Here is a 57260-nt window from a genome sequence, read left to right on the forward strand (position 1 = left end):
GGCTGCTGCGGCGCGGCGACCGGTGCGGCAGGGATCGATGGTGGCGGCGGGAGCGGCCCGGGCTGCGGGCGTGGGCCGGGCACGTTCGCCAGCTGCACGGTCGGGCCGGACAGGGCGGTGTGCGGCGGTTGCGGCGCCGCCGGCTGGGGTGCGGCCGGCGGGCCGCCGAGGTACCGCTGGGCGGCCTGCACCGCCGGGTGCTCGGCGCCGAGCACCGCCGGCCCGGCACTGGCCACCCGCGAGTAGTTCCGGCGCGCCTCGTGCCGGTTGCCCAGTTCCTCGGCCACCGAGGCCAGCTCGAACGAGATCGCCAGCATCAGCGGGTCGGTGGCGGGCCAGCGGCGCTCCGCGGCGGCGTACGCCTCCTCCAGCACGCGCCGGGCGGCGGCCGGGTCCCCGGCCTCGCGGTGCAGCCGGGCCAGCAGATGGGTGCTGCCCAGCACGTCCCGGTGGTCCTCGCCGTAGCTCGGCCGGGCCGCCGTCACGGCGTCGGTGAGCAGGCGACGGGCGCTGCCGAGATCACCTCCGGAGCGCAGGGCGAGGGCCTGGTGCTGGGCGGCGGCGAGGGGGGAGGGATGGGACACCCTGACAATGCTGCCGGTAGTCCCGGTCCGGGCGCCACCCGCCCTGACGTCCCGTGCCTTGCTGGTGCACGAGCGTCGATGCCGATACGGCGATGAGCTGCGGAAACGATCTCCATGCGGGGTGCGGGTACGGCGATGTGCATGATCCATCTCCGGCGTGTAAAGTATTGCCGCAGTGCGGCCCACCGGGGCCGGTCGACGGGTGCGAGAGCACCGAGGCCGGCAGGGTAGGCTGGACGAGCAGGTCCGGGTGGCGGAATGGCAGACGCGCTAGCTTGAGGTGCTAGTGCCCGTATAGGGCGTGGGGGTTCAAGTCCCCCCTCGGACACGAACTGAATCCCAACGGTGCGCGGCAAGGTCAACACTTGCCCGCACCGTTTGTGTTTCCGGGGTGTAGCACAGGTGCAACCCGAGGGCGCGGTAGACCTCTGCCGCCGGGGTGCGGTGCGGCCGCAAACGCGTCGAGCGGCTCATGCGCAGCCACGGGCTGCTGCCCCGGTCGCTGCGGCAGTCGCACGACCCGGCTCTGCACCGTTTCCCGCACCGCCGAGCTCGGCACGCCCGTGACCATCGTGGTGGCGGCCGCCCCGAGCCCGGGCGGAGTGCGTTGAGCCGTACTCGCGTGCGGTGTCGGCGGGCTGAATGACCGGCGGTCCCCGGCCCGCGGGCGCGGCGGATGGTCCCGCCGGCCCGCGGGCGAGGTCACCTTCCGTAGAGCTCGAACTCGTAGAGCGAGAACCCGTACGACGAGGCGCGCTTGACCCCGTACATCCGGACGTAACGGGCGGTGACCGGGGCGAAGGTGGCGTTGTCGACGCCGCCGTTGCCGGTGGCGGTGGCGAACACCGGCGTCCAGGAGTTGCCGTCGCCGGAGACCTCGATCCGGTACGCGGTGGCGTACGCGGATTCCCAGCGCAGCACCGCCCGGCTCACGGTGCGGGCCGTGCCGAGGTCCACCCGCAGCCACTGGTTGTCGTTGTAGCTGCTGGCCCACCGGCTGGACAGGCTGCCGTCGACCGCCTTGTCCGGGGTGTAGCTGGTCAGGAACTGGGTGCTCGACGCGCTGGCCGGGCGACCCTGGGCCAGGTTGGTGACGTCGTCGCCCCGGCGCGCCGGGAACGAGACCACCTGCTGGTAGGTGGGGCGGTTCTGCCAGGCGATCAACGGGTGGGTGATCCCGCCGAGGCCGGACTGGGCGATCGAGTCGGCGCACCACTGGTCACCCGCGCCGCACGACTTGTCGCCCGGGTAGACCGTGCTGGCCGGCGCCGCGGCGGCCTGGCCGAGCGCGCCGAGCAGCGCCGTCCGGCACGCCGTGAGGTTGCCGTTGCCGCAGTACGCCCGGCCGAGCCCGCCGGCCACCGGGTCGCCGAGCACGGTGCGCAGGTCCTTGTCGACGTAGCCCCACCAGCCGTACTGGAACGACGAACCCTTGTGCGCCTGCCCCTGCGGAGCCCAGCTCACCGCGCCGTCACGCCCGCCGTTCTGGCCGCCCGACGGGGCTTCGTTGACCTCGATGGCGTCGACCAGCGCGGCGTAGAGGTCCGGCCCGAGACCGGGGCGGAACTCCGCCGAGGCCAGCAGCGGCCACCAGGCGTCAAAGATCCGGATGGCGTCGGCGTGCTGGTAGACCTTCGAGCCGGGCGCGGTCTCCACCCGCCGCGCGCCGGCCTGCTGCCAGGCCCGCAGCTTGCCGATCGCGTCGACCAGCGCCGGGTCGGTGACCGCCGCGCCGTCGAGCACCCGCAGCAGGTCGGGAAGTACCTGCTGACCGCGCAGGTCGGTCACCGCCGCATCCGCCATGATCTTGACGACGTCGGCGCGGCCGAGCTTGCGCTGGGCGATCGCGGCGCGCACCGGGCCGTCGAGCAGCTGACCCCGGTGTACGGAGCCGAAGCTGAAGTTGCCGTCGGCCGCGCCGAAGTCCCGCGCCTGCTTGTTGTTCCAGCTGACGTAGTAGTCCTGGTTCACCGACTGCGGGTGCGCCGAGGCCGGAGCGTAGGTGGCGTCGTTGGTGTCCGGGTTCCAGCCGACCCACTCGTACGCCGGCTCGGCCTTCGCCGGCAGGTTCGGGTCGGTGACCGACGAGCGGGCCGGGTTCGCGCCGGAGTTGTAGTACGCCGCCTCGGTCGAGTTGACGTAGAACCAGTTGAACGCGTAGCCGACGCTGGCCGCGGCGGCCTGGAATGCCGCCGCGCTGCCCATCGCCGACGGATCGTTGAAGGCCTGGAAGCCGATCGCCGAGTCGGCCTCGTGCCGGTAGGTGGAGCGCAGCTTCGTGAACGCGGTCGGCTGCCCGTTCACCAGCCCCCGGTACGCGACCAGCCCGTACTTCGTGCGCAGCGCGCGCAGCGTGTAGGAGCCGGCCGGGGTGGAGTCGGCCAGCGTCGGCGACCAGGAGTTGCGCCGCTCCAGCACCTCCATGGCCAGGCACTGCCCGTGGTAGAGGTAGCTGTTGGTGCGCAGCGTCGGCGCGCTGCCGTCGGTGGTGCACAGCGGCACCGCGTACGTGTCGGTGAGGTCCTGGGAGGCCGACGTGGCGCTCCACGCGTAGTCCTGGCCACGGCCGAGCAGGACGTAGAGGTTCAGCCCGGCGAACGCCGCGCCACGGGCGCTGATCCCCGGACCCTGCAACTCCTGGAGCATCAGCAGTTGCGGGGCGAAGTAGCCGGTCTGCGGGCCGAACACGGCGACCGGGTTGCCGGTGGTGGTGTGCCGGCCGGAGACCACGACCGCGTTGGACATGCCGTGCGCGCGCAGGTTGGTCAGGCCGCCGAGCAACTCCTTGGTGGCGGCGCTGGTCCCGGTGCGGGCGGTGGCCCCGCCGGTGGCGTCGTAGGCAAGGGGCTCGGCCGTCACGCTGCCGGCGTCGGGGAGCACCGCGCTGGTCGCCCCGGGCGGCGTGGCACCGTACGGGAAGCTCTGCCCATCGTGCAGGGTGAGCACGGTCTCCGGATCGTTCTGGGAGCGGAACGCCGCCCAGACCAAGTCGCCCTCGGTGGCGCCGTACTTCGCCCGGGCGGCGACCCGGACCAGCGCGGACTGGATCTCGCTGCCGCCACCGCCGCCGAAGAGGCCGCCGATCACGCCGGCGGTGGCGATCAGGTCGGTCATGGTGAAGTGCTTCGGCTTGCCGGCGCCGGCGAGCACGTACTCGCCGGGGTAGTTGTCGTCGGCGATGGACTTGTCGATGTAGGCGTTGATGCCGGCGATGTAGTCCACCACGTCGGTGTAGAGCTGCTGACCCCGGGCACCCTTGGTGCGCAGCGCGTCCACCTGGGCCTGGAGGTCCGCCTCCGTGTAGGGCGAGTTGGCCCAGACGCTCTGCTCCAACTCCCGGTTGCCGGGCGCGCCCCCGGCGAACGAGCTGACGTTTCCGCGTCCGACATGCCGCAGTAGGTCCATCACCCAGAGCCGGTCCTGGGCCCCGGCGTAGCCGGCGCCGAACATGGTGCCGGCGCGGGTGGTGCCGGTGACGTGCGGGACGCCGGTGGTCCTGTCCCGCACGATGGTGACGTCCGCCCGTGGCGAGACGGTGCTCTCCACCTGGGCGGCGGGCACGCCGAACGAGGAGTCGTTGTAGAACTGGGCGATCTGCTCGTCGGTCAGCCCGGCGTAGTTGTAGACCAGGTTCGCGTACTCGTCGAGCTGGTCGCTGGAGTGCGCCGGCCGGGTGCCGAGCGCCTGGTGGGCCAGGATGCCGGCGAGGGTGGCGTTGCCGTTCTGCCCGGGCGGCAGGATGTCGGCGCACTGGCCGAGGCAGTAGTCGTTGGCGGTGAACGTGGTGGCGGCCAGCGCCGGTGACGGCGGGGTGACCGTCAGGACGCTCGCGGTCAGGGCGGCGGCGCTGAACGCCGCGAGCCGGGCACGGAGTACGGGTCTGGGCATGGCGATCCTCCGGGGACGCGGAGCCGGGCCGAACGGTACGCCCGGCTGCCGGTGCCGACGGCTCCCCTCCGCGCCCGGGCGCTCCACCCGGAGGTGAGAATGACTCATGTCAATCTGGGGCAATGATCGACGTGGGACCGGTGTCTCGGGTAGCCATCGTTCACCACTCGCCAATGGGGACGTTTTGCCACTCTCGCCCACCCGGAGGGGGAACGACACAGCCAGGCGGCTGGTCGATACCTTCCCAACCGACCCGGCCGGCACGCGGAGGTTCTTCTTCCAGGCCAGGGCCACAAGTCGACACCACGACCGGAGACCAGCTCAACCCTGTGCCGCGGCCGCAGGCGCTCTCCGCCCTCACGCGCTCGCCGGTCTGCCCGTCTCGTAGCCGAGTCGCCAGGCGTCGCCGACCCGCGGCTGTGGCTGCTCGCCGCTCCGGTAGCGGCACGCCGGGGAGATGGTCACGCCGGCCGCCCGCGTCCCGCCAACCCGGCGAGTAGTTCGTCAAGGCACTCGTACCTACCTCGCTGCGGTCGCGGTACCGGAGCCGGCACCGCTGCCGACATCGCCCGCGCCAGCCGCCCTCAGTGGCGATGGCGGCTTGCGGTCCGACGTGGTGTGCCCCGACGCCGCTCGCCGCGTCACCTCGGCGTGGCCGGCGCCGTGAAGGCCGATGTCACGGCCCTCGAAGCCGACCAACCACCTGTCCCCGCTGCTTCGCGACGAGCTGGAGGAGGCGCTTGGCACCGGACCCGGGGCGGTCGTCGTCGCCAGCCACGACCGGCGGCTACGCCGGCGGTGGCCGGGACGCGACGTCGCGCTACGGGGCTGGTAGCCCGTGCCGCCGGTCGCGTGCGGCCCACTTGCAGGCGTCCACATATAGATAGTTCGAGGGCGGCGCGACCTACGCTGTCATTGGCTCAGCCAACGCCTCTGCCCGCTCCCGTGACCTGCTCAGGGAAGCCGCAGTCCTCACCGACGACGAAGGGCTGTGCGCGCAGGTATCCGAGCAGTTGGACGTCTGGTGTATCGAAGCGACTCAATCGATTAGGCATGGCTGAAGCGAGCTCGTGAGATCTACCGTCCTGGCACACGAACCGAATCCCAACGGCATCGCCAGCCGGTTGTCGCTCCCTACCGGGGCGCCAGTTTCAGGTCGTATTTGATGACAGCCATGGATGTCCGGTTATCGTCACCCCGGAGTTCTACTCGTTGTCCATGATGCCCTGGCTACCGCTATGCGGATAGCCAGATGCCGGGTTGCCAGTCCCTCAGCCGCGCGGTGCCCTCCGGGCGGCCGGCGATAAGCGGGTGACGGCTTGATCCGAAACCGTTAGCGTCCCGTTCATGAGTGCCGACGTGATCCTTCGGTCGATCGCCGATCCCCGCCGCCTGCGGGCTTTTGCCGCCGTCGTGCTGGGCGCCCGGTCGACCGCGGACATCGCCGAGGCCACCGGACTGTCGCCGCGTGAGGCGGCCGTGGCGGGGCGTCGGTTGCAGGAGGCGGGGCTGGTCGAGTCCGATGGTGCCGGGCTGCGTCCGGCGTACGAGAAGCTGCGGGCCGTGGTGGCCGACGACGGCGCCGTCGTGACGGAGGCCGACCTGCCGCGGCCTCTGCGACCCTTCGTCCGCGACGGTCGGCTCGTGTCGATGCCCGCTGGGCAGTCGAAGCGACGGGCGTTGCTCGAGCACCTCACCGAGGTCTCGTTCGACGCCGACGCCGCCTACTGCGAGCGTGAGGTCGACGACCGGCTGCGGCGCTGGTGCGAAGGCTCATCCGTCGACCATGTGAGTGTGCGGCGCTACCTGGTGGAGGCGGAGTTCCTGGTCCGCGCCGGAGGGGTCTATGCCCGGGACAGGGCGCGCCTTCCCGCAGCGAACGCTGCCGAGCAGCACGTCGCCGCCATGGGCCTGCGGTAGACCCCTGGCACGTTCGAAATGAGGACCGGTCGCGTGAGCAGCAACCACACCGTCGTCATCCGCGGACTCGCGGGCCACCCCGCGACCGCCCGAGACCGCCTTGAGGAGCCGGTGCGGCACCCGGGGTGCGACTTCCTCGACCGGGGCATCCTGGCCCTGGTCGGCTTCGACCCGCTGCTCGGCGTACCCGTGCCCGTTCGGGTCGTCGCCCCGGCGCGGAAGGTCCGCCACCGCAGGCGGGCGTTCACCCCACCGCCCTGGCCGCAGGCCTACACCATCGGCGGCAAGCCGGTCGGCGAACGTGGACGCCTTGGTGCGCAGGCACGATGCGATCGTCGTGGCCCAGCGCGGCACCACTTTGCGCTGATCGCCGGGCATCGCCGCCGCGACCTACGGCGAGGTGGTCCGTCCTGGACCGGGCGAAGGCCGCCCGCCGCTCAGGTCCACGCCCGCTTCGCGAAGCGCCACCGGTAGCCGCCGCGAGGTGCCGCAGCGGCGCCTGGGTCGGGCGGTCCCGCACGGCACAGCCCTTGCGACGGCGTCGGTGACGCCCTGCAGGCCGGCGTCGCGGATGAGCCGCTTGACCCGTTGGCGGCCGCACCGCCCCCAGCGGCGAGCCTCAGCGCGGCGTCGCCCCGCAGCGGAGAGCCGGCTACATCTGGTGGATGCCGCGCGGCCTGGCGGCGGAACTTCTCGGGGGTACTGAGCGTGACCGCCCCGGCCCTCACCGGCACCCCCATCGATCAATGATGGTGGATAATTCTGTGGTGACGAACGCGCCGACCGCAGGGGAGACCCGATGAGAATCGTCGATGCCCGGGTCATCGTGTCATGTCCCGGCCGGAACTTCGTCACTCTGAAGGTCGTCACCGACGAGGGGGTCACCGGCGTCGGCGACGCCACTCTCAACGGCCGGGAACTGTCCGTCGCGTCCTATCTGAGCGACCACGTCGTACCGCTGCTGATCGGGCGGGACCCGGCCCGGATCGAGGACACCTGGCAGTACCTCTACCAGGGGTCGTACTGGCGGCGCGGGCCGGTCACGATGAGCGCCATCGCCGCCGTGGACACCGCACTGTGGGACATCAAGGGCAAGGTCGCCGGGCTGCCGGTCTACCAGTTGCTCGGTGGCCGGTCCCGCGAGGGCGTGACCGTGTACGGCCATGCCAACGGCGAAACCGTCGACGAGGTGCTGACGGAGGTCGCCCGCTTCGTCGACCTCGGCTACCGCGCTGTGCGGGTGCAGTGCGGCGTGCCCGGCCTGCCCCGGACGTACGGCGTCAGCGCCGACAAGATGTTCTACGAACCCGCCGACGCCGCGCTGCCGACCGAGACGACCTGGTCGACGGAGGCCTACCTGGCCCACGTGCCGAGCGTGTTCGCCCGGGTCCGCGAGGAGTTCGGCCCCACCCTGCGCCTGCTGCACGACGTCCACCACCGGCTCACCCCGATCGAGGCGGCGCGGCTCGGCAAGAGCCTGGAGCCGTACGCGTTGACCTGGATGGAGGATCCCGTCCCGGCGGATCTGCCGGAGGCGTTCCGGCTCATCCGCCGGCACACCACCACGCCGATCGCCGTCGGCGAGGTCTTCAGCAGCATCTGGGACGCCGCCCAGCTCATCCGGGAACAACTCATCGACTACGTCCGCACCACTGTGGTCCACGCCGGCGGGATCACCCACCTGCGACGCATCTTCGACCTCGCCGCGTTGCACCACGTCCGCAGCGGTTCGCACGGCGCCACCGACCTCTCACCGGTCTGCATGGCCGCCGCGCTGCACCTGGACCTCGCCATCCCCAACTTCGGCCTGCAGGAGTACATGCGGCACACGGAGGCGACCGATGAGGTGTTTCCGCACGGCTACCGCTTCGACGGCGGCTACCTGCATCCGGCCGAGACCCCGGGGCTCGGGGTGGACATCGACGAACAGGCCGCGGCCCGCTATCCGTACGCACCGGCCTACCTGCCGGTGAACCGGCTGGCGGACGGCACCGTGCACCCCTGGTGAGCGCGCCGGTTCAGTGGATGCGGCGACCGTGGGCGTCCGGCACCCCGGACTTGCGGAAGAAGTAGGTGTTGATCTGGTCCCGCCACTCGACGGCGCTGCGGAGCTGCTCGTCGAGGCGCTCGGCGACCCGCTCGTGGACGGCCGGATCGATCGCCCCGGCGACGAGCCGCCACCGCTCCCGCATCGCCGCCACCTCCTCGACCCCGGCGAAGTGCGTGTCGTAGATGTGCTGGATCACGGTGCGGCCACTGTGCAGCACGTGCCGGTAGGGGACGTGATGGAAGAACAACAGCAGTTCGTCGGGGCAGCGCTCGCGTGACTCGTACACCTCCGACCACGGCGGCGGGTATTGGCCGGTGAAGCCGGTCCCGGTCGCCCGGGTCCGGTCCACTCCGACGCCGTCGCGGTCGGCGAAGTGGTACGTGCCCCACGGGGTGTACTCGTAGCCGTCCACGTCCGGGCCGTAGTGATGGCCGGGCCGCACCATGAAGCCGACGCCGAGCGGGGCGGTGTAGCGCTCGTAGGTGCGCCAGGAGTCGTCCATGATCGCGTGCATCGTCCGACGCACCGCCTCCGGATCACCGGTGGTCACCGGCAGCCACGTCAGGTCGATCCACTCGTCGAGGATCGCGCCGGGATCCAGCAGCGGGTCCCAGGCGAGCCGGCCGAAGGCGTACAGGTTGGCCTGGGCCAGCGGGTGCCCGGTCCAGAACGGGTCGTCGCCTACGTTGGCCACGGCGACCAGGCCGCCACCGGTGCCTGCCCGGCCGGCCGCGACGTCGGTGATCGTGCCGCCGGCCGCGCCCCAGGGCTGGAACCGCAGCACCTCGCTCCACCACGGTCCGAGGTAGCAGACGTGCTGCTGCTGGCCGGTGTACTCCTGCGTCGCCTGCAACTCCACCGCCAGCCGGGTGGCCGGCATCGCGGCGAGCACCGGGGACACCGGTTCGCGTGGCTGAAAGTCCATCGGACCGAACTTCACCTGGAGGATCACGTTGTCGCTGAATCGCCCGTCGAGGGGTGCGAAGTGGTCGTGGGCGGCCCGGGCCCGGTCGGTCGACCGGTCCCGCCAGTCCTGGCGGTGGTCGTAGACGAACGCCCGCCAGTGCACCACGCCTCCGTGGGGGGCGAGCGCCTCGGCGAGCAGGTTCGCGCCGTCGGCGTGGTCGCGCCCGTATGCGAACGGGCCGGGCCGGCCCTCGGAGTCGGCCTTCACCAGGTAGCCGCCGAAGTCGGGGATCCGCTGGTAGACCCGCCGGGTGGCGGCGGCCCACCAGGCCCGTACCCGCTCGTCCAGCGGGTCGGCGGTGGGCAGGCCGCCGAGGACCACCGGGGCGGCGAAGGTCACCGACAGATGCACCCGGATGCCGTACGGGCGGAGCCCCTCGGCGATCTCCGCGACGTCGCCGAGCCGGTCGGTCAGCAGTCGTGCCTCGGTGTCGTGCACGTTGACGTTGTTCACGGCGATCGCGTTGACGCCGCAGGCGGCGAGCAGGCGTCCGTAGTCCCGGAGCCGGGCGGGCTCGTGCCGGGCGGCACCGTCGCGCCAGAACAGGGAGCCGCCGGCGTAGCCCCGCTCGACCTGGCCAGAGACCGGGTGTACGGCCACGTTGTCCCAGTGGTCGAGCATCCGCCGGTGCAGCGTCGGCCGGTACCGACGCGCCGGAAGGTTGTCGTCGAAGGCCGCCGCGCCGAGCCGGACCACGTGGAACAACCCGTACAGCAGGCCGGCCGGCGCGTCGGCCAGGACCACCGTCACGCCGTTCACCCGCGCCAGCAGGTACCCCTCGTCGCCGAGGGATGGGTCGCCCGTGCCGTTCGCCGCCGGTGTCGCACCGAGCAGGGCCGCCTCCGCTGACGCGTTCGGCACCGGGCCGACCCCGCGCAGGGCCAGCACCAGGTCGGCGTCGACCGGCCACGGTGGACCGTGCCGGAGCTGTCCGCCGTACCGGGCGCAGGCCCGGCTCACCTCGTCGAAGACGGTGCCGACCACGGGCCCGTCGCCGTGCACCAGTACCGCGCGGGAGCCGAGTTCGCGGAACGCCGCGGGCGGCAGCCAGGCGGAGTGCCATGCCGACTCGCCGGCGTCGGCCGACGCCCGGCCGGTGACCGGAACGCTCATGTGGTGAACTCCGCCCGGATGTCGTCGATCATCGGGTCGCCGATCCGCAGCAGCGCCAGCGCCAGGAGCGCGGCCAGCAGGGCGAGCACCGCCTCGGAGAACACCGCGGTGACACCGGCGACGGCGGCCAGCAGCACGACGTTGCCGAACGTGACGCCGGGCTTGCGCGCCACGTAGTAGACGGCGAGCCGGAGCACGTCGCGGGTGCGGAAGGTGAACAGGGAGACGATCACCAGCGCGTTGAGCCCGACCAGGATCACCCCCGCCCCGACCACGACCAGCGGCACGGCCCACCAGCCGGGGACGGCGGCGGCGGGCAGGTTCGCCAGGTTGACCGCGATGACCACCAGCCACAGCAGCGTCGGCGCCCAGACGCGCAGCACGCCCGGCAGGTTGGCCCGGTAGGCCCGGAGGAACGTGGCGGCGGGCCGGAGATCGGTCAGGTCGGGGCGTTGGTGCCGCAGCGTGTACAGGGCGGCCGAGACCGCCGGGCCGACCGGCAGCGCGGCGACCGCGACCAGCGGGAGGTTGCTGCTGTCGCGGTCGAGCAGCACGAGCACGGCCAGGCCGGGCAGCACGCTCACCAGGAGCAGCAGTTCGACCACGAGCAGGGTGTGGACCCTCGCGGCGGCGCGTGCCAACGGTCCGTCGCCGAACTCCCGCAGCCCGCCGGCCGCGCGGCTCACCGTCGGTCCCCGGGCGGGTCGAGCAGGCTGTCGTCCCACCATGGCGGGGTCTCGTCCACCACCGGGGTCAGCTCGGCGAGGGTCACCTCGTGCCGGGTGAGGACGAGGTCGAGGTCGGCCCGCCCGGCCGCGACCGGCAGGGCGCGGTGGGTACGGGCCGGCTCGGCGGCCTCCCGCATCGCGTCGAGCTGCCGGGGCCGGGGCGAGTGCGGGCTGCCCATCTCCCGCCAGGCCGCCCAGACGTTGCCGGCGTCCTCGCTCACCGACGAGCGGAGCAGGAACGCCGACGTGGTGCCCGGCGGGCCGATCGGAACCGACAGCGACAGGGTGTGCCGCTCGGGTGCCGGTTCCCGGCCGGTGACGTCGACAGGGGCCCAGGCCAGCACCGCGACCCGGCCGTCGGGGTGCCGGGTGACGAGGTGGTCCGGTCCGCGCGCGAGCACCTCGTCGCCGAGCCGGGCCATGAACGCGTACAGGTGGTAGGTGGGTTTCTTGATCTGCCGGTGGGTGAGCAGGCCGAAGCCGCCGTGCAGCGGCGCGGTGGGCACCCCCTCCTCCTCGAACACGTCGCTGAAGGTCCAGTAGGAGAAGGAGTCGACCAGGTCCCCGCCGCCGGCCAGCACCGGAGCGAGGTAGGCGGCGTGGAAGGCCGTGTCGTGGATCGGGTTGTCCGGCCGGTAGGAGGAGTTGAACTCGGTGATGTGCACCGGGTGGCCGGCCAGCGCGGTGCCGGCCAGGTGCCGGCGGGGCGCGGCGAACTGCTCCAGCAGTTCCGCGGCCGGAGCGAGGGTCTGCCGGGTGCCGAACGGCAGGTGCCGGGCCGGGCCGGAGGTGTATGCGTGCCGGCTGACGAAGTCGACAGGCACGTCGCGGTCGGTGACGAACTCGGCGAACGGCTTCAGCCACTCGTCGGCGCCGGGGGAGAGGGCCGGACCGCCGACCTGGAGCGCCGCGTCGACGTCCTTGACGGCGTGCGCCGACACCTCGTACAGGCGGTGGTAGGCGTCCTGGTCGGCGCCGGACCAGAACGCCGTCAGGTTGGGCTCGTTCCACACCTCGATGGGCCAGCCGCGTACCTCGTCGAGGCCGTACCGGTCGACCAGGTGGGCCACCGTGGCGCGCACCAGGTCACCCCATTCGGTGTACGACCGGGGCGGCGTCACGTTGCCCCGCCACCAGAACACCGTCTGGTCGCCGGAGGCGAGCGCCGAGGGCATGAACCCCAGCTCCACGAAGGGCCGGATGCCCGCGGCGAGATAGGCGTCGACGACCTGGTCGACGTAGGTGAAGACGTGCCGCACCCGGCGCTCGCCCCGGTGTTCGTAGGGGCGGTGCACGCCGACGCCGTCGCTGAGCAGCCCGTGCCCGCGGATGTGCCGGAAGCCGATGTCCCGCTGCACCAGCGCCAGCGAGTCCTGATAGTCGCGTCGCAGGGCCAGGTCGAACCGGCCGGTGCCGACGCAGGTACGCCAGGCGTCGGTCAGCCGGCCGACGGGCTGCTCGGGAACGGTGCCGCGCATCGCCGCTCAGCCGTGGCTCTTGCGGTACCGCTCGTACGCCTTGTTGACCAGGTCGGTGTAGGCCTGCGCGTTCTTGCCCTTCAGCTCCGAGACGTACGCGTCCCACTCGCTCAGCGGCCGCTGGCCGAGGGCGAACTTCAGCGTGTTCTGGGTGACGTGGTCCTGCAGCGCGGTCGCCCACAGCGTCGTCTGCTCGCGCTCGGCGTCGCTGAGCGGCGCGGGTGGCGGAGTCACCCAGGGTGCGGGCTTGCGGGCGTTCATCTCCTGCTGGAACTCCAGCTCCTCGGGCGAGAAGAACGACTGCACCAGGTCGAGCTTGCCGCCGTAGGCGAAGACGCCGTTGTAGAAGCCGAAGTCCTTCTGCAGATGCTTGCTGCCCTTGGGGTTGAGCCCGATGACGTTGACGTCGGGGGCGAGGGTGCGCTTGCCCGAGGCGTCCTTGGTGTACGTGGTTCCCTCGACGCCCCACTTGGCGAACTCCTGGCCGGCGTCGGAATACCAGAGCCAGTCGACGAACTGCATCATGGCCACGAAGTTCTTGCCCTCCCGGGCCTTGCTGGAGATCATCACGCCGTTCTCCAGCCGGCTCGCCGGGTTGACCGGGCCGGCCGGCCCGACCGGGAAGAGAATCTTGCCGAGCCGGGCGTTTGGGTTGATCTTCGCGATGTCCGGGCGGTAGTCGTTCACCAGGGTCTGCGCGTTCGTGCTGATCACGAACGACTTGCCGCTGGCGAGCTTCTGCCGGGCCTGGTCGTCGGTCTGGGTGAACGTCTCCGGGTCGAGCAACCCCTCGGCGACCAGCTTGTGGAGATACTCCACCACCTGCCGGTAGCCGTCCGAGGCGCCGGTGAAGACGTACTTCCCGGCCCCGGCGTCCCAGCTCGTCGGCTGGTAGTTCCAGCCGGCGCCGGGCAGGCCGTGCGCCAGGGCGAGCATGTTCAGCAGGTTGCCGGCCGGGTTGGGCTTGCCGAACCGGTCGGAGAACGGGATGACGTCCGGGTGGGCCGCCTTCATCGCCTTGAGCATGGCGTACACCTCGTCCCAGGTGGTCGGGGACGGGATCTTCAACTGCTCCAGCACGTCGGTGCGGACCGCGAGCGTGTAGTCCTGCCAGGGCTTCTCGTGCAGGCCGGGCAGCAGGTAGAACTTCCCGTCCTCCTGCCGGAGCGTGTCCATCTCCGGCTTGAGGTTCCACCGCTCGATCTTGTCCTTGAAGTGCGGCATCAGGTCGAGGTAGTCGCTGACCGGAAGGATGGCGCCGGACGAGACGTACGAGTTCTCCTGCGGGTGGTAGGTCTTCGGGATGATCAGCGGAGCGTCGCCGGATCCGACCAGCACGCTGCGCTTCTGCTCGTAGTCGCTCAGCGGCACGGCGACCGGGTCCAGCTTGACGTTCGTCCGCCCGGCCAGCTCGGTCCAGAACAGCCACTCCGGCTTGAGCGGGTAGTTCGGGTGGTTGTTGTAGAGGATCGAGAACGTGACCGGCTCGGTGGCCTTGAACTGGTCCCCGACGCCGTACTTCTCCATCGCGCCCGCACGGTTGCGGTCGAGGTCCTTCTTGTCCGGGGTGTCGTCGCCGCAACCCGCCAGGGAGACGACGGCGGCCGCGCCGGTGGCGAGCAGCACCTGGCGCCGGGACAGCTTGGCCATGGATTCTTCCTTCCGGTGGTGGGGGCGGTGCGGGGGCGGCTATCCCTTCACGGCGCCGAGCATGATCCCGGAGACGAAGTACCGCTGGATGAAGGGATAGACCGCGAGGATCGGCAGGATCGTCAGCACGATCGTCACGGACTGGATGGTGGCGGCGGACTGGACGACGTCGCCGGCGCTGCCGAGGCCGCCGCCGGTCTGCGTGGCGTCGGTCGCGCCCGCGATGAGGTTGCGCAGGTAGACGGTCACCGGGAGCAGGTCCTGACGGTCCAGGTAAAGGAACGCGGCGAACCAGGAGTTCCAGAACGAGACCGCGTAGAACAGCACCATCGTGGCGACCATCGCCTTCGACAGCGGCAGGACGATCCGCAGCAGCGTGCCGTACGTGTTCAGCCCGTCGACGGCGGCGGCCTCCTCCAACTCGACCGGCAGGCTCTCGAAGAACGCCTTCATCACCAGCAGGTTGAACACGTTTATGGCGTTGGGCAGGGCGATCGCCCACACGGTGTTCTTCAGCCCCAGGCTGGTGACCAGGACGTAGTTGGGGATCAGGCCGCCGGTGAAGAACATGGTGAACACGGCGATCCCGACCAGCGCGGTCCGGCCCCGCAGGTGCCGCTTCGACAGCACGTACGCGTAGCAGGTGGTGAGCACGACGGAGATGAGCGTGGCGACCACCGTGTAGAAGACGGTGTTGCGGTAGCTGATCCAGAAGGTCGGGTCCGACGTCACCACGCGGTACGCGGTGAGGTTGAACCCCCGCGGCACCAGGTTCACCTCACCCGCGACGATGTACGCGTTGTCGCTGAGCGAGCGGGCCACGATGGTGAGGAACGGATACAGGGTCACCACCACGACTCCGGTCAGCACGACGGCGTTGACGACCTGGAAGAGCCGGTAGCCCCGGGTGGGGCGGGGGCCACGGGGCCGGGTCGCCGGCGCCCGCGTACGGGTCTGCGTGCTCACCACAGGCTCGTCCCCACCGTGCGCCGGGAGATCGCGTTCGCCGACAGCACCAGCGTCAGCCCGATCACGGACTCGAACAGGCCGATCGCGGCGGCGTAGCTGAGGTTCCCGGAGACGATGCCCACCCGGTACAGGTAGGTCGAGATCACGTCCGCCGTCGGGTAGGTGAGCGGGTTGTACAGCAGCAGGATCTTCTCGAAACCGACGGCCATGAAGGTGCCGATGTTGAGGATCAGCAGGGTCACCATCGTCGGCCGGATGCCCGGCAGCGTGACGTGCCAGGTCTGCCGCCACCGGTTGGCGCCGTCGATACGGGCCGCCTCGTACAGGTCGCCGTCGACTGTGGTGAGCGCGGCGAGGTAGAGGATGGTGCCCCAGCCGACGGTCTGCCAGACCTCGGAGGAGACGTAGATCGTCCGGAACCATCCGGCCTGCTGCATGAACGGGACCGGCTCGCCGCCCACGGCGCGCACCAGCTGGTTCACCGTGCCGTCCACCGACAGCAACTGGAGGACCATGGCGGCCACGATCACGATCGACAGGAAGTGCGGCAGGTAGGACACCGACTGGACGAACCGCTTGAGGGCGCGGTTGCGCACCTCGTTGAGCAGCAGCGCCAGCACGATCGGCAGCGGGAAGCAGAACAGCAGGGTCAGCGCGCCCAGCACGAGCGTGTTGGTGAACACGCTCCAGAAGGTGGGGTCGGTGAAGAACAACCGGAAGTACCGCAGGCCGGTCCAGTACTCGCCGAAGATGCTGCCGCCCGGCTGGAAGCGCCGGAACGCGATCACGTTGCCGAGCATCGGAAGGTAGCGGAACGTCAGGAAGAACAGCAGCGGCAGGACGGCGAGCGAGTAGAGCTGCCAGTCCCGGCGCAGGGCCCGCCGCCAGGGCGTACGACGACTGCGCGGGGTCGGGGCTGCCAAGCTCGTCCTCCCGCCTGACCGTCGGCCGGAACTTTCCGGTAATACGTCGTAAGCCTTTCGGAAATTTATGGGTATCGTTATCTGCGTGTCAAGAGCATCGATCGATGTCACCCTCGACCGGCTCCGCCGCTACACACCGGCCGTTGCCGAGCCCGCCGACTTCGACCGGTTCTGGCGCGCCACCCTCACCGCCGCCGCGGCCCCCCCGGTGCTCGTCGGCATCCGTCCCGAACCCACCGACCTGCGGCTGGTCGACGTGTGGGACGTGACGTTCGCCGGGTACGCCGGCGAACCGGTCCGGGCCTGGTACACCCGTCCGGCGGGCGTATCCACGCCGCTGCCGGCCGTGGTGGAGTACCCCGGCTACGGACGGGGCCGGGGCCTGCCGGGCGAGCGGCTCACCTGGCCGGTGGCCGGTTACGCCCACCTGCTGGTCGACAACCGGGGACAGGCCGGCCTGTTCAGCCGCGGCGACACCCCGGACCCGCACGACGCACCCGGCGGGCCCAGCCCCGCCACGCGGGGGATCCTGTCCCCGGACGACTACCACTACCGCCGCCTCATCACCGACGCGGTCCGCGCGATCGACGCCGTCCGCGTCCTGCCCGGGGTGGACCCGGCCCGCATCGCCGCGGTGGGCAACAGCCAGGGCGGTGGACTCGCGCTCGCGGCGGCGGGCCTCGTCGACGGCCTCGCCGCGCTCCTGGTCACCGCCCCGTTCCTGTGCGACATCCAGCGCGCCATCGAACTGACCGAGGCCTCCCCCTACGGCGAGATCGCCCGGTACCTGGCGGTGCACCGCGAGGCCGAGGAGGCGGTCCGGCGCACGCTCTCCTATGTGGACGGGGTCGCCTTCGCCCGGCGGGCCAGCGCCCCGGCGCACTTCGGGATCGGCCTGCGGGACGAGGTCTGCCCACCGAGCACCGGCTTCGCCGCCTACAACCAGTACGCCGCCGCCAGCGGGTCGGTCGCGCCGCTACGGGAGATGCATACGTACCCGTTCAACGGCCACGAGGGCGGGGAGGCCGTCCACGTCCGGCGGCAGCTACGCTGGCTCGACGCGGTGATCCGTTCCGCCGGGACGGCAGTCGGCTGACCAGCTCACGGAAGTCCGCACCGGAGCGCTCGGACGTGCCCGCGGCTACCGGGCATCGAGTCTGCCAACGGCTGACCCGACAGCTCCCATTAGGCGGTGGGGCGCAGCTCGGTGAGGAGCTTCTCCACGCGGGTGCGGATCTCATCGCGGATCGGGCGCACGGCGTCGACGCCCCTGCCGGCGGGGTCCTCGAGCTTCCAGTCCTCGTAGCGCTTGCCGGGGAAGACGGGGCAGGCGTCGCCGCAGCCCATGGTGACGATGACGTCGGAGGACTCTGCGGTGGCGTACTCGAGGAGTTTGGGGGTCTGGTCGGTGATGTCGATGCCGACCTCGCGCATGGCCTCGACGGCGGCGGGGTTGACGGTGTCGGCGGGGGCGGAGCCGGCGGAGCGGACCTCGACGGTGTCGCCGGCGAGGTGGCGCAGCCAGCCGGCGGCCATCTGGGAGCGGCCGGCGTTGTGGACGCAGACGAACAGGACGCTGGGCTTGTCGCTCATCGGGTGCCTTCCATGTGGTGCGCGGGCCGGTTGACCGGCGTGTGATCGGGGTTGGGGACCAGGTGGATCGGGTCGCTGGCGCGGTCGAGCGTCCGGTAGCGGCCGAGCCGTTGTCGGTGGTTGACGAAGCCCGGATCGGCCCGGGCGCCGCTGGTGCCCGGTGGATGCGGGGTTGTCACGAGCGGCGGCTGACGGCGGCGTCGTCGGTGGGGACGACGACCTGGTCGGCGGCGGTGCCGGCGTCGGGGTAGAGGGCGGCGAGCAGGCCGACACCGACGGCGAGGCCGACGAGCTGCGCGAGGACGAATCCGGGTACGGAGGTGGGGGCGATGCCGGCGAAGGTGTCGGTGAACGCGCGGCCGATGGTGACGGCCGGGTTGGCGAACGAGGTCGATGAGGTGAACCAGTAGGCGGCGCCGATGTAGGCGCCGACGGCGGCGGGTGCGACCGCGGCGCGGCCGGAGCGGGCGAGGGCGAAGATCAGCAGGATCAGGCCGGTGGTGGCGACAACTTCACCCAGCCAGAGGTGACCGGCGGCGCGGTCCTTGCCGGAGAGGTCGACGGCGGCGAGGTCGAACATCAGGTTCGCCAGCACGGACCCGGCGATCGCGCCCAGCACCTGGGCCACGACGTAACCGCCCAGGTCCCGGGCGGTGAGGCCAGTGCCGGTGCGTCGGCCGAGGAACCAGTCGGCGGCGGAGACGACCGGGTTGAAGTGCGCGCCGGACACCGGGCCGAAGATCAGGATCAGCGCGCCGAGAGCGAACGCCGTGGCGATGGAGTTCTCCAGCAGCTGCACGCCCACGTCGCCGGGGGAGAGGGTGGCGGCCATGATGCCGGAGCCGACCACGGCGGTGACCAGCAGGGCGGTGCCGACGAACTCGGCCAGCAGGCGCCGCCGAAGTGCGATGGTCATCAGTCTGTTCTCTCCCATGATGTTGCTGTCGGCGGATCGACGGGCGGTTGGTTATCGGGTGGCGGGGACGTTCAGTTCGTCGAGCAGGCGACGGACCCGGCGCTCGATGTCGTCGCGGATCGGCCGCACGTCGGCCACATCGAGGCCGGCGCCCGTCGCGGTGGTGACCCTCGACCCGGGCGAGAGCCCGTAGCCGCTGGCGGGCGAATCGCTCGGCGAGCAGCGGCAGGTAATTCGCGATGCTGGCGGCGGTGGCGAACTGGTCGTAACTGCTGCGCAGGAACCGCTCGATGGTCTCGGTGCCGTAGCTGCCGTCGGAACTCCACCCTGAGCCGGGTCGCGGCGGTGTGCAGGGCGACCTGCTGGTCGAGGATGATCTCCTGGTGGGGGTGCGCGGTGGTGTCGGTCATCGGGGACCTCCGGGCAGGACGGCGGGGGCGAGCCGGTCGACGCGGTCGGCCAGGTCGGCGTAGGCGGCCTCGAACGCCTCGTCGGTGTCCACGCGCACCGGGTCCGGGACCGACCAGTGCAGGCGGGGGCGGAGCGGGCCGGTCAGTTCCTCATGGGCGTTGTCACAGACGGCGATCACCAGGTCGTCGCGACGGACGACATCGACGACGTGGGCGGTGCCGGTCGGGTCGAGGTCGAGGTGGTGGCGGTGGGCCACGGCCACCGCGCGGGGGTGCACCCGGGTGGCGGGCTTCGTGCCGGCGGAGGCGACGTCGCCGTGGGCGCGCTGCTTCCACAGCGCGGCGGCCAGCTGCGAGCGGGCCGAGTTGTGGGTGCACACGAACACCACCCGGCCCACGCCGGCCAGCCGGGGGGTGACGAGAGCGGCCAACGCCTCGGGGCGGAGCCGAAGGTAGGTGCGGCGTCGGTCGCCCTCGGAGCGGCCCTTGATGACCAGGCCGGCGTCGGTGAGGACCTTGACGTGGTGGGCGACCAGGTTCGTCGGCATGTCGAGCGTGTGGGCGATCTCCCCGGGGGAGGCGTCGCCCAAGGTGAGCGCGTCGACGATCGCCAGGCGTGCCGGGTCACCGAGGGCGGCGTGGATGCGGGCCCGCCCGTCGAGGGAAAAACGCTCAGCGTTCATTGAGTCAACTATCGTTGAGTAAAGTTGCTGAGTCAAGCCGGGCTGGTGAGGGCCTGGATCTCGCCGAGCCAGTCTGGGCGTCCGGCCTGGGCTACCTGGGGCTGGACTTCCAGCGATCCTTCGCCTCGAACACCGTGCGCGGCGTCGGACGTGGCGCCGCGCACGTCATGGCAACCTTCCGCACGCGTGGACCGGCGTCCGCGTCCGTCGCATCAGGCACGCCACACGGCCTCGAGTGCCCAGCGTCCGACGCCGCCCGTACCTGCCGATCGAGCTACGGATGGTGCCGGCGGTTGACGGCGATGGGGGGGCGAGGTCAGGCCTTGGCCGCGGCCACCGGCTCGATCGACAGCAGCGCGGCGAGCTGGCGCAGGATCTGCGGTCGAGCCCGGTAGTAGACCCACGTGCCGCGCCGCTCGGCGTCGACCAGGCCCGCCTCGCGCAACGTCTTCAGGTGGTGCGAGATCGTCGGCCCGGTCAGGTCGAACGCCGGCGTCAGGTCGCACACGCACGCCTCCCCGTCCTCGGCGGAGGCGATCATCGACATCAGCTGCAGCCGCACCGGGTCGCCAAGGGCCTTGAATGCGGGCGCGAGCACCACGGCCGTCTCGGCCGGAACCCGACGCTGCGCCAGCGGAGGGCAGCACGGCGCGTCGGCGTTCAGATCGACGACGGGGAGCGGCGCCTGTTGCTTCGACATTCCTCTAGGTTGACATCTCTCTAATCAGCGTGCAAGTGTCTGATTCGACGGACGTCAAGACAGGCGTTCCGAGGAAGTGAGGACGAGCATGTTCGGCTCCACCCGCCGCTCGCGCAGATCCCTGCCCGGTGTCCGCTTCTGCGACTCCTGCGCCCAGGTGTCCACCCCTGCCCAGCGCGCCGAGCACCGCTACGACACCACCCGCGCCGCCGTCTACACGCTGATCAGCCCCCGTTGAGGAGATGACCGACATGAGCGAGAACACCTCCACCGCCGGCGGTTTCACCGGCGACCCCGCCGCGGCCCTGCAGATCACCGGCTCCGGCGCCTGCTGCGGCAGCCCGGCCCAGGCCGTCGGCGGCATCCTCCCGCCGGCCGGCGAAACCGCCAGCGGTGACCTGTGCTGCGGGACCCGGCAGGCCGCCCAGGCGGCTGGCTCGTGCTGTGGCACCGAGGCGAAGGCCGACGCCGTCGTCACGGGACAGGGCTGCTGCTCATGACCAGCTCAAGCAACCTCGCAGACCTGCTCGAGCAGGTCAGCGCCGACCGGATGACCGCCACCATCGCCACCCTCGCCTCCGACCCACTAGCCGGCCGGCGGGTCGGCTCGACGGGCGGGGCCGCGGCCCGCGCCTGGCTCGTCGACCAGTTCACCGCCCTTGGCGCCGACGTCCACACCGAGGAGTTCCCGGTCCGCGCCGTGCCGCAGGTATATGAAGCGCCGACGGTCACCTGGGGCGATGGGGGCCGCACCGACGAGTTGGTGTTCGGACGGCAGGTCGCGATCCACCCGGCCTCCGCCGACACGCCGGACATCCGTCGGGGCACCCTCGGCGTCGCCGGCAAGGACGACCCGACGGGGCGGTGGCTGGTCGTGCCGGCCGACATGAGCCTGTTCGACGCCTACCGCGACACCAACGGCGCCGCCGGGTTGCTGGTCCGCCGCCCGGTCGACGCCGAGGGCTGGCAGTTCACCATGCTCGCCGGCCCGGACCCGGGGCCACTGCCGGTGCTGACCCTCGACCCGGGCACCCACCACGCCGTGCTCACCGCCGCCACCACAGCAGCCAGCTGGCTGGCCGGCACCACGCCGCTGCGCCGCGACGACGTCACCGGCGCCAACATCCACGCCCGCCTGCGGCTGCCCGTCCCGGCCGGCGCCGACCTGCTGCTGACCGCGCACTACGACGGCGTTGGCGACCACCCTGGGCTCCGCCTGCCCGGCGCCTCGGACAACGCCACCGGCGTCGCCGTGGTCCTCGAAGCCGCCCGCGTTCTCGCCACCGCGCTCCCGGCGGGTGCGGGACTGTCCGTGGCACTGCTCGACGGGGAGGAGGTCGGCGCTCTCGGCTCCGCCCACCACGCCAGTCAACTCCGCGCCGCAGGTGTCGCGCCGCTGGTCATCAACGTCGACGGCGCCGGCCGCCTGGAGGGGGCGGCCGCAGTGGAGGCCGGCGGCCCTGCCCACCGTCTCCTCGCCCTGCTCGACCAGGCCGGGCGCCACACCGCCATCCCCCTGACGGCGGGCCCGGTGGCGTCGGACAACCGCCGCTACGGCGGTGCCGGTTTCGCCACAGTCGGGATCGGTGCCGGCATGGGCGGCTACCACAGCCCCGCTGACACCCCCGACAAGGTCGACCCCGCCACTCTCAGCGCCATCGCCCGCCTCGTTGTCGCGACCGCTCACCTCGCCGCAGCGGCACCCGCTACACTTCCATCGCAAATCGGCGATAAACGATAGATGGAGTGATGGTGGGCGACCTCCTCGACCGGGACACCGCGCAGACCTACGCCTCGTGGTTCCGGGCCCTGGCAGACCCGACCCGGGTGCAGATCGTCGAGTACCTCGCCCGACACGCCCGGCCGATGAGCGTGGGGGAGATCGTCGTCGCCGTCGGGCTCGCCCAGTCCACCGTCTCCCAACACCTGAAGATCCTCACCGAGGTGCGGTTCGTGCTCGTCGAGCCGGTCGGCACCGCCCGTCACTACCGCATCAACGACGCCTGCGTCGGCTGCTTCCCCTCCGCCGCCGACGTGGTCATGGGCCGCCCGGCCCCCAACCCGAAGGGAGCCTGCTGATGGTCGACATCACCGTCCGCCCGATGACCTCGGACGACGCCGATCGTGTCCTCGCCATCTACCAAGCCGGCCTCGACGGTGGGAACGCCAGCTTCGAGACCGTCGCCCCGACCTGGGCGGCATTCGACGAGGGCAAGCTGCCTGATCACCGCCTCGTGGCTGTCGACGCGGACGACATCGTGGTCGGGTGGGTGGCGGTGTCGCCGACGTCGAGCCGGGCGGTCTACGCCGGGGTGGTCGAGCACTCCGTCTACGTCGACCCCGCCGCCCAACGGCGTGGCGTGGCCCGGCTGCTGCTCGACGCGCTGATCGCCTCCACCGACGCCGCCGGCATCTGGACCATCCAGTCCGGCGTCTTCCCGGAGAACACCGCAAGCCTCGCCCTGCACCAGCGGGCCGGGTTCCGCGTCATCGGCGTCCGCGAGCGGGTCGGCCGGCACCACGGCCGGTGGCGCGACGTGGTGCTGCTCGAGCGCCGCAGCCCCGCCATCTGAACCCGTTCGACACCGCATGCCTCAGCACCCCTGCACCTTCTTGATTCGACGATTTTCAACACAGAGGAGTTTTCCGATGACCGTCCTGGACGAGCTGCCCGTCGTGGTGATCGGCGCGGGTCCGGTGGGCCTGGCCGCCGCCGCCCACCTGCACGAGCGTGGCCTGCCCTTCCTTGTGCTGGAGTCCAGCGACACCGCAGGCGCGGCGGTGCGGCAGTGGGGGCACGTGCGGGTGTTCTCCCCCTGGCGCTACAACGTCGACCCGGCCGCCCGCCGACTGCTCGACGAGGCCGGCTGGGTCGCCCCGGCCGAGGACACCCTGCCCACCGGCGCGGAGCTGGTCGCCGAGTACCTCCAGCCTCTCGCGGAGCTGCCGCAGCTCAAGCCGCACCTGCGCTACGGCGCCCGGGTGGAGGCGATCAGCCGCCTCGGCCTGGACCGGCTGCGCACCGCCGGCCGCGAACAGACACCGTTCCTGATCCGCCTCGCCGACGGCGACGAGCTGCTGGCCCGCGCGGTCATCGACGCCTCCGGCACCTGGGGCACCCCCAACGTCCTTGGCGCCTCCGGCCTGCCCGCCCGCGGCGAAAAGGACGCGGCAGCCTTCCTCGATCACGCCCTGCCCGACGTGCTCGGCGCCGACCGGGACCGGTTCGCCGGCCGGCACACTCTCGTCGTCGGCGGCGGCCACTCTGCCGCGAACACCCTGCTCTCCCTGGCCGAACTGGCCGCCGCCGAGCCGGGCACCGACGTGACCTGGGCGATCCGCTCAGCCAGCCCGGCCCGCACCTACGGCGGCGGCGACGCCGACGCCCTACCCGCCCGTGGTGCGCTCGGCTCTCGGCTGCGTGACCACGTCGACGCCGGCCGCATTCGGCTGCTCACCGGCTTCTCCGTGCACGCGCTCACCCCGACCGACGGCCGCGTCGCCGTGGTCGTCCGCCACGCCGACGGCACCGACGAGTCCATCACCGTGGACCGCATCGTCGCCGCCACCGGCTTCCGCCCCGACCACTCCATCGCCGCCGAGCTGCGCCTGGACCTCGATCCGATCATGGGCGCCACCCGCGCCCTCGCCCCGCTGATCGACCCGAACGAACACTCCTGCGGCACCGTGCCCCCGCACGGCGCCGACGAACTCGCCCACCCCGAGTCCGGCTACTACGCCGTCGGCATGAAGAGCTACGGCCGCGCGCCCACCTTCCTCATGGCCACCGGCTACGAGCAGGTCCGCTCCGTCGTCGCCGCCCTCGCCGGGGACTGGGACGCCGCCCGCGACGTCCAACTCGACCTGCCCGAAACCGGCGTCTGCAACAGCAACCCCGCCGACTCCACCGGTACCGACAGCTGCTGCGGCCCCACCCCGGAGCCGGCCGCCAAGGGGCTCGCCACCGGCATCTCCGGCGGCCTGCTCTCCGCGCCGCTCAACCTGATCAGCCTCGACACCCCGACCAGCGGCCAGGCCGGCGGCTGCTGCGCCAGCTGATGACCACCACCACGGTGGCGCCCGCCGAGCCCACGGTCGGCGGGCGCCGCGGGTGGCGCATCGTCGCCGCCCTCGCCATCACTTCCACCATCGGCTACGGCACCCTCTACTACGCCTACGCGGTCCTGCTCGGCCCAATGGCCGCCAGCCTCAACGCCTCCACCACGGCTGTCACCGGCGCCCTCACGGCCAGCGTCCTCACCGGCGCGCTGATGGCCATCCCCGTCGGCAGGTGGCTCGACCGGCACGGCGGACGCGGCCTCATGACCATCGGCTCGATCACCGCCACCGCACTCCTGATCGCCTGGTCCCAGGTCCACACCATCGGACAGCTCTACTCCGTCATGATCGGCATCGGGATCACCGGCGCGATGGTCCTCTACGAACCCGCCTTCGCCGTCATCGTCTCCTGGTTCACCCCCGACCGACGGCCCACCGCGCTGCTCGCCGTCACCGTCGTGGCGGGGTTCGCCAGCACCATCTTCATGCCACTCACCGGCCTGCTCGTCGCGCACCTCGGCTGGCGCGACGCGCTCCTCACACTCGCCGTTGTCCACGGCGTCGTGACGGTGCCGCTGCACGCCCTCACCATCCGGAAACCCCCGCACGCCTCGGTCCTCAGCCCCGCGCCGCGACCGGACCCCACCCTGCGACGTATCGCGGCGCGCGCCGCCTCGCGCGACCCTCGATTCTGGATCCTCGCCGCCGCCCTGATCGCCCACGGCGCAGCCACCAGCATCATCGGGGTCCACCTGATCGGCTACCTCATCAGCCGCGGACGCCCCGCCACCTTCGCCGCCACCGCAGCGGGCCTCCTCGGCGTCCTGTCCGTCACCGGCCGACTCGTCCTCACCGGCGCCCGACGCCGACTGCCGGTCACCACCATCGTGGCCGCGGTCTTCACCATCCAAGCCGTCGCCGTCTTGGCCATGCCCCTCGCCGCCGGTTCCCGCGTCGGAGCAATCGTCACCGTCACCGGCTTCGGGCTCGGGTTCGGTATTGCCAGCCTCGCCACCCCGGCACTCCTTGCCGCCCGCTACGGCACCACCGCCTACGCCACCATCGCCGGGCGACTCACCGCCCCCGTGACCACCGCCAAAGCAGCCGCACCCCTGTTTGCCGCCACGCTCCTACCGCACGGCGGCTACCACCTTCTACTCGCCGCTGTCACCACCGCGTGCCTTCTCGCCGCCGTCGGCATGCGGGCCGTCGGGGAGGGCACGGAGAACGTCCCGCTGACATGAGCCCCAATTTTCGCCAGCCGCTCGTCCTGCAGGGCGTCAGTTGCAGGTCATCCCTGATGACAATGATGGATGTCCGGATGCCGTCGTCCCTCCGAACGACGATGATTCGGCGCGTGGCCGACAGGATCGGTGCTGATTGCGAGGTTGCCCGGCCGGATCACTACCTCGCCGGTCGGCCCGGATGTGATTTGTCCCAGCCCTGGCTGAAGGTCGGCTTCGAAGCCCGGCAGCTTCAGCCGTATGAGCGACGGTAGGAGCACAGCGACCGCGACGAGCCTTACCAGGATGGGCGTGATGGTGGTGACCGACCTCGACCAGGCTCTAGCCGGCGACCGGCCCAGCGGGCCAGCAGGTTCAACCCCAGGGCGTAAGCGGCGGCGCTAACCAGCAGGGCGGCGCTGGCGCCGCGCCCCCAGTCACCCACCGGCACGGGCGGTACGGACCAGACATCCGTCGACAGTCCGGCCAGCGCGATCGCCGTGCCGGCCGCGATCGGTGGGACGGCCCACAACAGCGCGTACGGCGCGTCGAACCGGTCGTCCTGCAGCAGCCCGACCAGGGTGGCGGCGAACCAGCCGAGCAGGAGTAGGAGCACGAGCGGCCAGCGCGTCGCGGGTCGCCGCAGGCGCTCCCGGAGCAGCGCGCCGAGGCCGACGCCGGCAGCGGCGTAGAGCGGGTAGGCGGCCATCTCGCACAGGAGGACCCGCACCAGGATCGGGTCATCGAGTGCCGGGGCCGTGAAGTAGACGCCCTCGCGTGCGCGGGCGAGCGGGTAGGCGACCGCGACGGCCATGCCGGCCAGAAGCAGCGCGAGCGGGACCGCCACTACCAGCGCCCTGGTCTGTGTGTTGCGGCTGGCGAGGGCGGCGCCGGCCAGCAATGCCAACACTTGTCCGCAGAGGACGCCGGAGGTGTACTGGAAGATGCGCGTGGTGTGGAGCAGCTCGTACTGCTGTGCGTCACCCTGCGCGTCGTAGTTGACCCAGAAACCGTAGAACGCGTCGTTGAACGGCATGGCCACGAGCACCAACAGCGCCATCGCCGGCACCGACCAGACAACCGGATGCGTCACGGCACGCCGGAGCGCTGGTAGACGACCGTCTGCCATCCCCGGGCGCATCCGCCAAGTCTGCGCGTCCCGGCTGCGGCCGACAAGCCTGCGCGTCATCGGTATGGTGCGGGTTCGCCATCCTGCTGCAGGTCGTGATCAACGCCCCGGTAGCAGCACAGGTGCTCGGCTTCGACCACCGACCGCGACGAGGAGTTGCCATGACCGAGGTCGTCACCTACCGGCCCGAGCCGGCGGAGATGTCGTACACCTTCGGCGGCCGGGAGCCGGTCCTGCGGGTCCGGCCCGGCACCGTCGTCGAGCTGTACACCGAGGACTGCTACGGCGGCCGGGTGCGTGGCATCGACGACCTGCCCTCACGGGTGTGCGAGTTCCCCTACCTCAACCCGGTGACCGGGCCGATCCACGTCGAGGGTGCCGAACCGGGGGACACGCTCGCGGTGCACGTGGTGGCCATCGAACCGGCCCGGGACTGGGCGGTCTCCAGCACCTTCCCGCACTTCGGCGCGTTGACCGGCACGCACACCACGGCCACGCTGCACCCTCCGCTCGACGAGCTGGTCTGGATGTACGACGTCGACGTCGCCGCCGGCACCGTGACGTACCGGGCCCGGCGCGGCGACTACACGGTGGCGCTGCCGCTGGACCCGATGCACGGGACCATGGGGGTGGCGCCGGCGGCGTTCGAGTCGCGGATGACGATCGTGCCAGACGCCCACGGCGGCAACATGGACTCACCCGAACTGCGGGCCGGCGTGACCGCGTACTTCGGGGTCAACGTGCCCGGCGCGCTGTTCGCGGTGGGCGACGGTCACTGCCGGCAGGGCCACGGCGAGGTGTGCGGCACCGGGGTCGAGGCGGCGATGAACACCACGCTGATTCTCGACCTGGTGCAGGGCGTGTCGACGCCGTGGCCGCGACTGGAGTCCGACGACGCGCTGATGAGCACCGGCTCGGCCCGGCCGCTGGAGGACGCGTACCGGATCAGCCAACACGACCTGGTCACCTGGACGGCCGAGCTGACGGGGTTGGACCAGCTCGACGCGTACCAGTTGGTCAGCCAGGCCGGTGAAGCGCCGGTGGGTAACGTCTGCGACCCGAACTACACGATGCTGGCCCGGGTGGCCCGGCGCTACTTGGGCGGGGTGACCGCGTACGACGGTGTTCACGCGCGGTTGCGTGACCTGGGTCGGGCACACCTGGCCCACCGTTGACCACCGCCGATACGGCCTCGCTCGCACCCGTCTTCCGATCCTCGAAGCACCGCACCTGCCGGTGCCGTTCTGCAGCCAGCTCAAGCGTCCGATCCCCAAGAGGTCAGGTCGCCATGAGCGCGGCGAGCCGACGGGCGGTCACGGCGAGGCGGCTGCGGCCGGGCTTGGCGGCCAGCGCGGTCAGGCCCGGCAGGTCCGCCGGGTGGCCGCCGTCGGGAACGGCGCTGGCGGCGAGGTCGACGAGATCGGGCAGACCCCCGCGCGGTCCGGCGGGCAGGAGGATCCGCAGCGCCGCCGACGTCACCTGCCAGACCGCATCGCGGGCACCGGCCTTGAGCGCCTCGGCCAGGGGCTGGACGACCCGCTGCAGCACGATCCGGTTCGTGGCGGCGAGGGTGCCGACCTCCGCGCCGACGCCGGTGCTGTCCCAGTCCGGGCGCGCGGCGAGGGTGATGAGCGCGTCGGCGGCCGCCAGCCGCACGGTCTGCCGGTGATTGGCGAGCGCGTACGCCATCGTCAAGGACATTGCCGGACCGGCCGGGCCGTCGGCCGCTGCCAAACCGGTGAGGAAACCCATGCCGGCGTTGCCCTGATCCACCCTGGCGGCGACGTGGGGCTGAAGGTGCGCGGCGATCGCCTCACGGTGGGACGGTGCGATCATCGGCCACAGGTCCAGGGTGCCGACCAGCGAGGGGGGCCTGGCCCGTGCGGAGGCGCCGCGCGGATCGGCGAGCTGGGCCGGCAGGCCCGCCGGGTCCAGCATGGCGATCCGCCGACCGCCGGTCTCCTCGACCCACGTCTTCGGTTCGGGTCCGGTGGCCAGCCAGTCGGCGAACCGGCGCCCCGCCGGCGAGACCAGGCGGGTGGCGGCCGTCTGGACGGCAACGTCCACCTCGCGCGGCAGGCGCAGGATGGCCTGCGTCAGGTCGGCCTCGCCGGGCTGCCAGCCGTCGCGTTCCGCCTCCTGCAGCAGGCGGAGAACCCGGGCCGGGTCGACGTGTCCGGCGACAGTGTCCGGCGTGGCCAGCAGCGCCACCGGCGGGGCACTGACCAGCAGCGCGGTGAGCTCGGTGAGACGGCGTTCCACGAAGACCGTCATCGGATGCGGTTCCGGGCGGTACGACGTGTGGTACCACCCCCGGTCGGGGGGCGCGTCCCGCTCGATGGCGGCGGCGACCAGGGCCGGCCAGAGCCCGGGCCATTGCGGAATCAGCGGCTCCAGCACCCGAGCGGCCTCGGCCCGGTCGCCGCGTGCCGCCCGCACCAGCCCGTCGAGCACCAGCTCGTGCCGGATCGGATCGTCGTCGCCCCGGCGCAGCAGGATCGCCAGCTCCCCGGCCAGCGGGCCGAGATCCAGCGGCGGCGGCATCTCGGCCGGCGTCTCCGCGACGAGGGTAGGGGCGGGCGCGGGGGCGGGGGGCGCGGCGCCGAGTAGCGCGGCGAGTCGTTGCGCGACCACACCGTCCAGTGCGGGCACCTCGGCCCGCAACCGCTCGCGCGCTGCTTCCGACAGGGTTGACAGCCGCCCCTGGACCAGGTCGGCGGTGCGTTCGGCGAGCTCGGGCACCGGATGGTGTAGCCCGACGACCAACCCCTCCAGCAGGTCCTCCAGCGGAAGCCTGTGCAGCCAGGCAAGGTGTGCCCGGACCAGCTTCTTCTCCTGGCGGGCCAGCATGCTCTGGGTGATCTCCGCCAGCGTGACCTGATCCAGCGCGGACGCCCGATGCAGCGCCTGCAGGGAGGTGTACGCGAAGTTGGCAACCGTCGACATCTCTGCCGTCAGCAGGCCGGTCAGCTCCTGTCGGTGCCTGGCCAGCTCGTCGGTGCCCGGCGACAGCTGCTTGAGCAGGTCGAAGTACGGCTGCAGCAGTCCCTTGCGCCCGCCGGCACGCAGGCGGCGTAGGCAGCCCCGGACGAGCACCTCGCGGTCGATCCGCCCGCTGGCCGTCAACTCCATCAGCGCCGGCGGCCAGTCACGGCGGGCCACGCTGGTGACGAACGCGGTGGCGACCCGGTCGTCGTCGAAGAGGTACGGCAGTACGTGATCGAACCACGGGTCGGCGGCCAGGAAGGAGGCGAGCGAAGGGCGCCACATCTCCACGTACCGTGCGACGGCGCCGGGGGTGTCCGGTGGCTCGGCGCCCACGGCCCGCATGAGCGCCTCGGTGAACGGCCACGGGGTGAACCGACTGCGGGATCCGGCGCGCCGCGCCATGCCGCGGGCCAGGGCAGCCCCCCAGGTCGCGCCGCGCACGCGCAGCAGACCGGGCACCATCTCGGGCACCACCCGCAGCCACGGGCCGGCGCCCCACGGACGGTGCAGGCGTCGGACCGCGTCTGTCGCCGTCGGCATGCACGCCACGACGGCCATCGCCAGAGCCTGCTGGCGGCGCTCGGTCAGCCGGGTGGCCAGGCGGGCTGCCTCCCACTCGAGCTGCCGCTTGTTGCTCGCCCACCGGCGCTCGCGGTCGCGCAACCGCTGGCGGGCTACGTGCGCCCGGATGCCCTCGAAGTCGCGGGGCGGCGGGCCGTCGTCCGCGGAGAGGACGAACCCGACGACGAAGGTGCCAGAGGTGGGCAGTTCGGGCTCGGGCTCGGGCTCCGGCGGTGGCGGGACGACCGGCTCCGGGACGGCGCGGGTCGGGGTGTGCGCCTCCAGCGACGGCAGCAGCGCTGCCCGTCTGTCGGCGTCCAGACCGGCGAGCAGGTCGGCGAGCGCGTCGAAGTCCGCGTCGTCGATCCGTGCGCACACGTCGCGCCAGAGGTCACCCACGCTGCTCTCCCGTCTGCCCGAAGATCATCGCCGCCACGACGTGCTTGCACGGTCCCCGCCGGCCTTGGTGCTCGACCCACCAGGCGCAGGTGCAGGCGTACTCCTCACCGCGCCGATGGACGAGATACGTGGACTCGCCGGAGGTCACTTCGATGCCCGCTGCGCTCACCACCACCCCGCCCGTCGTCGTCAGCAGCCGGGCCGCGGCAAGCCGAGGGTGCAGCGCGGCAACCAGATCGGCCCGGTACGGCAGCGGGCGGTGGAACGACGACGCCTCGGCGACGTCGTACCCGACCTGGCCCGCGGTGGCCAGCGCGGCGAGGGCGGACGTGGCCCGTCCGGCATCCCACCCGGTACGCGCGGCGACCGACGCGCGATCGATGACCGGGTCGACGGCCAGCAGCGCATCCAGTGCGTCGGCGTCAGCGACGGCGGACCCGGACCCGAGGTCGGCCAGCAACTGACCGTCGCCGGCGAAGCCCTGCCTGACGGCGGTCGACAGCAGCAGCGTGAACCGGGCCGTGCCGAAGTCCAGCACCCAGCCACTCACCTCGGCGGGCGCGCCACTGACCGGCGGTGCGTAGAGGGTCACTGTCCGCGCCAGGGGAAGGAGCGGCCGCAGCACCGACAGCCGGAATCCGTCGGCCACGCAGACGGCGCCGGACAACGGCCGAGTGGTGGACCGCCACCCGGACCCGGCCGGCACCAGCCAGCGCGCCTGCCGGCCGGTGCGCGCCGACATCTCGGCCAGCAGCGCGACCGCACGCCCGGCGCGGATCTCCAGCCGTGGATCCATCGGCAGCGCGTGCGCCGCCACCTCGGCCAGCCCGCGCAACCAGCGCGCCGGCAGTGGCACCCGCTTCTCGACGACCTTTCCGTCGAGCGTCGACACGGCGAGCTCGTCCTCGCCCACCGACAGGCGCAACGGGTCCTCGCCGCCGACCCGGGTCAGCGCCTCGTACAGCTCAGGGTTGATGTCCACGTTGGTGGTGCCGCGGCCGACCGTCGCACCGTCGAGCTCGGCGGCGGCCAGGTCCAGCCGGCCGTACAAACCACCGCACGTCGACAGCGCCTCGAACCGCAGCCGCTCGCCGTCGCCGGTGACCACCGGGTCACGCCCGGCCGTGCTGCTGCGGACCGGCCGGAAGTCCGCGCCCGCGATGTCGGCCAGCGCCAGCAGGCCACCGGCGACCACCCGCGGCGTACGCACAAAACCGGCGAAGAAGGTCTGTTCGTCGACCCGATCCGGCGCCGACGTGGCGAGGGCCAGGTTGCCATCGGCCAGTCCGGATGGTTGGCGGTAGATCCGGGTGTCCACGGCGGAGGCCGTCGCGCTCAAATCGCTGATCCTTCCAGGGGCACCGCTCGGCGATCCAGCGAATCCTGCCACGCGACGTTCCCACCACGCTGTCCCGCGCGGCCAGCCGGGCGAACCTAGGCCGCCGGCCTTATCTGACCGTCAAGTAGCCGCTGACAAAGCGCGGCGTCCGCAGGTGTTCGTCACCGTCCGTACCCAACGTCGGATCGTTCGCTGCGTGCCGTCGGGGCGGCTGGTCCTGCTTCAGGCAGACCGTCCCGGGCTGACCGTGTGGATCCCAGTGGGGGAGCACGGTGGGAGCAGTCGGGTGCACTGAACGGTGTTCAACCGCACTCAACGGCACCGAACGGCGCCCAACGGCCTACGCCCCAACCTGAGGTCTTGCGTGTGCTTGCGCACGGAGCCGTCTTCCGTGTGAGCGCCTTCACAGCGGCTCTCATTGAAGGCTCCATAGGGAGAGTTGGAAGGGGTCCTCGCCGCAGGTGAGCCAGGTGCCGTCGCCGAGGGCCATCGGGTCTTCCGAAACGGGCTTCGGATACTCCATCTGGCCGAGGATGTTGCCGGATGCCGTGTCGATCAGCCAGTGCCGGGTCTCCGCACTGCTTTCGATGGTGCTCGCGACGATCGTGTGTTCGTTGACGAAGCCGCACCGGTAGCCCCAAAGGGCTTCGTCCTCGGCCTCTGCAGGCGTATGCGGCCGGGGGAGGGGGAGCGGATGGGAGCAGACGGGTGCACTGTCTCTCGCCCGATATACGACCGGGCGGTGGCGTGCCCGCGCACAGGGACCTGAGCGAGAATGGGCCAGTTCGAACTCTGCGCAACCCTGGAAGGACCCTCCCTTGGCCAGTGGACTCGTAGCCCTGCTGGATGACGTGGCGGCCCTGGCCCGTGCCGCTGCAGCGTCGATCGATGACATCGGGGCGGCCGCCGCGAAGGCCGGCACCAAGGCTGCGGGTGTCGTCGTCGACGATGCTGCCGTCACGCCGCAGTACGTGCGGAGCCTGGCGGCAGAGCGCGAGTTGCCGATTATCAAGCGCATTGCCCTGGGGTCGCTGCGCAACAAGTTCTTTATCATCCTGCCGGCGGTGCTGCTGCTCAGTCAGTTCGTGCCCTGGCTGCTCACTCCGATCCTCATGCTCGGCGGCGCCTACCTCTGTTACGAAGGCGCGGAGAAGGTGTGGGCCAAGATCGCCCATCACGATGCCGACGGCGCGGGCGAGGAAACGGTGCAGGACGAGACGACACTGGTGTCCGGGGCGGTACGAACCGACCTGATCCTTTCGGCGGAGATCATGGTCATCACCCTTAACGAGGTGATCGATGAGGCGTTCTGGTCCCGCCTGGCGATCCTGGCTGTCGTCGCCGTCGTCATAACCGTCCTGGTGTACGGCGTGGTGGCCCTGATCGTGAAGATGGACGACGCCGGGCTGCGCCTGTCGCAACGTTCCGGCGCCGTCGCCACGTTCGGCCGCGCTCTAGTGAGGGCGATGCCGGTGGTTCTCACCGTGCTGACGGTAGTCGGCACTGCGGCGATGCTGTGGGTGGGCGGGCACATCCTGCTGCTAGGTACGAACGAGCTGAACCTGCACTTCCTGTACGAGGCCGTGCACCACGTGGAGGCCGAGGCCCACAACGCCACGGGTGTTCTCGGCGGGCTCGTCGGCTGGCTCGTCAACACGGTGGCCAGCGCGATCCTCGGGCTGATCGTCGGAGCGTTGGTCGTGGTGGTCATGACTCTCACGCTCCACCGCCGCAAATCCAAGGCTGCGGCTGCGACTGCGGCGGCCACGACTCGTACTGACGGCACCATCCCCGCGCCGCCGAGCCGTGCAGCTCGGCGGCTCGAGCGACCGAGAGTCCCCGGCTGGGGACGATCAAAAAGGTAACGGGCGGCGGTCGCGCGCGGCGAGCAGCCGGCCGACCGGGCACCGGTGCGGTTGTTCGTGATGGGCGTCAAGCAGTGGCGTGACTTCGACCAGTGGCCGCCGGCGGGGTACCCGCAGCAGCGCTGGCACCTGCGCTCCGGCGGCGCGCTGGAGCGGGATGTGAGCCCGGCCTCGCCGCCGAGCACCCTCACCTACGACCCGAACGACCCGACCCCGTCGGTGGGCGGGCCGAAGCTGGACGGTAACGGTCCCGGCCCCAAGGACAACCGGTCGCTGGAGAAGCGGGCGGACGTGCTGACCTTCACCTCACCGGTGCTCGAGTCCGACCTGGAGGTCGTCGGGCAGGTCACGGCGCAGGTGTGGCTGCGCGCCGACCGGCCCAGCAACGACCTGTTCGTCCGGCTGTGCGACGTCGACGAGCGCGGCAAGTCGATCAACGTGTGCGACGACCTGGTCACCGTTCGGCCCGACGGCACGACCGAGGCGACCGTGGAGCTGTCACCCACCGCGTACGTCTTCCGGCGCGGTCACCGCCTGCGCGTTCAGGTGTCCGCCGGGGCGTTTCCCCGGTTCGCCCGCAACCTCGGCGGGGACGAGCCGGTCGCGACCGCCACGACCGCCCACGTCACCCACCTCGAGATCCTGCACGATGGCGCTCACCCCTCCGCGATCCTGTTGCCGGCGAAGGCCTGAACCCGGTCCTCAAGTCCCTGCGCAACGGCATGGAGGCCGAGTCGGCGCCGCGGATCCGGATCCGGCGGCTGGCGTGTTCGATCACCGTCAGGACGTACAGCCTGGCGCCGGTCAGGGTGGTCGTCTCGAAGCAGTCTGCGGCGCCCCCAGCCCCGGCGGCCGGGCGCGAGGGGGCACCCGGCCCGCCGGTTCGTCAGGCCGAGGGAAAGTCGGCGCCCCGGGACAGCGCCTCGGAGGACCGAAGGTCGCGGAGCGTGGCCTCCAGCGCGTCGATCGCCGAGTCGAACCCCTGACCGCCGAGAACGAGACGATGAGGAGGTGTGTCGTGGGCCATGGCTGCCATCACCGCGCGAACCCCGCGCTCGGGGTCACCCGGCTGACGACCGTGTTGTTCCATCATGGCGGCACGAACCTGCTCGAGCACGGGCCGGTAGGCCGGGATGGTCTCCTCGACGGGCTCGTTCGAGAAGCCGGCGTAGGCGCGGGTCCGGAAGGCACCCGGCTCCACCGCCATCACCCGGATGCCCAGCGGCGCGAGCTCCCCGCGGAGGACCTCGGTGACCCCCTCCAGCGCGAACTTGCTGGCGCTGTAGTAGCCGAATCCCTCCACCCCGCGCAGCCCCGCCACCGAGGACATGTTGATGATCCACCCCGTACCGCGGGCCCGCATGCCGGGCAGGACCGCGCGGATGACCGACAGCACCGCGAAGAAGTTCAGTTCGAACATCCGGCGCACGTCGGTCTCGGCCATTCCCTCGATCGAGCCGGTCCAGCCTCGGCCGGCATTGTTGACCAGCACGTCGATGCCGCCGAAGTGCTCCTCGGCGGCCCGCACGGCCTGCTGGACCTGCTTGTCGTCGGTGACGTCCACGGACAGGACGAGGACCCGGTCGCCGTACGGCTCCGCCCAGGCGTCGAGCTCGTCGGGTCGTCGCACCGTCAGCGCCACCCGATCGCCGTTGCGCAGCGCCGCCTCGGCGTACGCGATGCCAAATCCGCCCGGCGTACCGCCGGTGATGAACCAGGTGTTCATGTCGCCTTCCCTTTCGTCGGGTCACGGGCCTTTCCGGCAAGGTTCGGCTTTCCCCCCGGGAGAGGGTCAAAGATTGCGGACCGTGACGGTGATCTCCGGTACTCTCGATTTCACGACGCCTTGACCCTCCCCCGGAGGGAGACCTGAGGGTGGGGGCATGGAGATGAACTCGAAGCGGGCAACCGCGGTGAACTGGGACGATCTGCCGGCGGTGATCACGGGGTTCCTTTCCGCGCATCAGGCCCGGGAGGCGGACGCCGCCGTCGGCGCGTTCGCCGCGGACGCGGTGGTGACGGATGAGGGCCGTAGCCACCGGGGTACGGCGGAGATCCGGAACTGGCTGGTCAACGGGGGAAGTGAGTACACGTACACCACGGAGTTCGTCGATGCTCACCGGGTCGGTGCGGGGCGGTTCGACGTGGCGCAGCACCTGGAGGGTGACTTCCCGGGCGGCGCCGCGGACCTGCGCTACCGGTTCGTCCTGGCCGGAAACCTGATCACCCGGCTCACGATCGAACCGTAAGCCCGGTATCGCTCGGTGGAAGCCTGCTCCGCGACATGGCGCCGCTGTCATCATGGGGCTGTTCGGCGCGATCGCGGCATCGGGATCGGAGCCGGACTCGACCGGTTGTGCGAGTCCGGCGCCCCGGCGTACGGAACGATGAATTGCACGCCTGGTGCGAGACGGGCGCGGTGATGATGCGAAAAGGCTTGACCATCGGCGAGTTCGCCACCATGAGTCACCTGAGCGTGCGAACCCTGCGCCGGTACCACGAGGCCGGGCTGTTGGCGCCGGCCACCGTCGACCCGTACACGAGTTACCGGTACTACCAACCCGATCAGATCGCGACCGCGCAGGTCATCCACCGGCTCCGCCAGCTCGACGTGCCCCTGGCCGAGGTCAAGTCGATCCTCGCCACCGACGACCCGGAACGGCGCACCGAGCTCATCGCGGGCCACCTACGGCGCCTCGAGGCCGAGCTGGACCGCACGCGAGCCGCCGTCGTGTCGCTACGCCAGCTGCTGCGTCCGGACGCGGCCGCACCCGAGATCGAACTGCGTTCCGTCCCCGCTCGGACCGCGGTCGCCATCCGCGCCCAGGTCGAACAGGAGAACGCGCTCGCCTGGTTCGACCTGGCGATGACCGAGCTGGACGAGTCCTTCCCGCCGACCGAGCGCACCGGGCCCCCCGGCGGGCGGTACGCCAACGAACTGTTCACCGACGGCATCGGCCTCATGACGGTCTTCCGGCCGGTCCGCAGCCCACGCGCGAGTGGCCGGATCGAGGTTGTCGAGTTTCCACCCGCCGACCTCGCCGTCACGGTCCACCGGGGGCCACACGACGACATCGACGTCACCTACGGCCGGCTGGGTGCCTGGGTCGCCTCCCACGCCCTGGGTGTCGATGGGCCCGTCCACGAGACGTACCTCGTCGGACCGCGCGACACGGGGCACGCCGAACGGTGGCGGACCGAGATCGGGTGGCCGGTGTTCCGCATTGCCTCCGGCTGACGGCCCCCGTCACCGACTCACGGGCGGCGACGGCGCAGGGTTGTGCCTGTTCTCCCGCACCTGCAGCAGCGGCCGGCCCGCCGCGTACCGCCGGAGGAAACCGGCGGTCGGGGTGTCCGCCCTCGCGACGGCGTCCGGGGTGCCCTCGGCGAGCACCGCACCCCCGTCCGGACCAGCTCCCGGACCCAGGTCGATCACCCAGTCCGCCGACGCGGCGAGAGGAATGTGATGTTCGGCCACGACGACCGTGTTGCCCGAGTCGAGCAACACATCGAGCGCATCCACCAGACGCTGGATGTCAGACGGGTGCAGGCCCGAGACAGGCTCGTCGAGAACGACGATGCCGGCCTTGCGGCTCGCAGCGCCGCGCTGGATCGCGGCTGCCAGCTTCAGCCGCTGCGCCTCGCCGCCGGACAACTCTGTGGCGCTCTGGCCGAGTTGGAGATAGCCAAGCCCCACCTGGTTCAGGGCACCGAGAGTCTTTGCGAGCTGCCCTGGCTCGGAGAACTGCTCCACGGCCTCGGCTACGGTCAACTCCAGCACCTGATCGATGGCCAACCCCTGATACCTGATCGCCAAAGCCTCCGGCTGGTAGCGCCGGCCCTCGCACGCGTCGCAGACCACCCACACATCGGGCAGGAAGTGCATGTCGACCAGCTTGCGGCCATAGCCGGTGCACGTCTCGCAGCGCCCGCCACCCGCGGTGTTGAAGCTGAACCAGGACGCACTCACCCCGCGCCCACGCGCCATGCCGGTCTCGGCGAACAGCTTGCGGATAATGTCGAACGCCTTGCTGTACGTTGCCGGGTTGGACCGCGGCGTCCGCCCGAGCGGTTCCTGATCGACGACGGCGACCCAGCTGAACCCATCGAGGCCGGTCACCTTCCGCACCGTGTCGGTCGCCGTTCCGGTCAGGGCCGCCGCCACGCTCGCCCCGAGCGCGCCGAGTAGGCTGCTCTTGCCGCTGCCACTCACCCCGGTCAGGCAGGTGAGCCGACCGGCGGGGAAACGCACCAGATCCGCGGTCACGTTGTGTGCACGCAGACCGTGCAGCTCCACCCAGCCGGTGTCATCCGTGGCCTGGCGGCGGGTCCGGTGCAGCTGCGGCCCTTCACCGGCCAGATATCGGCCAGTCAGCGACGTCGGATGGGCGACCACGTCGGCGGGAGGCCCCGACACTAGGATCTCACCCCCGAAGCGGCCCGCGCCGGGCCCCAGATCGATCACCCAGTCGGCCCGGGCGATCAGCTCAGGGTCGTGCTCGACGAGGAGCACCGTGTTGCCAGCCTCGCGCAGCTCCAGGGCGACGTCGAGCAGCTGCGCCTTGTCCGCCGGATGCAGTCCCGTCCCGGGCTCGTCCAGAACGAAGATGATGCCGCTCAGCTCGGTGCTGAGCTGCGCGGCGAGCCGGGTCCGCTGCAACTCACCCCCGGACAGCGTCGCCGCGCTGCGGGACAGCTGGAGATGGGCCAGGCCGAGCCGGTCAAGGATGCCGAGCCTGCGCTCGAGGTCCTGCAGCAGCGCCTCACCCACCTCGCGCTGCCGCGCGCCCAGGTCGTCCGCGACGCGCTTCGCCCAGCGGCGCACCTCCCGTACTTCCACCTCGAGCAGGTCGGGATACGTCAGCCCGCCGAACCGCACGGACCGGGCCACCTGGTCGTACCCGCTGCCGCCGCAGGTGCCGCAGGGCTGCTTGCGCATGTACGGCAGGTAGCGCTGCTTGGCGCTGGACGTCTGGGCGTTCACGAATACCCGTTCCACCTCGGCGAGCGCGCCCCGCAGCGGCTGGCTCGAGGTGTAGGTCACCAGGGCCGTCTCATTCTTGTTCGTCATGTCGACGGTCGCCTCGATCTTCTCGTCACCCGTGCCGTACAGCACGCAGTGACGGAACTCCTCAGGCAGCGACTGCCACGACCGGCCGAGGTCCACGCCCCGCTTCTCGGCAAGCGCCGGTACGAACGCGTGCTCCCCCGACCGCCACTTCGCGTACCAGGGCGAGGCCCCCTCGAAGAGCGGACGATCCGGGTGAGTGATGACCAGGTCCTCCTGCGCCTGCCAGCGTCCGCCCACCCCGTGGCAGTCCGCACAGCTCCCTTCCGGGCTGTTGCGGTCGAAGTGGGCGGTCGTCAGATGCCCGTCCCCACTGTCGGCCGCCGGGTCTGCGTCGATGCCCGGAAGGCGCGAGTACAGCAGCCCCAGGTGCCCGTCGATGCCGGTGATCGTCGCGACCGTGGAGCGGGGGTTGCGGTTCAGACGGCGCTGGTCGACCGCGAGCGTCGCACCGAGGCCCAGGATCCGGTCGACCTTCGGCCGATTGCGTTGGGTGATGTACTGCCGCACGAACGGCGAAAGCCCTTCCAGATACCGCAGCTGGGCCTCGTTGTGCAGGGTGTCGATGGCCAGCGAGGTCTTGCCGCTGCCGCTCACTCCGGTGAAGGCGACGAGCTGCCCCTTGGGGATACTCACGGACACGTCCCGCAGATTGTTGGTGCGAGCGCCCACCACGTCGATGGTCTCGCCTCCCGTGCTCGCGCCGTCCCGTGTCAATGCAGTCAACCTTCGTCCGCCCTTTCGCTTGTGGCCGGTTCCCCCCCCAACGTGGCCCGTGCTGGGGTCAGGACTGGGAGGCTGCAGTGAGCTTTGCGATGTCGGGGGCGTAGACAGTCATCCAGTGCGGATGCAGCCGGTAATAGACCACGTCGTTGTCCCAGTCGAAGAAGTCGTGGCCGTAGAAGTCCTTCAAGTACGCCAGCACGTCCGGCCAGTCCGCGGCCGGCTCCCCGTCGTGTGGGTTGAGGATCTCCACCTTGCCGTGCGTGAACACGCCCAGGTCCTCACCGCGCATGTGCGCGGCGCTGGCTGCTGGCCGTGCCGCGAGATGGCGCGCCTTGACGGCGCCGCGCGCCGTGCCGAAGTACCACTTGCCGTGCAGGAAGTGCCCGTCCACACCGCTGATTCGCGGCTCGCCCTTCGCCGTCACGGTGGACAGGGCAAGGGTGCACATGCCGGTGAGGATCCGGGTGAGCTGCTCCGCGGTCAGAGTGCGCTCGGTGTTGATGATCGAGCGGAGGTGCGAGGCGGAGCGGGAGAGGGAAGCGTCAAGGAGGGCCTGAAGCTCTGTGAGATCTTCTGGGGTTTCGCGCATGGAGGTCCTTGTCTGTCTGTATCTATCCGTGGTGTCCGGTCCACGCCCACCATCGGCGCCGACCGGTGAAACCATGCTCGCCCCAAAACCTGACGCCTTGTGTCATATTTCTCCGTCCGTCTTGTCGGACGCCACCCGCCCCCTGTCAGTCAGGGTGAGCTGAGGCAGCGGCGGAAGAGAACGGTGTAACTCGGGTTGTTGAGGGCTACTTGCGGCCTGTGGTGAGGCTGCCTTCGAAGGCCACCTCGAAGGCGTTCAGGGCGGGTTTCCAGCGCATGCCTCGACCGCGCCAAGGATCCTGAACTCCACTATGGAACCTTTCCGATTGCCCGCCGTTCGCCACTATGCCCACATGAATCGACAGTGGACAGCCAAGGGGTCAGGCTGGGCAAGTGCAAGGTTTTTGCAAGCGTGTCACGTGACGGTGGGCGGAAAACTCGTTTCACTGATAGGACTCAATGCATGCGAAAATTCCTCAGCGTGCTCGTGACCGCACTGTTCATCGCCACGTCCGCGGCGACCGCCGCGCGGGCCGACGACGGGCCAGTGACCAGGGTGACGCTGACCAGCGCGAACAGTTTCCATTCGAGGGTCGAGGAGCGACTGTTGAGCAGAACGGTCACCCTCGCGGCCGGGGAGTCGCGGCATGTGCGCGGACGCCTCCAGGCGACCAGCAGTGTGACGCAGATCGTGTCGATGAACAACACCCTCAAGTGCGTCAACTCGGCCGGCGCCGTCATCGGCATTACCTCGACGTCCTCGCGTAACCACGAGGGCTCGGACACCACCTACTACGCCAGGCCCGGGCATCTGCCGATCTACGCCGACCTGCTCTTCACCGCACCAACGGCGGGAACCTACACCTGCGGAATGTATGGGTACACGGCCTCCACCTCGCTCGACGGCTACTACCTGACCGCCGTGGCGACCGACACGTGGCTTGAGGTCAGCGACACCGACCAGGTGGGTGCGCGGTGGTGGCAGAACCCGGCGTGCAGCAGCACCGGAACGTCGAGCACCTGTACCTACATCGGCGCCGGCACGTCCACGGCCTGGGTTTTCTACGACGACGGCACGCCGGTCCACAAGTGGAACGCCGCCGCCGGCGCAACGTCCGTACAGGCGCTGGCGACGCTGGAGTTGACGACGTGCTACACGGGTACCGCGTCGTGCAAGAGCGCTATCGACGCGTACGAGCAGCCGCGCGGGACGAACGCGGTGGTCGACACGCGTTTCGAGTTCATCCAGCTCGATCCGACCGCCCACACCTGCCGCACGACGAGCACCGCGACCTCCCGCAAGACGATCCGGGACGACGCGCACCACTACGTCGCGAACTTCGCCCTGACCGGTGTCCCGATCGATCCGACCTGCGGAACCCGGACCTTCATCATGCGGATCTTCGTGAAGCACGTCTCCGGCAACCCGATCAAGATCGACGGTGTGCAGGGCGCGACCTCGTTGACCAACGGCATCGCCATGAACATCTTCTGACCCACGACGCAGCACCGCATGCGGGCTGCAAGCGTTCTGCAAGCGCGCTACGCCACGGTATTCACGTTCACGCATTCGTTCGCATCGTCAACCAGGAGGCCCCTTGCGCAGACGTACTGGCTCGTGAGTTGCGTACTCGTAGCCGTCGTGGACACGACGTCAGCCGCCCAGGCAAACCGTCCGCATCGGAAGGGAAGGGACTCACCACCGTCGGCTTCGCCGCAGGCGTCGACACCGAGGCGATGAACCGGCAGTTCCACCGGCTCAGGGCGATGGCGGCCGGCTACCCGGAGGGCTCGGGAAGCACATACTTCGACGAGGCCACCGGGCAGCTGGTCGTGGGTGACCACCGCAGGGCACTGCGGCACCAACGGGGAAGAACTCGTCCGTGCCGGGCCGGCAACCGTCACCGATCTGGCGCGACGGTTGCCGGTGAGCCGCCAGGCGGTGGCCAAGCACCTCGGTCAGCTCGCCGATGCAGGCCTGATCAGCTCCGGCGAACCGTCCGGCCGGCGCCATCCCTACCGACTGGACCCAGGCTTCATTCGCGCGGCCGCGCGCGCAGCCAGGCGGCCTGCACCGCGTCTTCGGCATCGTGGTGCGAGCCGACGATGCGATAGGCCAACGACATCGGTCGGGCCCTCGAGGCCTCGAAGTGTTCGACGAGTTCCACGTCTGGTCACCTTCCCTGCGTGCCGTCCGTCAGAAGGGGCGGGAGACCACAACCCGATGAGCCGTGCACATGGGGGCACCTGTGAGCTTAATGATCGCTCGATTTCGCCGGCGCGCGTCATGATCGCCGTACTGGAGGGCGTCCTGGTCGGCGCGACCATCCTCTGCGCCCTCGCCAACGCCATCGAGGTGACCGCCAAGGTGATCAGGGCGGACTTCGTGCTGCGCAACTGCGCCGAGGTCGGGCTGTCCGCGCGGTGGATCCCGTACCTCGCGGTGGTCGAGGGGGCCGGCGTCATCGGTCTGGTGCTCGGCCTTCTCGGCGTACGCCCCTTCGGATTGGCCGCAGCCCTCGGCCTCGTCCTGTTCTTCGTCGGCGCGATCCTGGCGCACGTCCGCGCGCGGGTGTTCCACAACATCGCGTTTCCCGTGGTCTTCCTCGTCCTCGCCGTCGCCGCCGTGGGGAATTTCACGTGGACGACCGCCTGATCAGTCGCCGTGCGGCCAATGCGCTGCGGAGGCTGAGGGTCCGTGTGCCGGAGTCGCCAATCCGTGCCACTGGACGGGATGAGACGGCGACCCCTGCAGGTGCCCGACGGGGCGGGGTCCACGCCGATCCTGTGCGGCCTCAACCACCCGGCCGCGTGATGCCACCCTGTTCCGCGCCCGTAGCAGCCACTGGCAGCGATGTTCAACCATATGTTCGACTTCGCCGGGGCGGACGCGAACCTCCCGCCTGGTGTTCGTCTTCCTGGTCGCACTAGGCATCGACTAAAACATCTTCCTGGTCACCCGGGTACGGGAAGAGTCACAGCTGCACGGCCCCCGACACGGCGCGCGGACTGGACTGTCCGCCACCGGCGGTGTGATCACCTCGGCGGGTCTGGTGCTGGCCGGTACTTTCGCGGCGCTGGGATCGCTGCCGTTGGTGTTCGCGGCGCAGTTGGGGTTCGCCGTGGCGTTCGGCGTGCTGCTGGACACCATGATCGTCCGCTCGGTGCTGGTCACCGCCCTGACTGTCGATGTGGGTCGATGGATGTGGTGACCCAGCAAGCTGGCCAAACACCACGACCCCGAGCCACCTACGGGCGAGTGCGACCCTGAACCCGCTCTCCTGGGCGCAGGCAGATGACAAGCTCTCGCTGCGGACCTTCTCGCGCCGCCAGGAGGGCCCCAGTGAACTGACGCCGCATGGAAAGGCCGGCCGTACGGTGCGCGACCGGTAGGCAGCAGGGACGGGCGGTCGCCCGGTCGCCCGGTCCGTGGCACCAGGTCGTTCCCCAGCGCGTACTCCTTTCATTGCGCCTCCGTCCGGACGGATGTGGGCTTGGGGCTGACGAATGTCTGGATGCCACGCCGCGGCCGCCAGCGGCGGCCGCGGTGGCTGCCGCTGGCGGCGAAGGCCAAGCCGACCCTGATGCTGATCCGCGTGCGGTTCTCCGCTGTCTCAGTAGCTCGGTGACGTCGTCCACCGCACCCGATCAAGGACCGAGACCCTTGCTCCGGCTGGATCCCACGCCTCCTGCTCCGGTACCGGCCGGTGTGGCTTTCTGTGGTTCATCTCTTGACTTTCCCTGAAGCCGGGCGTAAACAAAGCACAAGCAAAAAGAAACGGCGGTGAAACAACAAGATGTACGCCGAAGAACGACAGCAGGAGATCCTTCGCATCGCCCGGGATGTGGGCCGGGTCGAGGTGGCCGGCCTGGCCGACGGGCTCAACGTGACGTCGGAGACCATCCGCCGTGATCTCACCATCCTGGAGCGGGCCGGGGTGCTGCGTCGGGTTCACGGTGGAGCGATTCCGGTCGAACGGCTCGGGTTCGAGCCCGCGCTGGCGGCGCGGGACGCGGTGCTCATCGAGGAGAAGGAGCGCATCGCCAAGCTCGCCCTGAGCGAGGTGCCGGACGAGGGCGCGATCATCCTCGATGCCGGCACCACGACCGCCCGGCTGGCACAGCTTCTGCCGGTGGACCGGGAGTTGACCGTCGTGGTCAACTCGCCGGTCATCGCCACGACCCTCGGCACCTATGCCAACCTCAACGTCCTGCTGTTGGGCGGACGGGTCCGAGGAAAGACCCTGGCGACAGTCGACGACTGGGCGCTGAGGCCGTTGGCGGACCTCTACGTCGACGTCGCTTTCGTCGGGACCAACGGCATCTCGGTCGAGCGTGGATTGACCACTCCGGACCCGTCCGAGGCGGCGGTGAAGCGGGCGATGGTCGGTGCGGCCCGCCGTACGGTGGTGGTCGCCGATCACACCAAGCTCGGCAACGACTATCTGGCCCGGTTCGCTGAGCTGGCCGACGTCGATCTGCTCATCACGGACAGCCGTGCCGACGTCGATCTGGTCGGTGACCTGGAGTCCGCGGGTGTCCGGGTGGTACGCGCATGATCGTCACCGTCACCCTCAACCCCAGCCTCGACCGGGCCGTGGAGGTCGACTCCCTCACCCGGGGCGAGGTCATCCGGGCCGCCACCGCTCACCTCGACCCCGGCGGCAAGGGCGTCAACGTATCCCGTGCCCTGCTGGCCAACGGGGTGCCTTCGGTGGCGGTGTTGCCGTCCGGCGGTGACGAGGGCAACCAGCTCATCCGCCTACTCGAGGCCGAGGGTGTGGAGGTCCTCGCCGTGTCGATCTCCGGACGGACCCGTTCCAACATCACCCTGGCCGAGCCCGACGGCACGGTCACCAAGATCAACGAACCTGGCCCGGTCCTGTGCCGCGCCGAGTTCGACGAGGTGACCGACCGTGTGCTCGCCCGCGCCACCGGTGCCGACTGGGTCGTGCTGTGCGGCAGCGTCCCACCCGGCCTGCCCGCCGACGCGTACGCCCAGTTGTGCCGGAAGCTGCGCGCTGCCGGCGTCAGAGTCGCCGTCGACACCAGCGGTCCTGCGCTGCGCGAGGCCGCCCTGGCCGGGGCGACCCTGCTCAAACCCAACCGCGACGAACTGGCCGACGTGGTCGGCGCCCCGCTGAAGGACCTCGACGATGTGGTCGATGCCGCCCACACCCTGCGGGCCTGGGGAGCCGGCACCGTCGTGGCCAGCCTCGGCGCTGACGGCGCTGTCCTGGTCGACGCCGAAGGGGTCCGCACCGGCACCTGTCCGGTCGCCCGACCCCGTAGCACCGTCGGTGCCGGCGACGCGCTGCTCGCCGGGTTCCTCGCCGCGGGGGCGCAGGGTGCCGCCGCCCTCGCTGAGGGCCTGGCCTGGGGCGCCGCCGCGGTGAGCCTGCCCGGCAGCCGGATGCCCGGGCCGGCGGACCTGTTCCGCCACGACGTCACCATCCACACCTAGCCGGACGACCTTCTTCCCCCTGCGGCTGTCTGGACCGCCCCTCATGAAGGAGATGCCCCCGTGACCTCCTCTCCCTACACACCAGAAGTAAAGGGCCAGGGCCCCAAAGCCACCGTGCAACGCCTCGGCGGCTACCTGGCCGCGATGGTCATGCCCAACATCGGCGCGTTCATCGCCTGGGGCCTGATCACCGCACTGTTCATTCCGACCGGCTGGCTGCCCAACAAGACCCTGGCGGAACTGGTCGGCCCGATCATCAGCATCCTGCTACCGGTGCTCATCGGCTACACCGGCGGCCGGCTGGTCCACGGCCAGCGCGGGGCCGTCGTGGGCGCGGTGGCGACCATGGGCCTCGTCGTCGGCGCGGACGTGCCGATGATCCTCGGCGCGATGATCATTGGGCCGCTCACGGCCTATCTCCTCAAGCTGTTCGACGGCCTGGTGGAGAACAAGATCCGCCCCGGCTTCGAGATGCTCGTCGACAACTTCAGCGCCGGCATCATCGGCGCCGCGATGGCCATCGGCGGCGTCTACGGCATCGGCCCGGTGGTCGAATGGCTCACCAAGCAGGCCGGCGCGGGCGTCGACTGGCTCGTCGGCAAGGACCTGCTGCCGCTGACCTCGGTGCTCGTCGAACCCGCCAAGGTGCTCTTCCTCAACAACGCCATCAACCACGGCGTATTCGGCCCGCTGGGCATCGCCGAGGCCGCCGACAAGGGCAAGTCGATCCTGTTCATGATCGAGTCGAACCCCGGCCCCGGCCTCGGTCTGCTGCTCGCCTTCATGGTCTTCGGCCCGCGCGCGCTGCGCCCCAGCGCCCCGGCCGCGATCATCGTGCAGTTCTTCGGAGGCATCCACGAGATCTACTTCCCGTACGTGCTGATGAAGCCGAAGCTGATCCTCGCCATGATCGCCGGGGGTGCGGCCGGCGTCGGCACCTTCGTCATCACCGGTGCGGGCCTGGTCGCCACCCCCTCGCCGGGCAGCATCTTCGCCTACCTCGCGGTCACTCCCAAGGGCGGCCACTTCGGGGTCGTTCTCGGCGTCGTGATCGCCGCCGCCGTCACCTTCGCGGTCGCCTCGGCCCTGCTCGGCTTCGGTCGCGGCGAGCCCGCAGCGGACGCTGTCGGCCCGGACGAGGAGAGGGCTGTCGGCCCAGCCGAGGAAAGGGTCGTCGACCCCGACGAGACCCTCGACAAGTCGGCGAAGCAGGAGGTGTGAAGCAGATGCCCACCATCAACGGCACCGAGATCAAGAAGGTAGTCGTCGCCTGCGACGCCGGCATGGGCAGCAGCGTGATGCTGGCCAGCCAACTTCGACGGCAACTGGCGAAGAGCGCGGTGACAGTCGAGCACACACCGGTCAACTCGATCCCGGCGGACGCCGACGTGGTCATCTGCCACCAGGGGCTCGCCTCGCGAGCCAGGGTCAGCGCGCCCGACAAGGTGATCGTGCCGATCCAGGTGTTCCTCGGCGACCCGGCCGTCACCAGAGTCGTGCACGCGGTGCAGCGTGGCGGTGAGCTGAGTGGCTGAACTGCTGGCCCGTGACGCGATCCGGCTCGACGAGCGGGCCGGATCGCGAGACGAGGCGATCAGCCGCTGCGGCGCGGTACTCGTCGAGGTCGGCGCGGTCGCCCCGGCGTACGTGGACGCGATGCTCGCCCGCGAGCGGAGCGTCTCCACGTACATCGGGGAGGGCGTCGCCATCCCGCACGGCACGCTGAACAGCAAGGAGTCGGTCCAGCGCGACGCCCTCGCGGTGCTGCGCTTCCCGGACGGCGTCGACTGGGACGGCTTCGACGTGCGGGTCTGCGTCGCCATCGCCGCGGCCGGCGACGGGCACGTGGACATCCTGGCCCAACTCGCCTCGGTGCTGATGGACCCGGCGCAGGCGCAGCGGCTACGAGAGTCGACGAGCGCCGATGACGTGATCGCTATCCTCGAAGGGAACCCCTCGTGAAGGTTGTCCGATTCCACGCACCCGGTGACGTCCGCATCGAGGACGCGCCCGAGCCCACGCCGGGCCCCGCCGACGTGAAGATCCGCGTCCGCGCATGCTCCACCTGCGGCACCGACGTGAAGATCTCCCGCTTCGGCCACCACCACATCGCCCCGCCGCGCGTCATGGGCCACGAGATCGCCGGCGAGATCACCGAAGTCGGTGCCGACGTTCCCGGCTGGCGGCCGGGGGACCGGGTCCAGGTCATCGCCGCGATTCCCTGCGGTACGTGCGCCGAGTGCCGGCGCGGCCGGATGACCGTCTGCCCCAACCAGGTGTCGATGGGATACCACTTCGACGGCGGGTTCGCCGAGTACCTGGTCGTGCCGCACAACGTCCTCGTCGTTGACGGGCTCAACCGGATCCCCGACGGACTCAGCTTCGCCGAGGCGTCCGTCGCCGAACCCCTCGCCTGCGTCCTCAACGGCCAGAACCTCGCCGGTGTGGGGGAGGGCGACGACGTGGTCGTCGTGGGTGCCGGGCCGATCGGCTGCCTGCATGTCCGCCTGGCCCGGGCGCGCGGCGCGGCCCGGGTGTTCCTCGTCGACCTCAACCGCGAACGCCTCGATCTGGCCGCCAACCTGGTCCAGCCGGACGCGGCGATCTGCGGCGCCGAGACCGACGTCGTCGACGCGGTGCTCAAGGTCACCGAGGGGCGCGGTGCCGACGTCGTCATCACCGCCACGGCTGCCGGCGCCGCCCAGGAGCAGGCGGTGCAGATGTCCGCGCGGCAGGGCCGGATCAGCTTCTTCGGCGGCCTGCCGAAGGACAAGCCGGTCATCTCCCTGGACTCCAACCTCGTGCACTACCGCGAACTGACCATCGTCGGTGCCAACGGCTCCAGCCCCGAGCACAACAAGGAAGCGCTGCGACTCATCGCCAACGGCGCCGTCCCGGTCGCCGACCTCATCACCCACCGCCTGCCGCTCGACCGCGCCCTCGACGCCTTCGGCATCGTGGCGCGCGGCGAAGCGATCAAGGTGACGATCGAGCCGTAGGAGGATCCGTTGCCCACCCGAACAGTCCTCGTCGGCTCCGCCAGCGGGCTGCACGCCCGCCCGGCGGCGCTGTTCGTCGCCGAAGCGGCGAAGCAGCCGATGCTGGTCACCATCCGCACCGGAGACAAGAAACCCGTGCCGGCCCGCAGCATGCTCGCCGTGCTGTCGCTCGGCGCCAAGAAAGGCACCGAGGTCACCCTGGAGGCCGACGGCGACGGCGCACAGGACGCCGTCGACACCCTGGCTGACCTCCTCGAACGTGATCTGGACGCCGCCGATGCGTGAACTTCGGGGGATCGGGGCCAGCCCCGGTGCTGCGGCGGGGCCGGTATACCGGCTGGCCCCGCCTCCGGCCCTGCCGCCGTTGGCGCAGACCTTTGATCCCGGGGCCGAGAAGGCGGCCGTGCGGGCCGCCGTCCTCGCCGTCGCCGCCGACCTGGCCCGTCGCGCCGACACCGCCCGGGACGCGACCGCCGCCGAGGTCCTGCGCGCTCAGGTGATGATGGTGCAGGACGAGACGCTCATCGACGCGGCCGACGTTGCCATCGACGGCGGTGCGGACGCGCCGCACGCGATCACCGACGTGCTCGCCGTGCATCGGGCCGCCTTCGAAGCCGCGGGCGGGTACCTCGCCGAGCGGGTCAGCGACCTGGACGACCTGCGGGACCGCCTCGTCGCCGCGTGCCTGGGGCTGCCGATGCCGGGCGTGCCCAACCCCGGCCACCCGTACCTGCTCATCGCCCGTGACCTGGCGCCCGCCGACACCGCCGGCCTCGAAACGGCCCTGGTGCTGGGTCTGGTCACGGCCGAGGGCGGCCCGACCAGCCACACCGCGATCCTGGCCCGGACACTCGGCATCCCGGCCGTGGTCCGCTGCGCGGGCATCCTGGACGTGACCGACGGCGCGCTGGCCACTCTCGACGGCGCGAGCGGCGTCGTGGTGGCCGGCGTCTCCACCGAGACGGTGACCACTGTCAACGCGGCCCGACTCGCGGAGATCGAACGCCGCGCCCGCTCCCAGGGCCCGGGGCGGACCGCAGACGGCCATCCCATCGCGCTCCTGGCCAACATCGGCTCCGCCCGCGACCTCACCGGCGAGGTGGAAGGCGTCGGCCTGTTCCGCACCGAGCTGCTCTACCTCGACCGCAACGACCCGCCGTCGCACGAAGAGCAGGTTGCCGCGTATCGCGACGTCTTCGCCGCGCTGCCCGGCCGCAAGATCGTCGTGCGTACCCTCGACGCCGGCGCCGACAAGCCGCTGCCGTTCCTGCGTCTGGCCGATGAACCCAACCCGGCGCTGGGCGTCCGCGGTCTGCGGGTCGCGCGGCAGACGCCCGCCGTGCTCACCACGCAGCTGGCCGCGATCGCGACGGCGGCTGCGGCGGCGGACGCCGACGTGTGGGTGATGGCGCCGATGGTCGCCACGGCGGCGGAGGCGGCCGCGTTCACCGAGTCCTGCCGCGAGCACGGCCTGCCAACCGCCGGCGTGATGATCGAGGTGCCGGCCGCGGCCCTGCGTGCCAGCCAGATGCTGTGCCACGCGGACTTCCTCAGCATCGGCACCAACGACCTGAGCCAGTACACGTTCGCCGCTGACCGCATGTGCGGCGACCTCGCCGACCTGCTCGACCCGTGGCAGCCCGCGCTGATCGCGCTCCTCGCCTCCTGCGCGGCGGCCGGCGTCGAGGTGGGCAAGCCAGTTGGTGTGTGTGGAGAGTCCGCCGCGGATCCCGATTTCGCCCTGGTATTGGCAGGCCTGGGCATCACCAGCCTGTCCATGGCACCCCGCAGCATCCCGGCGGTGCGGGAGTCCCTGGCCGCGCACACCCTGGACGAGTGCCGCCAGATCGCCGAGGCCGCCCTCGCTGCCCCCAGCCCGGCGGCAGCCCGGGCGGCGGCACCCGCTGCATCGCGCCAACTCCCGCTGGGCGGCGGCACCGGATCGCCTCGGTGATTGGGCTCGCCGACGCGAGACCGGCGTGCGGCGTCCATTTCGGAGTGCTGGCCATCGGCCATCTGCGGCGCCGGACGGGGCAGATTTCGGAAGCGGCAGTGGCCATAATGGCTCCGAATTGATCGCGGGGGCGATGGTCGCGGCTGGTCCCTGCGGTGCGACGGACTCGAGCGAGGATTCCACCCATGACCGAGGGACCCCCTTCCGGCTACGCCGTTCCGCCTCCGGTGGGTCATCCCGCACCCGGTCCATACGGACCTCCGCCCCAGGCGGCGCCATCCGGGTTGTACGGCCCACCCGGGACACCTCCGCCGGGCGCCCAGCCGACGGCTAGGAAGTCGCAGCGCAGACTGTGGATCATCCTCGGCTCGGTGGTGACTGTCCTCCTGCTCCTCACGGTCACGGTGGTCGTGGCCCAGGATTACCTGGCGGAGCAGCAGGCCAAGCGGGACGCCAAGTATGCCGCCGCGGAGGAGGCGCTCAATCCCATCAAGCAGCAGGAGGTCGACGCGCTGCTGGCGGGGCAGACCAAGGCGCTCAAGGACCGCGACGAGAAGGCGTTTCTCGCGACGTTCGATCCGGCGTACGCGAAGCTGGTGAACCAGCAGCGGTCCCTGTTCCGCAACCTGGTCAAGGTGCCGTTCGCCGAGGCCACCTTCAAGCGGCTCGGCGGCGGGTCGGCCGTCAAGCCGCTCGGCACCGGGGCGAGCTTCACCCAGCGGGTGGCGTTCGTACACAAGATCGACGGATTCGACCTGCACCCGGTGGACGAGCAGTACGACTGGACGATCGCCCGAACCGAGAAGGGCGCCCCGCTCAAGGTCACCGCGGTCAAGGGGAACACCTCCGACTGGGGAGCCGCCACCTACTACCCCGCCCCCTGGGACAAGTGGCGCGACATCCACGTCGAGCGCACCGAGCACACGCTGTTCATCGTGAACGCGTCGCTGAAGTCGCAGGCGCGGCGGTACGCCCCGCAGGCCGAGCGGGCCGCAGCGGCGAACCTCGACGCGTGGCGAGCCGGTGGGGTGTCCGGCGAAATCCCCCAGGGTTTCGTCATCTCTCTGGTGAAGGGCAAGAAGGACCTGGGTTCGCTCTACCGGGTGGCCAAGGAGCCGCCACCGGAGGCGGGATTCTCCTGGGGAGTCCCCCGTTACCAGGACATCGACGCGTCGACGGACGAGAAAGCACCCGATACCGGGGGCAGCCGCGTGGTCATCGACCTCGCCAGCCCCTTCTTCCGCCCGAGCGAGCGCAGCGGGCCTGGGGAGATCTTCCGGCACGAGCTCGCCCACTCGCTGGTCACCGCGCTCGCCGCCCAACAGCCGGATTCCGTCGTGCCCCGGGAATCATGGGTGGTCGAGGGCTTCGCCGAATACCTGGGCAATGAGCGGAAGCCGTGGACGGCCAGCCCTCGCACGGCGTCGGCCAAGCAGTCCCTGCGATCCGGTTATTCGGTCTCGCTGAAGCCGGAGTTCAACATGGCGAACGGTGAGAGTGCCAACCTCTCCTACTGGTGCGGTCATTCGGCGATCGGCTACATCGTCGAGAAGTACGGCGAGCGGAAGGCGTTCGAGGTGGTCGCCGCGCACTATCGGGGCAAGGAACTCAAGGACGCGCTGCCGGACGTGCTCGGCGTCTCGTACCCGGACTTCACCACCAGCTGGGAGGCGTACGTCATGGCCAAGATCCGCTGAGTCACCGTCCGGACGGACGGCGGCGACCGGCTGCACACCTCACCGGTCGCCGCCGCCCGTCGTACGTTCGCGCTCCGCCCTCTCGAGCTGATCGGGTGTGAGTCGGCTGGGCCCGATCCCGAACAGGCCACCACGGCGAGGCGCCGTCGAAGGTGACCTGCGGGTCCGAAAGGGCCCCCGCCCGGCTGGGTGTAGGCGCTGCCTGTGTTGGTGGGGACCGCGACGGGGTGAGCCGACCAGCCCGGCCGACGGTGAGGATGACATACTCGTGTCATCCTCCCTGCATGACCGGCTCGGCCAGGCGACGGCTACGCGAGACGTTCTCGTTGATCCTGACCGTGCAGTCGGCATCGGTGACCGAGAAGAGTGTTCCTTCGTGCTGGACCGCGGCGGCCGCCCAGGCCATCGCGACCTGTAGGGCGTCGCGCCCACTGCCGCCAGCGGACAGGAAGCCGGCCAGCAACGCATCGCCGGCGCCAACGGCGCTGACGACCTTTGCCACGGTTGCCTCCGCGTGCAAGGCGCCCTGGTCGTTGAGCAGCACGGCTCCGTCGGGGCCGAGGCTGGCCAGCACGGCGCGTGCGCCCTGCGCGCGTAGCAACTCGGCGGCGTCGACGACGTCTCCGATCGTGTGCAGGTTGCGCCCGCTGACCTCGGCCAGTTCGTGGGCGTTGGGCTTGACGAGGTCGGGACCGGCGGCAAGGGCCGCGCGTAGGGCGGGACCGGAACTGTCGATGGCGGTGCGGACGCCGTTGCGGTGTGCGTCGGTGGTGAGCCGGGCGTAGAGGTCCGTGGGGACGCCGGCTGGGAGGCTGCCGCATGCGGCCAGCCATGTCGCGTCGTGCGTGTGCTTGAGCGCGGCGGCGACCAGCGTCTCGATCTCCGCGGCGTTGAGCGCGGGGCCGCGCTCGTTGACCTTCGTGACAGTGCCGTCCGGCTCGACGAGGCTGATGTTGCTGCGGACCGCGCCGGTGATCGGGACGGTGTGGTGTGCGACGTCGGCGGCGCGCAGCATCTCGCTGAGTTGCATGCCGGTCGAGCCGCCCACCGGCAGCACGGCGATGACCTCATGGCCGTGTGCGCGCAGGGCCAGCGCCACGTTGACGCCCTTGCCGCTGGGCTCGTTGCGGCTGCGGCCGCTGCGGATGACGGTGCCGCGCGGGAGCGAGTCGATGAAGACGGTCCGGTCGACGCTGGGATTCGGTGTGAGAGTGATGATCATGTCAGCTCCACCTCCAAGCCAGCGGCCTGGAGCGCTTTCAGGTCGGGATCGGGCAGGCCCGTGTCGGTGATGAGCAGGTCAATGTCGGACAGCTCGGCGTGTTTGCAGAGACTTACGCCGCCGACCTTGCTGTGGTCGGCGAGCAGGATGCGCCGGCGGGCGCTGGCGAGCATGAGCCGCTTGACGGCGGCCTCGGCCGGGTCGGGGGTGGTCAGCCCCCGTTGCACGGAGATGGCGTTGGCGCCCAGGAACGCAACATCGACGTTGATCTCGGCCAGCGCGCGGGCGGCCCAGTCGTCCACCTCGGCCAGAGTCAGCGGGCGGACCCGCCCGCCGAGGGTGACGACCGTGAGCAGTGGCCGGTCGATCAGGGCCAGTGCGATGGGAAGGGTGTTGGTGTAGACGGTCAGTTCCCGGTCTGACGGGAACATCTCGGCTAGCCGTGCGGTGGTCGACCCGGCGTCGATCAGGACCGCGCCCGCCGCGGGCAGGTGCGCCAGCGCCGCGGCGGCGATGCGCGTCTTCTCCTCGGAGTAGTAGGTGCGGGTGACAACGGCCGGTTCGTACGACAGTTGGCCGACCGGGACGGCGCCGCCGTGCACGCGGCGCAGCAACCCTTGCCGTTCCAGGCCGACCAGGTCCTTGCGGACTGTCTCCTTGGTGACGTTCAGCCGGGCCGAGATTTCGGCCGCGTCGATCCGTCCCGCCAAGCGCAGCTCCGTCATGATCGCTTGCTTGCGTTCTGCCGAGTACGGTGCGCGGCGGGCCGGGCTCGAGTTGTCGGGTGGGTTCCCCGCGGAGGTCACGAGAAGCTCCGTGCTCCGGAGTTGGTCAGCGCGTGACCGGACACGCCGGGATCGGCGGCGCGATGGCGGGATGGTCGATGACCGGGCATGTCCCCATGGGCGGCGTGACGATCGGCACCGCGAACGGTCCCGGCGCGCCGCAACGCCCCGTCAGCGGGGCCGTACGTCGTACTCATGGCATCTGCTCCTCTGTCATCGCCGCTGACCGCCACCGCACTGCGCCGCGCGCCGCCTTCTCGTGATGACGCCCGGGCGCGAACCGCGCGTGTGGATGGCGGGGGTACTCAGTCGAGCGCCGGAAATTCGGCGGGATTGTCGTAGAGACCGGCGGCCAGTCCCGCGAAAAGCGCGGCACCGCGGGCGCCGGCCTCGTCGACCGCGGGGCTGCGTAGCTGGCCGAGAACCCGTCGCTTCACCTCCAGCAGCGCCTGACTGCGCGCCCAACCGCCGGTCACCACCAGTGTGTGGTGGTCGCCGACCACCGCCGACATCGACGAGTGCACATACGCGGCCTGTGCGGTGACCGCCTCGAGCGCGGCACGCCACAGGTGTGCCGGAGACATACCGCTGCCGACACCCGATATGGTCAACACGTCCTCGTCGACTCCGCTGATTGTCATCTGCGGCTCGTCGCGCGCCAGCGCCTCGCGGTCGAGGTCGGGCAAGTCCTGGGACGTCCGCCCGAGCAGCGTCAGGATCCGCTGCAGGGCCAACCCGCCCTGGGTGCCGCCCAGCAAGCACCACCGATCGGCCAGCACGTGCCAGCCCGTGGTGATCCCGGCGCTGGCCAGCTTCTCGACGGCCGCGGCGTCGAGCCCGATGGGCACGGTCCGGATCAGTGCCTCCGCCGTACCGCACGAGTCCAGCTCGTCTCCGGGCCCCGAAGCGCCGACGCCGACGGTGGCCGCCTGGTGGTCGTGGCCGACCACGGTCAGGACCGCGCCGGTCAGGCGGGGGAGTCCGGTCTCGGCGGTGATGCGACCGAGCGGGGTGCCGGCCGTGACGAGCTCGGGCATCAGGGCCCGCGTCGCTCCCGACCAGTCGAGCGCGTCGGACCACCAGGTGCGCGTGCTCAACTCGAGCCAGCCGGTGCGTGAAGCCAGTGACTGCTCCGCCGACTCCTCGCCGCCGAGTCCGCGTACCACCCACTCGGCGATATTGAGCCGGCGGGTGGCGTCGCGGAGCTGCGGATGATGGTTGAGCAGCCACCTGTGCTTGGTCAGCGACCACTGTCCGCGCAGCGGCAGGCCGGTGTGCCGGGCGAACGGGCCGGCGCCCACGGTCGTCCCGAGGTCGTCGACCTCGGCCCGGTCGCGGGTGTCGTGCCACGCGATGACCGGACCCAGCGGCGCGCCCCGGCCGTCCAGCAGCACGCCGGACTCGCCCATACTGGTCACCCCGACCGCCACCACGGTGCCGTCCGGCGCTTCGGCCAGGGCGTTCGCCAGAGCCTCGCGGGCCGAGTCGAGTACGGCGGTCGGGTCCATCTCGGCGCCGTGCGCGGTAGTGGTCCACGGCGTCACGGAGCGGCCCTGAGCGACTGGCTGGCCGGCCGCGGTGAACACCACCGCCTTGCTGCTGGTGGTGCCGACGTCCAAGCCGACGAGCATCGGGATCATGACGTCTCCTCGACTTGTGAACGATTGCGCCGTTGCGTTTCGATGGATAGCGTTGCGTTTCGTTGGAATTCTGTCAAGAGCGCGACGGGCCGAGTCCTGGACCCCGGATGTTGTCGTCCGCGCTTTGTCATCCCACGCCGGTCACGTCCGGCCATCATCCCGGAGGCAGCAGATGCCGCTAGTCGCCACCCAGGTCATCATCGATGAAGCCCGCACCCGGCGGATCGGAGTGGGCGCGTTCAACGTCATCACCCTCGAACATGCCGAGGGCATCGTGACCGGCGCGGAGCAGGCCGGCACGCCGGTGATCCTGCAGATCAGCGAGAACGCGGTGAAGTTCCACCGCGGTCAACTCGCGCCGATTGCCGCGGCCGCGGCGGCGGTCGCCGCACAGGCCGCGGTGCCGGTGTCCCTGCATCTCGACCACGTCGAGAACACGGCATTGCTGCACCAGGCGGCCGACGCGGGGTTCAGTTCCGTCATGTTCGACGCATCCCACCTCGACTACGACGCCAACGTCGGCGCGACGCGAGCCGCTGCCGACTGGGCCCACGAGCGTGGTCTGCACCTGGAAGCGGAGCTGGGCAAGGTGGGCGGCAAGGACGGGGCGCACGCACCTGGTGTCCGCACCGATCCGGGCGAGGCCGCCGCGTTCGTCGCCGCTACCGGCGTGGACTCTCTCGCTGTCGCGGTCGGCAGTTCGCACGCGATGACCACCCGCACCGCCCGACTCGACCATGAGCTGGTCGCCCAGCTCCGCGACGCCGTCCCGGTGCCGCTGGTACTGCACGGCTCGTCCGGTGCTGCCGATCAGGAGCTGCGCAGTGCGGTGGCCGCCGGCATCGTGAAGGTGAACATCGGGACGATCCTGAACGTGGTCTTCACCGGGGCGGTGCGGGAGACGCTGACGGAGCCGAAGCTGGTGGACCCCCGCAAGTACCTCGCGCCGGCGCGCATCCAGATCTCCGCAGTCGTTCAGCAG

Annotated in this window: 53 protein-coding genes, 1 tRNA gene and 2 pseudogenes (1 of these 56 running past the window's edge); 32 read left to right on the forward strand and 24 right to left on the reverse strand. The window is 70.9% G+C overall.

The genetic code is table 11. The annotated features are described in order from the left end of the window. A partial coding sequence (locus K7640_RS26920) for a tetratricopeptide repeat protein (RefSeq protein WP_222957731.1) occupies positions 1-584 on the reverse strand: 584 nt, incomplete at its 3' end. 244 nt (positions 585-828) lie between these two features. Here K7640_RS26920 and K7640_RS26925 point away from each other — a divergent pair. Further along, positions 829-912: transfer RNA gene (locus K7640_RS26925), tRNA-Leu, on the forward strand. Between the two features lie 374 nt (positions 913-1286). Here the strand turns inward: K7640_RS26925 and K7640_RS26935 are convergent. Then, complete coding sequence (locus K7640_RS26935) at positions 1287-4472, reverse strand: penicillin acylase family protein (protein ID WP_222957732.1); 3186 nt, start codon at positions 4470-4472, stop codon at positions 1287-1289. A 673-nt stretch (positions 4473-5145) separates the two neighbouring features. Between K7640_RS26935 and K7640_RS26940 the strand changes: the two genes are divergently transcribed. The 4 genes from K7640_RS26940 to manD all read left to right on the forward strand — a co-directional run bounded on the left by K7640_RS26940 (position 5146) and on the right by manD (position 8400). After that, positions 5146-5307, forward strand: coding sequence for a hypothetical protein (locus K7640_RS26940; RefSeq protein WP_222957733.1), 162 nt, complete (start codon positions 5146-5148; stop codon positions 5305-5307). A gap of 512 nt (positions 5308-5819) precedes the next feature. Next, complete coding sequence (locus K7640_RS30440; protein WP_255610038.1) at positions 5820-6392, forward strand: DUF2087 domain-containing protein; 573 nt, start codon at positions 5820-5822, stop codon at positions 6390-6392. Positions 6393-6425: 33 nt separating this feature from the next. Next, positions 6426-6866, forward strand: coding sequence for a hypothetical protein (locus tag K7640_RS26950; protein WP_222957734.1), 441 nt, complete (start codon positions 6426-6428; stop codon positions 6864-6866). 325 nt (positions 6867-7191) lie between these two features. Beyond that, on the forward strand, positions 7192-8400 hold the full coding sequence (gene manD, locus K7640_RS26955; protein ID WP_222957735.1) for a D-mannonate dehydratase ManD: 1209 nt from the start codon (positions 7192-7194) through the stop codon (positions 8398-8400). A 10-nt stretch (positions 8401-8410) separates the two neighbouring features. On the opposite strand, the gene K7640_RS26960 is transcribed toward manD, so the two are convergent. From K7640_RS26960 to K7640_RS26985, 6 genes are read right to left on the reverse strand one after another with little or no spacing between them, the layout of a single operon-like run. Further along, a complete protein-coding gene (locus K7640_RS26960; RefSeq protein WP_222957736.1) occupies positions 8411-10522 on the reverse strand; it encodes an alpha-glucuronidase in 2112 nt (703 codons plus the stop codon). After that, positions 10519-11208, reverse strand: coding sequence for a DUF624 domain-containing protein (locus K7640_RS26965; protein WP_222957737.1), 690 nt, complete (start codon positions 11206-11208; stop codon positions 10519-10521). The genes K7640_RS26960 and K7640_RS26965 overlap by 4 nt, the downstream gene beginning before the upstream one ends. Continuing rightward, positions 11205-12728, reverse strand: a complete 1524-nt coding sequence (locus K7640_RS26970; protein WP_222957738.1) for a xylan 1,4-beta-xylosidase — start codon at positions 12726-12728, stop codon at positions 11205-11207. The genes K7640_RS26965 and K7640_RS26970 overlap by 4 nt, the downstream gene beginning before the upstream one ends. Before the next feature lie 6 nt (positions 12729-12734). Continuing rightward, on the reverse strand, positions 12735-14378 hold the full coding sequence (locus K7640_RS26975) for an extracellular solute-binding protein (RefSeq protein WP_222957739.1): 1644 nt from the start codon (positions 14376-14378) through the stop codon (positions 12735-12737). 39 nt (positions 14379-14417) lie between these two features. Next, positions 14418-15344 (reverse strand): carbohydrate ABC transporter permease, encoded by a 927-nt coding sequence (locus K7640_RS26980; RefSeq protein WP_308042764.1) that lies wholly within the window; start codon positions 15342-15344, stop codon positions 14418-14420. Beyond that, positions 15341-16270: a sugar ABC transporter permease gene (locus tag K7640_RS26985; protein WP_222957741.1), complete on the reverse strand. Its 930-nt coding sequence runs from the start codon at positions 16268-16270 to the stop codon at positions 15341-15343. The genes K7640_RS26980 and K7640_RS26985 overlap by 4 nt, the downstream gene beginning before the upstream one ends. 67 nt (positions 16271-16337) lie before the next feature. Between K7640_RS26985 and K7640_RS26990 the strand changes: the two genes are divergently transcribed. After that, complete coding sequence (locus K7640_RS26990; protein ID WP_222957742.1) at positions 16338-17366, forward strand: acetylxylan esterase; 1029 nt, start codon at positions 16338-16340, stop codon at positions 17364-17366. 89 nt (positions 17367-17455) lie between these two features. Here K7640_RS26990 and K7640_RS26995 read toward each other — a convergent pair whose 3' ends face one another. From K7640_RS26995 to K7640_RS27015, 6 genes and pseudogenes are all read right to left on the reverse strand, one after another. Then, on the reverse strand, positions 17456-17863 hold the full coding sequence (locus K7640_RS26995) for an arsenate reductase ArsC (protein WP_222957743.1): 408 nt from the start codon (positions 17861-17863) through the stop codon (positions 17456-17458). Continuing rightward, positions 17860-18042 carry a hypothetical protein gene (locus tag K7640_RS27000; protein ID WP_222957744.1) on the reverse strand — a complete coding sequence of 61 codons (183 nt, stop codon included), beginning with the start codon at positions 18040-18042 and terminating at the stop codon, positions 17860-17862. The genes K7640_RS26995 and K7640_RS27000 overlap by 4 nt, the downstream gene beginning before the upstream one ends. After that, positions 18039-18779 carry an MIP/aquaporin family protein gene (locus K7640_RS27005; RefSeq protein ID WP_222957745.1) on the reverse strand — a complete coding sequence of 247 codons (741 nt, stop codon included), beginning with the start codon at positions 18777-18779 and terminating at the stop codon, positions 18039-18041. Before K7640_RS27005 ends, K7640_RS27000 begins: the two co-directional genes overlap by 4 nt. A 238-nt stretch (positions 18780-19017) precedes the next feature. Continuing rightward, positions 19018-19071 (reverse strand): annotated as a pseudogene (locus K7640_RS31035) (hypothetical protein); the annotation flags it as partial. 114 nt (positions 19072-19185) lie between these two features. After that, positions 19186-19872 carry a helix-turn-helix domain-containing protein gene (locus tag K7640_RS27010; RefSeq protein ID WP_222957746.1) on the reverse strand — a complete coding sequence of 229 codons (687 nt, stop codon included), beginning with the start codon at positions 19870-19872 and terminating at the stop codon, positions 19186-19188. A 316-nt stretch (positions 19873-20188) separates the two neighbouring features. After that, a complete protein-coding gene (locus K7640_RS27015; RefSeq protein ID WP_222957747.1) occupies positions 20189-20572 on the reverse strand; it encodes a helix-turn-helix transcriptional regulator in 384 nt (127 codons plus the stop codon). Positions 20573-20660: 88 nt separating this feature from the next. Between K7640_RS27015 and K7640_RS27020 the strand changes: the two genes are divergently transcribed. From K7640_RS27020 to K7640_RS27050, 7 genes are all read left to right on the forward strand, one after another. Further along, the gene (locus K7640_RS27020; protein ID WP_222957748.1) at positions 20661-20810 is read left to right on the forward strand and encodes a hypothetical protein; all 150 of its coding nucleotides are present in this window, start codon (positions 20661-20663) and stop codon (positions 20808-20810) included. Positions 20811-20823: 13 nt separating this feature from the next. Further along, on the forward strand, positions 20824-21072 hold the full coding sequence (locus K7640_RS27025; protein WP_222957749.1) for a hypothetical protein: 249 nt from the start codon (positions 20824-20826) through the stop codon (positions 21070-21072). Continuing rightward, positions 21069-22313: a M28 family metallopeptidase gene (locus K7640_RS27030; RefSeq protein ID WP_222957750.1), complete on the forward strand. Its 1245-nt coding sequence runs from the start codon at positions 21069-21071 to the stop codon at positions 22311-22313. The genes K7640_RS27025 and K7640_RS27030 overlap by 4 nt, the downstream gene beginning before the upstream one ends. An 8-nt stretch (positions 22314-22321) precedes the next feature. Continuing rightward, entirely contained in the window at positions 22322-22651 is a 330-nt protein-coding gene (locus K7640_RS27035; RefSeq protein WP_222957751.1) for a helix-turn-helix transcriptional regulator, read from the forward strand. Continuing rightward, a complete protein-coding gene (locus tag K7640_RS27040) occupies positions 22651-23145 on the forward strand; it encodes a GNAT family N-acetyltransferase (RefSeq protein ID WP_222957752.1) in 495 nt (164 codons plus the stop codon). Before K7640_RS27035 ends, K7640_RS27040 begins: the two co-directional genes overlap by 1 nt. A 76-nt stretch (positions 23146-23221) precedes the next feature. Beyond that, positions 23222-24631 (forward strand): FAD-dependent oxidoreductase, encoded by a 1410-nt coding sequence (locus tag K7640_RS27045; RefSeq protein WP_222957753.1) that lies wholly within the window; start codon positions 23222-23224, stop codon positions 24629-24631. Further along, positions 24631-25875, forward strand: coding sequence for an MFS transporter (locus tag K7640_RS27050; protein WP_222957754.1), 1245 nt, complete (start codon positions 24631-24633; stop codon positions 25873-25875). Before K7640_RS27045 ends, K7640_RS27050 begins: the two co-directional genes overlap by 1 nt. A gap of 277 nt (positions 25876-26152) precedes the next feature. On the opposite strand, the gene K7640_RS27055 is transcribed toward K7640_RS27050, so the two are convergent. Beyond that, entirely contained in the window at positions 26153-26914 is a 762-nt protein-coding gene (locus K7640_RS27055) for a hypothetical protein (RefSeq protein WP_222957755.1), read from the reverse strand. Between the two features lie 230 nt (positions 26915-27144). On the opposite strand from K7640_RS27055, the gene K7640_RS27060 reads away from it, so the two are divergent. Continuing rightward, positions 27145-28158, forward strand: a complete 1014-nt coding sequence (locus K7640_RS27060; RefSeq protein WP_222957756.1) for an acetamidase/formamidase family protein — start codon at positions 27145-27147, stop codon at positions 28156-28158. Between the two features lie 103 nt (positions 28159-28261). Here the strand turns inward: K7640_RS27060 and K7640_RS27065 are convergent, their stop codons facing one another. After that, a complete protein-coding gene (locus tag K7640_RS27065) occupies positions 28262-30931 on the reverse strand; it encodes a DUF6493 family protein (protein WP_222957757.1) in 2670 nt (889 codons plus the stop codon). Then, positions 30924-32270 carry an SWIM zinc finger family protein gene (locus K7640_RS27070; RefSeq protein ID WP_222957758.1) on the reverse strand — a complete coding sequence of 449 codons (1347 nt, stop codon included), beginning with the start codon at positions 32268-32270 and terminating at the stop codon, positions 30924-30926. Before K7640_RS27070 ends, K7640_RS27065 begins: the two co-directional genes overlap by 8 nt. Before the next feature lie 818 nt (positions 32271-33088). Between K7640_RS27070 and K7640_RS27075 the strand changes: the two genes are divergently transcribed. Together K7640_RS27075 and K7640_RS27080 are read left to right on the forward strand one after the other, a co-directional pair. Then, positions 33089-34135 carry a DUF808 domain-containing protein gene (locus K7640_RS27075; RefSeq protein WP_222957759.1) on the forward strand — a complete coding sequence of 349 codons (1047 nt, stop codon included), beginning with the start codon at positions 33089-33091 and terminating at the stop codon, positions 34133-34135. 45 nt (positions 34136-34180) lie between these two features. Beyond that, entirely contained in the window at positions 34181-34828 is a 648-nt protein-coding gene (locus K7640_RS27080) for a CocE/NonD family hydrolase (RefSeq protein WP_222957760.1), read from the forward strand. Between the two features lie 193 nt (positions 34829-35021). On the opposite strand, the gene K7640_RS27085 is transcribed toward K7640_RS27080, so the two are convergent. Beyond that, positions 35022-35861: an SDR family NAD(P)-dependent oxidoreductase gene (locus tag K7640_RS27085; protein WP_222957761.1), complete on the reverse strand. Its 840-nt coding sequence runs from the start codon at positions 35859-35861 to the stop codon at positions 35022-35024. Positions 35862-36018: 157 nt separating this feature from the next. Between K7640_RS27085 and K7640_RS27090 the strand changes: the two genes are divergently transcribed. Then, positions 36019-36384 carry a nuclear transport factor 2 family protein gene (locus K7640_RS27090; RefSeq protein WP_255610039.1) on the forward strand — a complete coding sequence of 122 codons (366 nt, stop codon included), beginning with the start codon at positions 36019-36021 and terminating at the stop codon, positions 36382-36384. Between the two features lie 188 nt (positions 36385-36572). Continuing rightward, on the forward strand, positions 36573-37373 hold the full coding sequence (locus K7640_RS27095; RefSeq protein ID WP_255610040.1) for a MerR family transcriptional regulator: 801 nt from the start codon (positions 36573-36575) through the stop codon (positions 37371-37373). 9 nt (positions 37374-37382) lie between these two features. On the opposite strand, the gene K7640_RS27100 is transcribed toward K7640_RS27095, so the two are convergent. Beyond that, a complete protein-coding gene (locus K7640_RS27100; protein ID WP_255610041.1) occupies positions 37383-39920 on the reverse strand; it encodes an excinuclease ABC subunit UvrA in 2538 nt (845 codons plus the stop codon). Positions 39921-39987: 67 nt separating this feature from the next. Beyond that, positions 39988-40518, reverse strand: a complete 531-nt coding sequence (locus K7640_RS27105) for a pyridoxamine 5'-phosphate oxidase family protein (RefSeq protein WP_222957763.1) — start codon at positions 40516-40518, stop codon at positions 39988-39990. 462 nt (positions 40519-40980) lie between these two features. Between K7640_RS27105 and K7640_RS27110 the strand changes: the two genes are divergently transcribed. Beyond that, the gene (locus tag K7640_RS27110; RefSeq protein ID WP_222957764.1) at positions 40981-42012 is read left to right on the forward strand and encodes a hypothetical protein; all 1032 of its coding nucleotides are present in this window, start codon (positions 40981-40983) and stop codon (positions 42010-42012) included. A gap of 342 nt (positions 42013-42354) precedes the next feature. Further along, positions 42355-42516: pseudogene (locus tag K7640_RS27115) on the forward strand (ArsR/SmtB family transcription factor); the annotation flags it as partial. Between the two features lie 37 nt (positions 42517-42553). On the opposite strand, the gene K7640_RS27120 reads toward K7640_RS27115, so the two are convergent. Continuing rightward, a complete protein-coding gene (locus tag K7640_RS27120) occupies positions 42554-42685 on the reverse strand; it encodes a sigma factor (protein WP_308042772.1) in 132 nt (43 codons plus the stop codon). 119 nt (positions 42686-42804) lie between these two features. Between K7640_RS27120 and K7640_RS27125 the strand changes: the two genes are divergently transcribed. The 11 genes from K7640_RS27125 (at position 42805) to K7640_RS27175 (ending at position 52631) form a co-directional block, all read left to right on the forward strand. Beyond that, on the forward strand, positions 42805-43173 hold the full coding sequence (locus tag K7640_RS27125) for a DoxX family protein (RefSeq protein ID WP_255610050.1): 369 nt from the start codon (positions 42805-42807) through the stop codon (positions 43171-43173). Between the two features lie 325 nt (positions 43174-43498). Next, positions 43499-43729, forward strand: coding sequence for an MMPL family transporter (locus tag K7640_RS30445; protein ID WP_255610051.1), 231 nt, complete (start codon positions 43499-43501; stop codon positions 43727-43729). Positions 43730-44314: 585 nt separating this feature from the next. Further along, positions 44315-45076 (forward strand): DeoR/GlpR family DNA-binding transcription regulator, encoded by a 762-nt coding sequence (locus tag K7640_RS27135; protein ID WP_222957765.1) that lies wholly within the window; start codon positions 44315-44317, stop codon positions 45074-45076. Then, a complete protein-coding gene (gene pfkB / locus K7640_RS27140) occupies positions 45073-45981 on the forward strand; it encodes a 1-phosphofructokinase (protein ID WP_222957766.1) in 909 nt (302 codons plus the stop codon). Before K7640_RS27135 ends, pfkB (K7640_RS27140) begins: the two co-directional genes overlap by 4 nt. A 60-nt stretch (positions 45982-46041) precedes the next feature. Next, a complete protein-coding gene (mtlA, locus tag K7640_RS27145) occupies positions 46042-47202 on the forward strand; it encodes a PTS mannitol transporter subunit IICB (protein ID WP_222957767.1) in 1161 nt (386 codons plus the stop codon). A 5-nt stretch (positions 47203-47207) separates the two neighbouring features. After that, on the forward strand, positions 47208-47516 hold the full coding sequence (locus K7640_RS27150) for a PTS lactose transporter subunit IIB (protein ID WP_222957794.1): 309 nt from the start codon (positions 47208-47210) through the stop codon (positions 47514-47516). Further along, positions 47509-47943 (forward strand): PTS sugar transporter subunit IIA, encoded by a 435-nt coding sequence (locus K7640_RS27155; RefSeq protein ID WP_222957768.1) that lies wholly within the window; start codon positions 47509-47511, stop codon positions 47941-47943. Before K7640_RS27150 ends, K7640_RS27155 begins: the two co-directional genes overlap by 8 nt. Then, positions 47940-48980: a zinc-dependent dehydrogenase gene (locus tag K7640_RS27160; RefSeq protein ID WP_222957769.1), complete on the forward strand. Its 1041-nt coding sequence runs from the start codon at positions 47940-47942 to the stop codon at positions 48978-48980. Before K7640_RS27155 ends, K7640_RS27160 begins: the two co-directional genes overlap by 4 nt. A gap of 9 nt (positions 48981-48989) precedes the next feature. After that, entirely contained in the window at positions 48990-49265 is a 276-nt protein-coding gene (locus K7640_RS27165) for an HPr family phosphocarrier protein (RefSeq protein WP_222957770.1), read from the forward strand. Further along, positions 49258-50934: a phosphoenolpyruvate--protein phosphotransferase gene (ptsP, locus tag K7640_RS27170; protein WP_222957771.1), complete on the forward strand. Its 1677-nt coding sequence runs from the start codon at positions 49258-49260 to the stop codon at positions 50932-50934. The genes K7640_RS27165 and ptsP overlap by 8 nt, the downstream gene beginning before the upstream one ends. 371 nt (positions 50935-51305) lie before the next feature. Beyond that, on the forward strand, positions 51306-52631 hold the full coding sequence (locus tag K7640_RS27175) for a peptidase MA family metallohydrolase (RefSeq protein ID WP_222957772.1): 1326 nt from the start codon (positions 51306-51308) through the stop codon (positions 52629-52631). A gap of 271 nt (positions 52632-52902) precedes the next feature. Here K7640_RS27175 and pfkB (K7640_RS27180) read toward each other — a convergent pair whose 3' ends face one another. The 3 genes from pfkB (K7640_RS27180) to K7640_RS27190 form a co-directional block, all read right to left on the reverse strand. Beyond that, positions 52903-53853 (reverse strand): 1-phosphofructokinase, encoded by a 951-nt coding sequence (gene pfkB, locus K7640_RS27180; protein WP_222957773.1) that lies wholly within the window; start codon positions 53851-53853, stop codon positions 52903-52905. Continuing rightward, entirely contained in the window at positions 53850-54659 is an 810-nt protein-coding gene (locus K7640_RS27185; RefSeq protein WP_308042769.1) for a DeoR/GlpR family DNA-binding transcription regulator, read from the reverse strand. The genes pfkB (K7640_RS27180) and K7640_RS27185 overlap by 4 nt, the downstream gene beginning before the upstream one ends. A gap of 284 nt (positions 54660-54943) precedes the next feature. After that, complete coding sequence (locus K7640_RS27190) at positions 54944-56278, reverse strand: L-fuculokinase (protein WP_222957775.1); 1335 nt, start codon at positions 56276-56278, stop codon at positions 54944-54946. 172 nt (positions 56279-56450) lie between these two features. Between K7640_RS27190 and K7640_RS27195 the strand changes: the two genes are divergently transcribed. Continuing rightward, positions 56451-57260: the 5' portion of a class II fructose-bisphosphate aldolase gene (locus K7640_RS27195; RefSeq protein WP_222957776.1), read on the forward strand. The gene runs 54 nt beyond the window's last position; 810 of the gene's 864 nt are visible here — the first part of the coding sequence; its start codon is at positions 56451-56453; its stop codon lies off the right edge, out of view.

It is taken from the genome of Micromonospora sp. PLK6-60 (assembly GCF_019890675.1).
Lineage (GTDB): Bacteria > Actinomycetota > Actinomycetes > Mycobacteriales > Micromonosporaceae > Micromonospora.

Coding starts and splice junctions, on each gene's coding strand:
- manD (WP_222957735.1), top strand. CDS start 7,192: ATGAGAATCGTCGATGCCCGGGTCATCGTGTCATGTCCCGGCCGGAAC.
- K7640_RS27110 (WP_222957764.1), top strand. CDS start 40,981: ATGCGAAAATTCCTCAGCGTGCTCGTGACCGCACTGTTCATCGCCACG.
- K7640_RS27105 (WP_222957763.1), bottom strand. CDS start 40,518: ATGCGCGAAACCCCAGAAGATCTCACAGAGCTTCAGGCCCTCCTTGAC.
- K7640_RS26995 (WP_222957743.1), bottom strand. CDS start 17,863: ATGAGCGACAAGCCCAGCGTCCTGTTCGTCTGCGTCCACAACGCCGGC.
- K7640_RS30440 (WP_255610038.1), top strand. CDS start 5,820: ATGAGTGCCGACGTGATCCTTCGGTCGATCGCCGATCCCCGCCGCCTG.
- K7640_RS27025 (WP_222957749.1), top strand. CDS start 20,824: ATGAGCGAGAACACCTCCACCGCCGGCGGTTTCACCGGCGACCCCGCC.
- K7640_RS26990 (WP_222957742.1), top strand. CDS start 16,338: ATGGGTATCGTTATCTGCGTGTCAAGAGCATCGATCGATGTCACCCTC.
- K7640_RS27035 (WP_222957751.1), top strand. CDS start 22,322: ATGGTGGGCGACCTCCTCGACCGGGACACCGCGCAGACCTACGCCTCG.
- K7640_RS26970 (WP_222957738.1), bottom strand. CDS start 12,728: ATGCGCGGCACCGTTCCCGAGCAGCCCGTCGGCCGGCTGACCGACGCC.
- K7640_RS27150 (WP_222957794.1), top strand. CDS start 47,208: ATGCCCACCATCAACGGCACCGAGATCAAGAAGGTAGTCGTCGCCTGC.
- K7640_RS27045 (WP_222957753.1), top strand. CDS start 23,222: ATGACCGTCCTGGACGAGCTGCCCGTCGTGGTGATCGGCGCGGGTCCG.
- K7640_RS27090 (WP_255610039.1), top strand. CDS start 36,019: ATGGAGATGAACTCGAAGCGGGCAACCGCGGTGAACTGGGACGATCTG.
- K7640_RS27190 (WP_222957775.1), bottom strand. CDS start 56,278: ATGATCCCGATGCTCGTCGGCTTGGACGTCGGCACCACCAGCAGCAAG.
- K7640_RS26935 (WP_222957732.1), bottom strand. CDS start 4,472: ATGCCCAGACCCGTACTCCGTGCCCGGCTCGCGGCGTTCAGCGCCGCC.
- K7640_RS27055 (WP_222957755.1), bottom strand. CDS start 26,914: ATGGCGCTGTTGGTGCTCGTGGCCATGCCGTTCAACGACGCGTTCTAC.
- K7640_RS26960 (WP_222957736.1), bottom strand. CDS start 10,522: ATGAGCGTTCCGGTCACCGGCCGGGCGTCGGCCGACGCCGGCGAGTCG.
- K7640_RS27030 (WP_222957750.1), top strand. CDS start 21,069: ATGACCAGCTCAAGCAACCTCGCAGACCTGCTCGAGCAGGTCAGCGCC.
- K7640_RS27135 (WP_222957765.1), top strand. CDS start 44,315: ATGTACGCCGAAGAACGACAGCAGGAGATCCTTCGCATCGCCCGGGAT.
- K7640_RS27060 (WP_222957756.1), top strand. CDS start 27,145: ATGACCGAGGTCGTCACCTACCGGCCCGAGCCGGCGGAGATGTCGTAC.
- pfkB (WP_222957773.1), bottom strand. CDS start 53,853: ATGATCATCACTCTCACACCGAATCCCAGCGTCGACCGGACCGTCTTC.
- K7640_RS27085 (WP_222957761.1), bottom strand. CDS start 35,861: ATGAACACCTGGTTCATCACCGGCGGTACGCCGGGCGGATTTGGCATC.
- K7640_RS27005 (WP_222957745.1), bottom strand. CDS start 18,779: ATGACCATCGCACTTCGGCGGCGCCTGCTGGCCGAGTTCGTCGGCACC.
- ptsP (WP_222957771.1), top strand. CDS start 49,258: ATGCGTGAACTTCGGGGGATCGGGGCCAGCCCCGGTGCTGCGGCGGGG.
- K7640_RS27125 (WP_255610050.1), top strand. CDS start 42,805: ATGATCGCCGTACTGGAGGGCGTCCTGGTCGGCGCGACCATCCTCTGC.
- K7640_RS27010 (WP_222957746.1), bottom strand. CDS start 19,872: ATGAACGCTGAGCGTTTTTCCCTCGACGGGCGGGCCCGCATCCACGCC.
- K7640_RS27040 (WP_222957752.1), top strand. CDS start 22,651: ATGGTCGACATCACCGTCCGCCCGATGACCTCGGACGACGCCGATCGT.
- K7640_RS27015 (WP_222957747.1), bottom strand. CDS start 20,572: ATGTCGAAGCAACAGGCGCCGCTCCCCGTCGTCGATCTGAACGCCGAC.
- K7640_RS27050 (WP_222957754.1), top strand. CDS start 24,631: ATGACCACCACCACGGTGGCGCCCGCCGAGCCCACGGTCGGCGGGCGC.
- pfkB (WP_222957766.1), top strand. CDS start 45,073: ATGATCGTCACCGTCACCCTCAACCCCAGCCTCGACCGGGCCGTGGAG.
- K7640_RS26940 (WP_222957733.1), top strand. CDS start 5,146: ATGTCACGGCCCTCGAAGCCGACCAACCACCTGTCCCCGCTGCTTCGC.
- K7640_RS26975 (WP_222957739.1), bottom strand. CDS start 14,378: ATGGCCAAGCTGTCCCGGCGCCAGGTGCTGCTCGCCACCGGCGCGGCC.
- K7640_RS27020 (WP_222957748.1), top strand. CDS start 20,661: ATGTTCGGCTCCACCCGCCGCTCGCGCAGATCCCTGCCCGGTGTCCGC.